Here is a 57671-nt window from a genome sequence, read left to right on the forward strand (position 1 = left end):
ATCTCGATACCATGACCGACCATATCCGCCAGCTCGGCATATTCCAGGTTCAGTCGATAGGTCAGGGAGGGATCGATAAACAGCTCCTGGGGGGCCTGGGACACTACTACCTGCGGGTCACGGCTGTACAGCGCCACATCCCGACGACCCAGACTCTCGTCACGTAATTGATCGGCAAGTTGCCGACTGGAGCGGAAGGTCTGACCAAAAATCAGTCGGCCCCAACCGCAATCCACCACCGCCTGTTTGTCCAGTTCATCGGCAATCGAACTGGGGGGAGCACCCCAGTGTTTTAGCGACCCCATCTGCTCGATATTCAGATTACCGCTCCTTCCTTTTTCTGCTTTGCTCATTGCGCCACAACCTAGAGATGATGGGTCTGCAACCACAACTCCAGCAGGGCGACCTGCCACAGTTTGGAGCCGCGTAGCGGGGTAATGTGATCCTTCGGGTTATCCAGCAATCTGGTCAGATAATCCCGATTGAACAGACCACGGTTGATGGCGCGGGTGTCGTTCAGTGCATCCCGCACAAAATCCAGATAGGGTCCTTCGATATATTTCAGCGCCGGCACCGGGAAGTAGCCCTTGGGTCGATCGATCACCTGGTGTGGAATCACTTGGCGCGCGGCCTCTTTCAATACCCATTTGCCATCACCTCGCACCTTCAGATCGGCCGGCACCCGGCCCGCCAGCTCCACCAGCTCGTGATCCAGGAAAGGTACTCGGGCCTCCAGACCCCAGGCCATGGTCATGTTGTCGACACGCTTCACCGGGTCATCCACCAGCATTACCGTGGTATCCAGCTGCAACGCCCGATCCACCGCATTACCGCCCTCTTCATCGCTGAACTGCTGTTCGATAAATGCGCTGGCGAAGTCGGACTGCAGATACCCCGCCTGTACCGTCTCGGCATATTCATCGAAGTCGCGATCCATGAACAGGCGGCAATAATCAGTCGCCCCGCTACCACTCTCCAGTAACGGCGGATACCAGTGATAGCCGCCGAACACCTCATCGGCACCCTGGCCGGACTGAACCACCTTGAGGTGTTTTGAGACCTCATGAGAAAGCAGATAGAAACCGATATTGTCATAGCTGACCATGGGCTCAGACATGGCATTGAAGGTCTCCGGCAAGGTCTCCAGCAGACGGCTGGAGGGGACCATTATCTTGTGGTGATCAGTCTGGAAGTGCTCGGCAATCAGATCGGAATACTGGAACTCATCCCCCTTCTCACCACCCGCCTCTTCAAAACCCACAGAGAATGTACTCAGACCGGTCTGGCCCTGCTCCGCCAACAGGCCGACAATCAGGCTGGAATCAAGGCCACCGGAGAGCAGCACGCCCACCGGTACGTCTGCCACCATGCGGCGGCGCACCGCACGCCGCAGCGACTCCAGGACGCGTTCCTGCCACTCCTCGGCACTGACGGCATGATCTTCTTCACGACTCCCCACCTTGAGACGCCAGTAGGTCTCGCTGTGATGCGAGCCGTCCTGCTCATAGACCTGGACAGTCGCTGGCGGCAGCTTGCGCACCCCCTTAAGAAGGGTAAACGGTGCCGGTACCACGGCATGAAAACTCATGTAGTAGTTGAGTGCCACCGGATCGATTGAGGTATCGATATCGCCGGCTTTCAACAGTGCGGGCAGGGTCGATGCAAATGCTACCCGGCCATCCGAAGCGGCAATATAGCAGGGCTTGATACCGAGTCGGTCCCGGGCCAGCACCAGACGTCCGGAGTCTCGCTCATGGATGGCAAAGGCGAACATGCCATTGAACCGTTTCACACACTCCAGCCCCCAGGCGTGGTAAGCCTTCAACACCACCTCGGTATCGCCGTGGGAGAAAAAACGATAGCCCTGACCCTGGAGCTCTTCGCGCAGTTCCCGATAATTATAGATGCAGCCGTTGAAAACCAGATCGAGCCCCAGCTCGGCATCTACCATGGGCTGCTGGGCATGCTCCGACAGATCGATCACCTTCAGGCGCCGGTGGCCCAGGGCCAGTCCGTTGCGGGTCACAATCCCCTCACCATCAGGACCCCGGGGGGCCAGTTTGCGGATCATTTGCTCTACCCGCCCGACATTTGATTCACGCATTCCGGGTGCATAGATCCCGGCAAAACCACACATAGTTATAAAACTCCTGTTATAGGGCGCGGTACCTCAGCAGAGATATACCCGGCCGGGCGTATCCCGCCAGATGCCCTTCTCATGTCCAGTGTAATACTATATTATTACACTTCTAATGTTTAGAGTACAAACTAATTAGCTCACATTGGTTGAAATATGAAAACTGGCTATAATCCATCACCCGTCAAATTCAACCTGACTCAACTCATGGCCGAAAATCAGTACTGGCATGACGTGCTCGTCTCCCTGCGTCGCATCATTCGGGCGACCGATCTGCAATCCAAGCGGATGGTGAAGAGTTGCGGCCTGACCATTCCCCAGGTGATGGTGATGAGAGCCATCAACGCGCTGGGCGATGTCACGGTAAAGCGGATCTCCGACGATGTTTCCCTGAGTCAGGCGACCGTCACCACCATCCTTAACCGCCTTGAGGATAAAAAGCTGACCGAACGGGTGCGCAGCAGCGTGGACAAGCGCGTGGTCAATGCGCGCCTGACCGAGGCCGGGACAGCAGTACTGCTATCCACCCCTCCCCTGTTGCACGAAAAATTTATTGAACGATTTGAAGCACTGGAAGATTGGGAAAAAACCCAGATTCTCTCGGCGCTGCAGCGCGTCGCCACCATGATGGATGCGGAAACCATTGACGCCGCCCCTCTGCTCGATATTGCCTCGCCCAATCCTTGAGCGGCCTTATCAAGGCTGGAGGCTGATTCCAGCCAGTTCACTTCCTGCAACCGAGAGGCCACAAAGCCAATCTTCAGCGTCTAAATTCTGCGATGGCGGATTGATGTATAACGTTCAATCGTCTGCCGCAATAACCGTTCATCTACCGGCTTGGCCAGAAAGTCATCCATGCCGGCCTCGGCACACGACTTGCGGATAGCGGATGAAATATTGGCCGTCAAGGCAATAATGGGCAGTCGTCGGTCACCCTTCTCCTGCTCACGCATCTCGCGGGTAAATGCCAGACCATCCATTTTCGGCATACGCAGATCGATGAATGAAATATCAAAGACATCGTTCAATGCCATCTGCAACGCATCCTCTCCATTCCTTGCCCAGCTCACATGACAACCAATGCCACTCAGTAACGTACTCAGCACCCTGGCATTAATCGCATTGTCCTCGGCCATCAGAACATTCACCTGAAATGCCGCCCCGCTGCGAGAATCCGTTGCCCTGTCATGCTCCGGATATGCTCCTCGCTTCAGCAGTAACCCGATATGACTCAACAGTTCGGATGCCAAAAACGGCTTGATCAGGAAATGGCTGGCCGGGTGATCGTCCTGCAGCCTTCGCTCCATATACCCCAGATAGATAATGGCGAGGTCACTCCCCAGGTGCTGGCGCAGAACCCGGCCGATTCGGTATACATCCTGACCACCCGGAGAATCGGCAACAATGGCAAAATCCAGGCCACCCCGCATTTCGACCTGCTGAACCACTGCGGAGAGTTCATTGACCCTGGATACAGAATAACACTGCATGCCCCGCTCGGTGCACGACTCCCTGATCAGGTCACACGTGCGCTGGTTGGTCTCATAAATCAGCGCCGTAAAACCATCAAACAGGCGTGACCGGTACGCTGCCGGGTCTGGTATCTGCCCGGTAAGGGGTAAGCGTATCTGAAAGGTACTGCCGACTCCCGGGCTGCTTTCAACGCTGACATCCCCTTCCATCAGATGAGTAAGACGCCGGGTAATAGTGGCGCCGAGACCAAGACCACCATGACCACTGGTGGAGGAGGCATCCGCCTGCCAAAAACATTCAAACAGCTTCTTCTGTTGCGCTTCCGAAATCCCTATACCCGTGTCCCGGACTGTTATCAACAGCATCTCCTCACCGCCCCCGGCGGTAACCAGTGCCAAAGATGCCGACAACTCCACTTCTCCAGACTCGGTAAATTTCAGTGCATTCGAGAGCAAATTGCAAAGAATCTGGCGTAACCGCAGTTCATCATAATAAAGTTGCACCGGAACACGTTCATCGACGGAACAGATCAACTCAAGACCTTTGTCCATAGCCTGATGAGACAGTGTCAGGCTGATATCCCTGAACAGCCCACGGATATCGAACAATCTCGGTTTCAACTCGAAACCCTCGGCATCCATCTTGGAAAGATCAAGCACCTCACTGATCAGAGAGTCCAGGATATTGGCCGATGAGGCAATGGAGTCCACATACTCCTTCTGTTCAGGATCGAGCGTGGTATTCCTGAGCAGTTGCGACATCCCCATAATACCGCTCAACGGGGTACGCAGTTCATGGGTCATACTGGACAGGAAGATGCCTTTCGCCTTGTCCGACTGCTCTGCATCCAGCCTGGCATTGTGCAATTTTCTCAGCAGTACATACTGATAGAGCGGAAGCATGATTAGCAACAAGAGAAAAAAGATCACCTCAAAGGTATATCTCTCCCACTGACCCAGAGCCGTCAGTACCAGGGCATAGGCAAGGATGCTGAGCAGCGATGCCGCCTTAAGATATGCTTTCCCATAACGGGTGCCATAGGAGATAAAAATCCAGATATAAAGCAGATAAAAAGGACTCACCACTTCCTTGGTAAGATAGATGCACAGGCTGGTGGCGGAAATATCAAACAGCAGGGAGAGATAGCGTCTGGCCTCCCACACCGGGCGATAGAACACGCTCGTCAGCACGGAGAGAAACAGTATCAGATAGCCGCCGAACAGCAGCGCGTAATCCCCCAGATCAACCGCGTAATAATTCGTAGCCGCCCCGAATCCGATATAAACGACGGCAAATAACCAGATACCCAACCGGACCAGAGCGGATTGGAATTCCGGGTTCTTCAGTAAAGAAGCGGGTAACGGATTGAGCATCCCATGCCTCGGTTGTTAATTCTGAATAAAGCATCGCAAAAAAATATATACTACTTTATATCTGGTAATTTCTGAAACGCGGACCGGAATAAAGCGGTACCAAACTCCCGGAACATCCGACCAGTACACATTTATCGGCCCTGTAGAGAGTTGTCATGGTAAAATCCGCGACATGAACCAGGCAATCAGACGTACTATCTTTGAGCGATTACGCGAACAGAATCCACACCCCACGACCGAGTTAAATTTCAATACCCCCTTTGAACTACTGGTCGCGGTCATTCTCTCCGCGCAAGCCACCGACAAGGGGGTGAACAAGGCCACGGACAAACTCTACGCAGTGGCAAACACCCCGGAGGCGATACTGACGCTCGGCGAAGAAGGACTGAAGACCTATATCAAGACCATTGGCCTGTTCAACAGCAAGGCCAGCAATATCATCAAGACCTGCAGGCAGCTTATAGCAATGCACGAGGGCCAGGTACCACAGGACAGGACGGCGTTGGAGGCACTGCCAGGCGTCGGCAGAAAGACCGCCAACGTGGTGTTGAACACGGTATTCAGACAACCCACCATGGCGGTCGACACCCACATATTCCGCGTCGCCAACCGCACAAAGATAGCGCCAGGGAAAAATGTACTGGAAGTCGAGAAGCGGTTATTAAGAAATATACCCAGGGAATTTCTGCTCGACGCGCACCACTGGCTGATTCTGCATGGACGCTACACCTGTCTGGCTCGCAGTCCCCGCTGCGGCTCCTGTATCATTGAGGATCTGTGCGAGTTTCGCGACAAGAATCTGGATTGAGAGTTATAGGATAATGTTTGGAAATGATCGAACCCAGATGCGCCGCTTCTTTACCGAGGCCTGGCGCAAGGCGTGTACCGGAGAGGAGCTAATCCCGCTGGAACGGATGGTTGCCGAAACCATTAGACAACATCCGGAATATCACGCCCTGCTGGAAGCTCCGGACAGTGCGTTGGATAAGGATTTTCTACCCGATCTGGGCGAGACCAATCCGTTTCTGCACATGGGTATGCATATCAGTCTGCAGGAACAGATCGGCACCGACCGACCAACAGGTATTCGTCAACTCTATCAGCAGGTGGTCCTGGGGGCGGCTGACAGTCACGAAGCGGAACACCGGATGATGGAGTGCCTGGGTAAAATGTTATGGGAAGCACAACGGGAAAATCGCATGCCCGACGAGCAGGCCTATCTGCGTTGCATCCGTAATCTGGCAAAAAAATAACCAGCGGTCACCCCCGCCCATGCTGCTCCTGCACTGCCCGAGCGCGGCGTATCTGGGCGCCCTGACGCTGTATTACATGTTGAATCAGCACATCCCGGTCCCGCTCTCGTATATGCACGAAGGCGGTACGCAGATTGTATCCCGGATCCGGCTGCTCCGGACCAGACGCGGCGGGATCACAACCGATTACTTCAACAAAACTCAGGATACCGGCGTAGGAAGGAGTCAGGAGAAGCTTCAGCTCCAGCGTGGAACCCGGCTGAATAAATTCGGTAACCTGGAACGAGATACCGGTGGCACTGAGATTGACGGCCTGTGCCGGCTGGTTCAGCAGTTCGGTCGTCTGTGCCATCAGGGCACGCCCGAGGATATCGATCTTCCTGTTCAGTGACTTGAGATAAGCCGCGATCTCCGGTCGGCTCGATTCAATCTTATTCAGTGTTCCCGTCATCTCCTGACTGACGGCGGCCAGACTGCTGACCACGGTGAAGTCACTGTCGATTTCATTTTCCAAACACTCGATTGAAGCCGCCAGGCGATCGGAAGGGATCTGCCGATAACTCAGACTGAGGCTATCGTCGATCCGAAAAAATTGTCTGCGCTCATCCTGGTTGATATTCAACGACCACTCACCCCGCTTGTTCCTGTTTGTTGGCTATTCTGTATCACCTGCAATACCGATCCACCTTAACGTTGCGGCACCTGAAGTTCCAGCAACCCCCCATTGTCCAAATCCGAGCCACGCTGAATTATCAGTTCAACCCGCCGGTTAATCGCCCGGTTTTCCACTGAATCATTCAGCACCAGCGGTTGGGAATCCGCATGCCCCTCCACAGCTATTCGCTTGGGATCGACATTGGGATCGTCCAGCAGGGCGTGAACCACGGTCACGGCACGGGCAGATGAGAGTTCCCAGTTCGAACGGAACCGGTTGGTGGATATCGGTACGTCATCAGTATGCCCGGCCACCACGACTTTACCGGGCGTACGTGCGACAGCCTCGCTGATGCGTACCATCACGCCATAGAAATCATCATTCAATTTGGCACTGCCGGAGGGGAAAGAGCCTTTTTCATTGATCCGGATAATGATCTTGGTCTGCTCCGTTTCCACACTGACCAGATTCTCTTCGATCTCCAGCTTAAGTGCCTCTCTGATCTCCTCGGCCTGCTGTGCCACCTCTTGCAACACCTTTTCCAGCGCAGCCTCAACCACAGCATCGGCCACGTCAGACGGCACATCCAGATTTTGTTTCTCAATATCCGTGGTCTGTTGCCGCACCTCATCAACCAGTGAAGGTTCCGGAATGGTAGATGGGCTGAACTCCTGCATGATTACGCTGGTGCCCATGACAATATCCGGTGCCGGCACTTCACGCTGCACACCAAAAGCATCCTTCATCGATTCCGCCATCTTCTTGAAGCGTATCGCATCGATCTCGGCAAAAGAGAGCAGCAGCACGAAAAAACACATCAACAAGGACATCAGGTCGGCAAAGGTCGCCAGCCAGGGAGGCAAGCCCTCGTCACATTTTGGGCAATCATCTGCCATATCGCCTACTCGGTCTCTTCCTTGACGCGTTTATTCGAGGGCAGATAAGTCGAGAGAAGTTGTTCCAATACCCGTGGATTCATACCTTCCTGGATACCCGCGATGGTCTCTATAATCAGCGATTTATTGATTTTCTCCAGGCTGCTGGCGCGCGCCAGTTTGTCAGCCAACGGCTGGGCAAATGCATTGGCGATCACCGCACCGTAGAGCGTGGTCAGCAGTGCTACCGCCATGGCGGGACCGATACTTGCCGGATCAGACATATTGGCCAGCATCTGCACCAGACCGATCAGTGTACCGATCATGCCCATCGCAGGGGCCATGGTGGCCATATTTTTAAACATGGCCTGGCCTACTTCATGGCGCCCAATAGTCAGGTCGATATCCTTGCTCAAGAGACGATTGACCAGTGCCGGATCATGTCCATCGACACAGAGACTGATACCCTGCTTGAGGAAGCTGTTGCTGATCTCCTGCCCTTCCAGGGCAAGCAGGCCATTCTTACGCGCCACATCGGCCAGCCTGACCGCCTCTTCAATCAAAAATGCCGCATCGTCCGTCTTGTAAAAAAAGGCCTTCATGCCAATGGTGAAAGAGCCCAGAAAATCCTTCAGAGAGACCTGCATCAGGGTCACCATGAAAGTGCCGCCCACCACAATCAGGATAGAGGGCACGTTAATGAACAGCATGATATCGCCGCCCGTGGCAATCGCCCCGATGATGATTCCAAAACCGCCCAGCAACCCAACCAGTGTCGCTATATCCACAAATACTTCCTCATCACTCTACAGACCAATTCCATACCAAAAACCAGGCATGCAATCCTGTAGCGGACAACAGCGCGGAAACTTTAGATGAGGAGACTGCAACATATTCGGTTAATTCGCTACAATCTCCCGTCACTACCGCCAATTCACAAGACTGGGGAATCTCAGATCACAGCCCTTTCAGACAGGCCTGTGATGACTGGTGGCAACCGACACAAAACCAGGCACAAAGGAAGGCTCAAGTGAGCGATTCATCCAGGAAATCAATTCTGATCACCGGCTGTTCGAGTGGCATAGGCCTGTGCGTGGCCAATGGCTTGAAACAGAGAGGTTATCGGGTAATTGCCACTGCCAGGAAAAGCAGGGACGTGGAACGACTTGTCCAGTCCGGACTGGAATCGGTTGTACTGGACCTCGCTGATTCCGACAGCATACAGCAGGCCGTCACACAGATTCTGGCCATGACGGACAACCGAATTTACGCACTGTTCAACAATGGCGCCTACGGCCAGCCTGGCGCTGTTGAGGACCTGACCCGGGAAGCTTTACGCGCCCAGTTTGAAACCAATCTGTTTGGCTGGCATGAACTTACCTGCAAAATCATACCGGTGATGCGCAGGCAGGGGGAAGGTCGGATTATTCAGAACAGTTCCGTGCTAGGGTTCACGGCACTGGCCTACCGTGGTGCCTATAACGCAAGCAAGTTTGCCCTGGAAGGCCTAAGCGATACCTTGCGACTGGAACTGCAAGGCAGCGGTATATCGGTCAGCCTGATTGAACCGGGGCCGATTGAAAGCCGCTTCCGGGCAAATGCCTACGCCATGTGGAAACACCATGTTGATCCGGCTCACAGCCCTCACCAGGATGCCTACCGGGCGATGCAGGAGCGGCTGACCCGGGATGGCCCCGCCGTACCCTTTACCCTGCCACCGGAAGCGGTGCTGAAAAGGGTGATTCACACACTGGAGAGTCCCCGGCCACGGATTCGCTATTATGTCACCTTCCCCACGTACCTGTTCGGCACACTGAAACGACTACTGCCTGATCGGCTCATGGATTGGGTGCTGAAGCGGGTGTGAGGCAAACAGCACTGACTTAAGCTCAAATCCCGTTTATTTAAGGTGCGACCGACGGCACGATTGGTGGATCACCGCGCAATCAATGCGCCTAGCCCACCCTACACCAGGCGCTTTATCAATTTGAAGCAGTACTAGTGCTGGGCGAAATAATCAGCCAGAAACTGGCTAAAGCTTACGCCTGTCTCCTGCTCCAGTTCACGCTGCCGCTCCAGAGACATCTCCGCCTCATCGAGAAACATCCGGTAGCGCTCGGTGTCTGGAACATAGCCGTTGAAATAGTTCCTATGCTGCAGGGACTTACGCCTGGCAAAATGGAAAAATCCTTCACCCTGCTCGCGCATCTCCTGCAGCATCCGGGCGGAAGGGGTACTTTCCGGGTCGGCGACGCAGGCCTGCTGTTGCTTCAGTGCCTTGCCGTAAGGTTTTGCGTCATCCCACCGATCCAGCAGTTCACACACCGGCTCCATGGCCTGTAGCAGTTCCCTAGCCCAGTCACGCAGCCGGATCTCCCTGCCCTGACGCGACAGATAGAGTGAGGGGTCACGCCCGCGGTGCGCGGCACCACCTATATTCTGATCAATCTCCCTGCGCTCCTGCACATTGATCGGTGGACTCTCCAGCAGCAGACAGAACACCATAAAAGCGCGCAAAAAACTGAGCTGCTCCTCACTCACACCCAGCGGGTGGAATGCATTCACATCCAGCGATCTCAGTTCAATATAGCGCACACCCCGCCGGCGCAGCGCTAGTGTCGGCTTTTCCAACCCATCCAGCACCTGCTTGGGTCTCACGGTGGTGTAATACTCATTTTCGATCTGCAGGATATTGGCATTGAGCTGTTCGTAGCGGCCATTCACCTCCACACCGATCTTCTCCCACAACGGGCTCGGTGTTTCAATGGCGTGGGTCAGGCTATTGATATAGCTATTGAGGCTGTTGTAGTTCGCCTTGATGCCGACGCCCTTCTCTTTGCTGTTGGTATAACCGATGTCACCCATGCGCAGCGAGGTGGCGTAAGGTTCAAAATAGGTATGCCGGTCAAATTCCTCCAGTTCAGTCGGCTTGTCGCCCAGAAAGGACTTGCATACCGCCGGAGAGGCCCCGAAAAGGTAAGGAATCAGCCAGCCAAATCGCTGCAGGTTTCTGATCAGCTCCAGATAGGCACTATCGATAAAGGCCCGTTGCTGTGCTTGACTCCGCCGGAGCTCCCGATACAGCGGCCAGAAGTCATCTGCAAAGGAGAAATTGAAATGGACGCCGGCGATCACCTGCATGGTCCTGCCATAACGATGACCGAGACCCCGGCGATAGACGTTTTTCATAATGCCGGGATTGGAAGTGCCGTAATAGGCCAACGGAATATTCTCCCCTCCGTCCAGTACACAGGGCATGCTGGTGGCCCAGAGATATTCGTTTTCCAGGTGGTCGTAGACAAACTTCTGGGTATCCTTGAGAAAATCCAGCGCCTCATCTATACGTGCGCAGGGTGGCGTAATCAGCTCCGCAAGCGCCTCAGAATAGTCGGTGGTGATATAGGGGTGAGTCAGAGCAGAACCCAACGCCACCGGATGCGGTTGCTGGGAAATACTGCCATCCTCCGAAACTCGCAGGCACTCTTTCTCAAGCCCTACAGCACCGCCGGTAGACAAGTATTGCCCAATATCATCCGATAGCTGCCGGATACGATTTTCTACAGATTGATACAATCGTTTTGTCCCAGGTATTGTCTGTTCTGGTTATTCGTCCCACCCGCTCCGGACAAAGCCCTCTCGGTTAGCCGGCATTATAGCCAGTGAGATTGCCTTCTGTCCGATGAATAAACGACACCCACCAGACTGTTACCGTAGGACATCCCCTTGCATGAAGGGGTCGCGGTTTTTGCATTTAATCCCAAATTGGGCAAAGATAACCGAAATTCAATAGCCCGGATCAGTCAAGTTTGAAGAAGTACATATTTTTCCTCCTGTTTCTGCCCCTGTGTCAACTGAATGCCGGCGAACCCGCGCGGCAATCCACAGCACAATCCCCGTCATCGGCAAGCCAGCAGCCAGTCAATCCTGCCTGGAACAGGTTGGATGAGAAAAAGTTGAAACTGCGCTCAGCCTCCGCCCTGATCGTTGACAGCACCGGCAACGAAATTTATAGCAAGCAGAGTGCTACTCCACTGCCAATCGGCTCGATCACCAAACTGATGACGGTCATGGTGATTCTTGATGCGCGCCTGCCCCTGGATGAGAAGATTCGCATTACCAAACAGGACCGGGATCTGATAAGGCTCACCGGCTCGAGACTGAACTATGGCGCCACACTGAGTCGCCGCAGTCTGCTCGATCTGGCGCTGATGGCGTCAGAGAACCGGGCTGCCAGCGCGCTGGCCCGTACCTATCCCGGAGGTACCGAGCAGTTTATCCGGGCAATGAATGCGAAAGCCAGACAACTGGGAATGGTTGACAGCCGATTTACCGATCCAGCCGGACTGGATGCAGGTAATGTAGCTTCGCCCAACGACCTGGTCAGAATGGTCAAGGCGGCCAGCGATTATCCGGAGATAGCGGATGCCACCACCCGCTTGAGAATGGACGTTCGACCCTACCCAAAGCGGGGGCCGCTAACCTATGGTAATACGAACCGGCTACTGAAGAATCAGGCCTGGAATATTCAGCTCAGCAAGACTGGTTATATCAATGAAGCAGGGCGCTGCCTGGTAATGCAGGCCAAGGTCAAAGGGCGCGAACTAACCATTGTGCTGCTCAACTCATTTGGCAAACTGACCCCGTTCGGTGATGCGAACAGGGTCAGAAAGTGGATTGAGCGCGGTCTATCCGGATAAAGCCGGGCTAATCAATTAACCATCGCGGCCCTGCTCTGACCACCGATGTAATCAGCCAGGATATGGGCTGCCTCGTTAAGCATGATTCTGGCGACCGGATCATCCTGATCTGCGGCCGGGTCGGTGCGCTCTTTATTCTCATCCACGTCTTCCGGTTCCGGGTCCAGTCCAACCGCCACCAGGAAGCGGTTTTTCTCCGCCTTGCGGCGTTTTTCCCGCTGGTCCCACTCAATCTCCCGATCCTTTTCAAGCAGTGACACCGTATCCTGGGCCTTTACTTCTTTCAGCATCGCCTCGACTTGTGTGAGATAGATGAAACCGGGGTCATCCTTGATGCGCAGCTGATGCATTTGTCTATAGGGTTCCAGCAATCCCAGCCCTTGGGCCTTGTAGTTCACGGCATCAATTTTTGCCCACGGTAGCGAGTTATCCAGACTCCGTTCACCCTGATCATCGGATTGCACCGCGGATGGGTACACGATATCCGGCACAACCCCTTTAAACTGGGTACTGCCGCCATTCACTCGGAAAAATTGCGCCATGGTCAGGCGCAGGCGCCCCAGGTTCTTTTCCCCATAGCGCACAAACCGCCCGAGATCGACCAGGGTCTGTACCGTTCCTTTACCGAAGGTGGGCTCACCGATAATAATTCCCCGGTGATAATCCTGAATGGCCCCGGCGAAAATTTCCGAAGCCGAAGCACTGTGCCTGTCGACCAGAACCGCCAGCGGTCCGGTATAGACCTGATCGGGATCGGGATCGTTTTCTATGTCCAGATCACCCGAGGCATTTTTCACCTGCACCACCGGCCCGGAAGGGATAAACAGGCCAGTCAACTCGGTGGCCTCTACCAGGGAGCCCCCACCATTTTCACGCAAGTCAATAACAATGCCATCCACGCCTTCCTCTTCCAGTTCGCTAATCAGCCTACGGACATCGCGAGTGGTGCTGGTAAAATCCTTGTCACCCTTGGAGTACCCCTGAAAGTCCCGATAGAAGGCAGGAATATCAATTACGCCAATGCGAATATTTCCCATACCACCCAAGTCCTTGATGACAAACTTCTTGGCGGCCTGATCCTCCAGCTTGATCTCGTTACGCACCAGCGTGACCAGTTTGGAACGTCCGGTCGATCCTTCGTCTTCAGGCAAGAGCTGTAACCGGACAGTGGTGCCCTTGGCACCACGGATAAGATCAACCACATCCTGCAGACGCCAGCCGATCACATCCTCCATTTCACCCTCGGCATCCTGACCAACCCCGACAATCCGATCCCCCGGATTGATCTGCCCGCTCAAGGCTGCCGGACCACCGACGACGGTACGCTGTACCACGGTATATTCGTTTTCATTTTTCAATACGGCGCCGATTCCTTCCAATGAAAGCCGCATGCTGATATCAAAATTCTCCGACACCCGTGGGGACATATAGGAGGTATGAGGCTCCAGACTCAAGGTGTAGGAGTTGATAAAGACCTGAAATACATCGTCAGAATCCATTTGACGGGTTCGCCTCTGAATACCGGTATAACGCTTTTGCAAGGTACTTTTGATTTCATCCAGCGGCTTATCCTTGAGCTTAAGGCTGAGGATATCGCTCTTCACTTTTTTACGCCAAAGCTCATTCAATTCCGCTGTGTCGGCAGTCCAGGGAGACTTCTGACGGTCAAATCGATAGTTTTCGTTGATGGTGAAATCATAATCCCGATCAAGCAACTTTAAAGCATATTCGATTCGTTCATCGATGCGCTGGCGATAGACCCGGAAAATGCTGAATGCCGAGTCGAGCCGGGCATCTTTCAAATCATCATCCAGACGATCACCAATTACATTGAATCGGTCTATATCCCCCTGGATAAAGAAACTCTTGTTCGGGTCCAGTACTTCCAGATACCGACTCAAGATCGCCCGGGACATTTCATCGTCCAGGAGGTGTTTTTTGTAGTGATACTCGTTGATCACTTTCAGAATAATCAGTGTGGATTGTCGCTGGGCGCGCGTGGGTTGCAGCTCATCGAGCGGAACCTCCCTGACACTGGCCCAGGCAAGAGTAAAACACTGAAGCAGCAATAAAGCCCAAAACAGCAGGTATCTGAATTTCATAGATTTGAATCGCATCCTAATAAACATCAATTGGACCCTGGTTTGACCCAATAGGTTTCACTGCGCCATGGGTCAAAGTGTAACACGCGAACTACCCGGATGGCGGTTCAAGCGGAGGCATGGCGGGGTGTAGCGCCGTGAGCAGGGCCAAATATGTCTCGTCATCGGGTCCGATATAGCCGTGGCGGATGAGAAAATCGATAATCACAAGATTGCAATTCAGTTTGAACTCACTGCTGTTCTTCACCACATCCCGCACTTCCTCGATCGGCCAAAGGTAAAATGACTGCACCTCACCATCCATACATTCAGGAATAAAATCTTCAGGCAATTCAAGGTCATAACAATAAAGTGTATCGTGCTTGAAACCCTTCTCCGTATCCATATGATAGCTTACGGCACCTACCGGTACAGCCTGACGGGCAAGATGACCAGGAATTCCCGCCTCCTCCCAACACTCCTTGGCCAGATTCTCATTCAGCGAGATACCATAAGGCAGTCCACCCGCCGCCAGATTATCCAGCCGGCCGGGATAGTGCTGACGATCATGGGCACGCCTGCTAACCCACATTTTCAGCCCATCCCGGGAGCGGACATAGGCGTTGACATGCTGGCCAAATGCCCGGATACCAAACAGGGGCGCCATCGCACGATCGATCAGCAGCAGAGGGCTTGCACCGCCCTGGGGCGCAGCCGCGTAGCGTTCACCGTGAAAGGGACTCAGCTCACCCAGGGCGATCAGCTGTTCAAGTACCCCGGCCACCTGGGCAGACCGCTCGATCAGCCCGGTTTCCCGGCAGTTGAGAGCGACAAAGTGATCGGTTACGGAGAAAACCGCTGGCCAGGGCTTCAGCAATTCGGCAAACAGTGGTCGTATGCGACCGACCGTCACTCCTCCTATCGTAAACGGGACGAAACGACTGGCGTCATGATCATTGCAGGCAGCAACATGATCGATAAAACTCATACAAGACAATTCCTGGATGCGGCCGGTGTAATCAAACCGGCGGACTGGTTAACAGATTACCGAAGAGTTGGCCACCGTTCCGGTAATTACTCCACAACAGCCGCACCAATGACACGACTATCCCAGCGGTTGAGTTGCTTGCTGTCGGAGAGACGGATATCGGTTTGAAGCGAAACCGCCTGCCCGGCACCGAGAGCTCCCGGTACCCTGTACTCCGCACGCACAAACACCCGGCCGCCGGCACCCAACTCGCCCAACTGTACCCGAATATCCCGAGCCGTCACAGCAGTCGGATTTTCCAGATGAATCAACACACTGCCAGTTCGATCAATACCCAGGCGGCTCTTGATATAACGCCCTGGATGTTCAGGCAGGTCCAGTCGAGCCAGTGCCGTTGCCGCGGCCTTGCCGCGCTCGCTGGAAGCACCCGAGGCCTGTTGATAGTGGGCTATGGCATTCGGCCGGTCCCCTTCGCGTAACGCCAGCCCCCCGAGCAGGTAGTGGGCATCCGCCGTCGGCAACAACTCGACGCTGTGATTCAGATCCCGCCGCGCTCCGGATCGGTCTCCCAACTCGGCCTTCAGCGCTCCTCGTACCAGATAGTGCCGAAAGAATCCATCATCCAGAGTTACCGCCTTGTCATAGGCGGTTAATGCCTTGGTATCAGCTCCCTGCTGCGCCAGAGCGTCACCTTTCAAGCCATAAAACAGCGCCTCCCGGGGCTCGATTCCGATTGCCCGGTCCGCCAGCATGAGCGCTTTATCGGACTGCTTTTTCTGTAGTGCGGCCCGCCCCTCGGTATAGGCCGCATAGGCAGGGGCGGTTTTTTTCAGCACACCGACCATCTGCTGGTAGCGTTCAGCCCCCAGCTCCCCGCCTTGTCCCAGTTCCCGCGCCCGTTGCCGATTCTTCTCCACCCGCTCGGCGGAAGGAGGATGGCTGGCAAACAGCCCGCTCAACCAGTTCTCCTTGCGATCCTTCGACAGTCGAACAAAGGTCTCCTGCAACCCGACCGCAGCCTGTGGGTTATAGCCCGCCCGGGCCATGTAGACCATTCCGTAGTGGTCCGCCTCAAGCTCGGCATCCCGGGAGTACCTCTGATTGATCAGGTTGGCCCCAACAGCCGCGGCACCCACGGCCAGTTGCGAATAGTCGCTGTCACTGGCCGCTACACCGGCCGCCAGTAACACACCCTGCAGCACCACGCCCCGCTCGATACCCTTGGCACCGTGCCGGGCGGCCGCATGGACGATTTCATGCCCCAACACGGCGGCCAGTTCCGCCTCATTGTCCAGTTCCAGCAAAAGCCCCCGATTGACCGCAATCTTGCCGCCCGGTAGTGCCCAGGCATTTGGGGTGGAATCGTTCAACACCACAAATTCATAAGGGAGTTTACGGTCACTGACCGCCGCCAGACGCTGCCCGACCTGCTGCACATAACGGGTAATTTTCGGTTCAACCTTGTAGTCACCACCCTGCATCTGGCGGCTGGGTTGATACTGTTTCTGTCCGATCTCCAGTTCACTCTGTTCCGAGATCAGTGCCAATTCACTTTTGCCGGTAACGGGATTGGTGGCACAGCTGGACAAGCCTGCCAAAACCAACACACCCAGGAACAGTCTGGCGGTGATGTTAAATAGTCCACAATAACCACTCATTTTCCCTTTTCCTTCCGTTTGGCCTCATTCCATGCCGCATCCATCACCGACAGATCCGACGCCTCCAGGGTCATGCCCCTGCCCCGCAGGATCGACTCCATGGCATTGAAACGCGCCTCAAATTTGCCATTGGTCGCCCGCAGCAGATTCTCGGAATCCAGCCCAAGATGCCGGGACAGGTTCACACAACTGAACAGCAGATCTCCCATCTCATCCGCCACCCGCGCCTCGTCTATCCTCGGCCTGTTCAATTCAGCTTCAAGCTCACCCAGTTCCTCCCTTACCTTGGCCAACACACCTTCACTATCCGGCCAGTCAAAACCGATTTTTGCCGCCCGCTTTTGCAGCTTGGTTGCACGCAGCAGAGCCGGCAGCGCATGCGCTATCCCCTGCAGATGATGAACCGGTTCCTCTGTTGCACGACTTTGCCGCTCCTGCGCCTTTAACTGCTCCCAGGCAATGCTCTGCTCATCGGCATTCGCCACCCGGGCATCACCAAACACATGGGGATGCCGACGCACCATCTTTTCACAAATGCCATGGATAACATCATCCATGTTGAAATGGCCCTGTTCACTGGCAATCCGGGCATAGAATACGACCTGGAATAACAGATCCCCCAACTCACTGCAGAGTTCCCCCATGTCAGCCTTGGCAATACTGTCCGCCACCTCATACGCCTCTTCGATAGTATAGGGAACAATAGTCTCCAGCGTCTGCTCCCTGTCCCATGGGCAGCCGCTGTCAGGATCACGAAGCTGCGCCATGATCTCTACCAGTCGTTGTATGGTCATTTTATTTCCCCGGACAATCACTCGTCATGAAACAGAAGCCTGGGGACTTTCAACATCTCCTGCTTCAATTGAAACTTAACTCATCAAGTAGCGGTCTTTATATAAAACCCGTGTTTTTTTTACAAACATTCACGGCAAAACAAATAAACATAAACTAAGCTTCCTAAATAAGGGACTTGCAAAATTAAAGCCGGATAACACCAACAACAAGCTTGCGCTGGCTGCGCGTAAGGAAACCAGGCAGCGGGCAAACTGGGCGAGGAGAAAACTTACACCATACTGCGGTTAATGCGGATGGCGGTACCGTATAACACTATCAGGAGGGACGACTCCATGACCATATTTGACCATTTCCAGGGCCGTTATGAGGCGGTACAAGAATCGGAAATAACAATTGAAGCCTATCTCGATCTCTGTAAAGAGAGCCGGTCGGCATACGCATCCGCAGCAGAGCGTTTGCTGATTGCCATTGGCGATCCCGTTTTGATCGATACCAGCAAAGACCCGCGCCTGAGTCGCATCTTCTCAAACAAGGTAATCAAGACCTACCCCAGTTTCAACGGATTTTACGGAATGGAAGATGCCATAGAGTCTGTGGTGTCTTTTCTGCGTCACGCAGCCCAGGGTCTGGAAGAAAAAAAGCAGATCCTGTACCTGTTAGGCCCGGTGGGTGGCGGCAAGTCGTCCCTTGCCGAACAGCTCAAATACCTGATGGAGAAAGTACCCTTTTATGCCTTAAAAGGTTCTCCGGTTAATGAGAGCCCACTGGGCCTATTCGACCCCGATGAAGATGGCGAACTGATCTTCGAGCGGTATGGCATTCCACGCCGATACCTGGACCATATCCCGAGTCCATGGGCAGTAAAGCGTCTACGTGAGTATGGCGGCGATATCTCCAAATTCAAGGTAGTTAAACTCTGGCCCAGCAGACTCAGCCAGACCGCCATAGCCAAAACCGAACCGGGCGACGAAAACAACCAGGACATCTCCAGCCTGACCGGCAAGGTAGATATCAGAAAGCTGGATGAGTTCTCGCAGGATGACCCGGATTGCTACAGCTTTTCAGGCGGACTCTGCCAGGCAAACCAGGGCCTGCTGGAGTTTGTCGAGATGTTCAAGGCGCCGATCAAGGTGCTGCACCCACTGCTCACGGCCACCCAGGAGGGCAACTACAAAGGTACCGAGGGAATCTCCGCTATACCTTTCGAGGGTATTATTCTCGCTCACTCGAATGAATCCGAATGGCAAAGCTTTAAAAACAACAAGAATAATGAGGCATTCCTCGACCGGGTGAACATCGTCAAGGTTCCCTACTGCCTGCGGGTTACGGAAGAGATCGAGATTTATAAAAAACTGATTGCCAACTCCAGTCTGGCAGATGCCCCCTGCGCGCCGGACACGCTGAAGATGATGGCACAGTTTGCAGTACTGACGCGCCTTAAAGAGCCGGAAAACTCCAATATCTGGAGCAAGATGCGGGTCTACGACGGCGAAAATCTGAAGGACACGGACCCGAAAGCCAAAAGCCTGATGGAGTACAAGGACTACGCCGGCGTCAACGAGGGCATGAACGGCCTCAGCACCCGTTTCTCCTACAAAATACTCTCCAAGGTATTTAACTTTGACAATACCGAGATCGCCGCCAACCCGGTGCATCTGCTCTATGTGCTGGAGCAGCAGATCATGCAGGAGCAGTTTCCGCCGGAACTGCAGGAACGCTACCTGGAATACATCAAGGGCCACCTGGTTCCGGAGTACATCAAGTTCATCGGCAAGGAGATCCAGACCTCCTATCTGGAGAGTTACTCTGAATATGGCCAGAATATCTTCGACCGTTATGTAACCTATGTGGATTACTGGTTGCAGGATCAGGAGTTCCGCGATCCGGATACCGGTGAATTCCTCAACCGCTCCGCCCTCAATGAAGAACTGGAGAAGATCGAGAAACCGGCCGGCATCTCCAATCCCAAGGACTTCCGGAACGAGATTGTCAACTTCGTACTGCGGGCCAGGGCCAACAATAACGGCAAGAACCCGAACTGGACCAGCTATGAAAAGCTGCGCACAGTTATCGAAAAGAAGATGTTCTCCAACACCGAGGAGCTGTTGCCGGTCATCAGCTTTAACGCCAAGGCCTCTACTGAAGATCAGCAGAAACATGAAGACTTCATCAGCAGGATGATGACCAAAGGCTACACACGAAAGCAGGTCCGGCTGTTATCCGAGTGGTATTTGCGGGTACGTAAATCGAACTGAGCCAGAGCGAGGTGATTAACGATTAACCGATAAAGTCTCAAAGTAAGGAAGTAATCCATGGCCATGATCATTGACCGAAGACTCGACGGGCGTAACAAAAGTGCGGTGAACCGTCAGCGCCTGATGCGGAGATATAAGCAGCAGATCAAAAAATCCGTATCGGATGCGATCAGCAAAAGGTCCATCACGGATACACAGTCGGGCGAGAAGATCAATATCCCCGCCAAGGATGTCAAGGAACCGATCATCCATCATGGCCAGGGTGGAATACATGAAAATGTACATCCGGGAAACAAACAGTTCAGCCAGGGAGATGAGGTCAGGCGCCCCGAAAAATCAGGTCAGGGCGGCGGCGGAAGCCAGGCATCCAACTCCGGTGAAGGGGAAGACGATTTTGGTTTTGAGATATCCAAGGACGAATATCTCGACCTGCTGTTTGAAGAGTTGGCACTACCCAACCTGGTAAAAACCAAGGTAGTGGCACAATCTGCCAAAACGCTGGTCAGAGCAGGGTTCTCAAATACTGGCGTTGCCTCCAATCTGAACCTGTTGCGTACCATGCGGCGGGCCAAGGGCCGCAAAATAGCCATCGCCTCCCCCTACAGCAAACGCTGCAGGGAACTCCAGCAGTTGCTTGAGCTGGAACTAGAGAAAAAACCGCACAACGAAGAGAAGATAAAAGGTCTGCGTGAGGAGCTGGCGTTACTTCGATCCCGTATCGATGCCATTCCCTTTATCGATACTTACGATCTGAAGTTCAACCAGTTCATTCCGCAGCCAAAGCCGATCACCCAGGCCGTCATGTTCTGCATCATGGACGTGTCCGGCTCCATGAGCCAGGCCACCAAGGATATTGCCAAGCGCTTTTTTATCCTGCTCTATCTGTTCCTCAGCCGCAGTTATGAGAAGACTGATGTAGTTTTCATCCGCCACCATACCTCGGCCAAGGAGGTGGATGAGGAGGAATTTTTCTATTCGCGGGAGACTGGCGGCACGATCGTCTCCAGCGCCCTGAAACTGATGCGGGACATTATCCGCGACCGCTATCCCACCGAAGACTGGAATATCTACGCCGCCCAGGCCAGTGATGGGGATAACTGGGAAGATGACAGTGCGACCTGCCGCAATCTGATGATCGATTCAATCATGCCGTATCTGCAGTACTACGCCTATGTCGAAATTCACAATCAGGAGCATCAGGGGTTATGGAGGGAGTATGAAAAGGTCTGCACGGCTTTTGAGACCTTCTCCATGAAACAGATCAGGGATGCCGGCGAGATCTACCCGGTTTTCCATGAACTCTTTAAAAGGCAAGAGGCATGAAAAACTGGCACGCTGGACAATTATCGCGGCCGCAGGCAGCCCGTCAGGATGCATCACAGGGAGGTGTCGAATGAACACTCCTGGCGGCAAGCAGCACTCCGATGACAAGCGGCAGCCGACACCCGAGCGTAATCGAGTCATCTCCACTGAATCGGACTGGACCTTCGATCTGATCGACAGGTACAACCAGGAGATCGAACGGATCGCCAAGGATGTTTATCACCTGGACTGCTATCCGGTACAACTGGAACTGATCTCCAGCGAGCAGATGATGGACGCCTACGCCTCGGTCGGCATGCCCATCGGCTATAACCACTGGAGCTTCGGCAAACAGTTTGTCATCACGGAAAAAAACTATAAACGGGGCCAGATGAATCTGGCCTATGAGATCGTTATCAACTCCAATCCCTGCATCGCCTACCTGATGGAGGAGAACACCCTGACCATGCAGGCACTGGTGATTGCCCACGCCGCCTATGGTCATAACAGCTTCTTCAAAGGTAACTATCTGTTCAAGATCTGGACCGATGCCGAGGCGATTATCGATTATCTGATCTTTGCGAAAAATTACATCGCCGAATGCGAAGAGAAACACGGCATTCAGGAGGTAGAGGAGATACTCGACTCCTGCCATGCCCTGATGAATTTTGGTGTCGACCGTTATAAGCGTCGCGCCGGTGAGACCCTTGAAGATGAACCCCATGTACAGTCAGACCGTGAACTGATACTGCAGCACCATGTCAATGAGTTGTGGCGTCAACTGAACATCCATGAACCTCAAGAGAAGGAGAATAAAAGCAAACGCATTCCGCCGGAACCGCAGGAGAATATCCTCTACTTTCTGGAAAAGAACGCTCCCTTATTAAAACCCTGGCAGCGCGAGATCATCCGCATTGTGCGCAAGATTGCGCAGTACTTCTACCCGCAACGGCAAACCCAGGTGATGAATGAGGGGTGGGCCTGTTTCTGGCATTACACCATCATGAATCACATGTATGACGAGGGGCTGATCAATGACGCCGCCATGCTGGAGTTCATGCACACCCATACCAATGTCATTGCCCAACCGGATTTCGACAGCCCCTACTATTCCGGCATCAATCCGTATGCACTGGGTTTCAAGATGATGATGGATATTCGCAACATCTGTGAAAACCCGACCGAAGAGGACCTACAGTGGTTCCCGGACATTGCCCGTTCAGACTGGCAGACGACTCTCGATTTCGCCATGCGCAACTTCAAGGATGAGAGCTTTATTGGACAATACCTGTCACCCCGACTGATTCGTGAATTCAGGCTGTTTTCAGTACTGGATGACGACCGGGAGGAAAACCTGAGCATTTCCGCCATCCATGATGATGCAGGCTATCGGGCGGTGCGTGAAAAATTGAGTGCTCAGTACAACCTGAGCAATCGGGAGCCCAACCTTCAAGTCTACAATGTGGATCATCAGGGGGACAGGACCCTGACGCTCCGATATTACAAGGACCGTAACCGCCCCCTTTCGGACACCACCAACGAAGTGATCAAACACCTGCACCGGTTATGGGGTTTCAAGGTCGAGATCGAATCGGTGGAGAGCGATGGCGAAACCCGGATCACACATCGCTGCCCGCAGCCGGCCAGCGAGGAGCTAACAATAGACTAGGAGCCTGTCGGACTTAACACTGCTCTACTGCGGAAAAGCCGGATTTGGCCATATTTTCCGATCTTCCTCGTTGAATAGGTCCACTATTCGCCTCGAAAGATCAAAAAATCTGTCTCAAAACGGCTTTCCCTCGCTACGACCGGTCAAGCCCGACAGACTCCTAGCCAGGATCCTGCAGGCTGTAACACTTGGGTGAGACGCCCAATTCACTCCGAAACATGGCGGCAAAGGCGCTGCTGCTTTGATAGCCCAGTTCAAAGGCGACACGGGTGACAGACTCACCCTGTCCCAGTAGCTCAATCGCCTCCATCAGGCGCAACCGTCTGCGCCAGGCACCAAAACTCATGCCCGTCTCTTTGACAAACAGACGCGACAAGGTTCGCGCACTGGTGCCAACACGCTTTGCCCAATCCTCGATTTTTCCCGAATCGGCTGGCCGCTCAACCAAGGCATCAATCACCTTTCTGACCTTCGGGTGCCTGGACATGGGCAGATGCAGGGGTGCCCGCTGCATCTGTCGCAGTTCATCCACAATCACCTCCATCAAGCGTCGCTCAGGGCCCAGCGGCGGATAGCTGTTGCCGATCTTCACCGCGCGCAATATCAGCTCCCGCAATAGCGGGCTCACGGCAATGACACAGCAGTCAGTGGGCAGATCACCGCTCCAGGCGGGATCAACATAGATAGAGCGAATGGCAAGCGCCTCGGTGGCAATCACCTGATGCTCTATCATGGATGGTATCCAGACTGCCTGACTAGAAGGTACCAGCCAGGTTCCCAACTTGCTAATCACCCGCATCACACCCTCAATGGAATAGAGCAGTTGAGCCCGTGGGTGGGTATGAGGTGCACCCTGCTCCCGCTCAAGATCAAGTGCGATGGAGACCACAGGAAGTTCGGGATTGAGGATCTGCCCGGTGGGTGAAGATGGCAACATTGGCATTTTCTCTATAAAAAATGTCTTTTTAACTGTAACACGCCATAGCAGATTGAGCGACAATCAGCCAATGAAATCCCCGATTACCCATCCCTGGAAGCGCCCCGACCTCTTGCTGATGCTGATGGCCGCCGCTGTACCCATCAGTTTTGCCGCCTGGCAGGCGTTGCTGAACAACTTCGCCATCGAGATGGCCGCCTTTACCGGCAAGGAGATGGGTATACTGCAGAGTCTGCGTGAAATCCCCGGATTCCTCGCCTTTGGTGTAATTTTTCTGCTTTTGCTGTTCCGTGAACAGACCCTGGCCTATATCTCGCTGCTGCTGCTCGGCATCGGCACTGCACTGACCGGCTTTTTCCCGTCGGTGATCGGCCTTTACCTCACCACTATTGTGATGTCGCTCGGCTTCCATTATTACGAGACCCTGCAGACCTCGCTCGCCCTGCAGTGGATAGACAAGCAGTCATCCGCCGAAACCCTGGGACGTCTGATAGCCACCGGATCTTTTGCCGCTATCCTCACATTCGGACTGATCTGGCTGGGTAATGACCTGCTGCAGTTGGACTATCAATGGCTCTATCTGCTCACTGGCGGGATTACGGTTATTATCGCCCTGATCGCCTGGATAGCCTTTCCACTGTTTCCCCAGCATACCGAACAGCACAAGCACATGGTGCTGCGGCGTCGCTACTGGCTCTACTATGCACTCACCTTCATGTCCGGCGCGCGTCGGCAGATTTTCGTGGTATTCGCCGGTTTCCTGATGGTAGAGAAGTTCGGCTACTCGGTCGGTGATATCGCCATGCTGTTTCTGCTCAACGCCTCGATGAATGTGTTGTTCGCCCGACGTATCGGCAGGCTGGTCGGTCGGATCGGCGAGCGCAATGCACTGCTGATCGAATATACCGGCCTGATCCTGGTGTTCAGCGGCTACGCCCTGGTCGAGCAGGCCGAACTGGCCGCCGGACTCTATGTCCTGGACCACCTGTTCTTCGCCATGGCCATCGCCCTCAAGACCTATTTCCAGAAAATCGCCGCCCCCGAGGATATTGCCGCCACTGCCGGTGTCAGCTTCTCCATCAACCACATTGCGGCAGTGGTGATACCGGCCAGCTTCGGACTGCTCTGGCTCGCCTCGCCGGAACTGGTGTTCTACTTCGGAGCGGCAATGGCGCTAGTTTCACTGCTGCTCTCCCTGCTGATCCCGGATACTCCGGAGGTCGGTTACGAGCACCGCTTTTCCCGCCTGGCAACAGAACGCTGACCCCTGCCTTGACCGGCAGATCAGATAATCACGGCAGGGCGGCGATGCTATCTACCTCCCGTAGTTTGATGGGGAATCAAAAAATCGATTCCGGCAAGGTTGCCAAGTACGCAAAGATGGGAATAGTTCAGTAAACTGGCATTATCGATCGCACCGGTTTATCCCGAGCAATACGAAACAGGCGTTAACCCCTGTTTCCCGGGCACCCGTCACATCTTTGCAAGCGATTAATGAGGCTCCATGCGATCTGATCGATTGACAGTTCTGTATCTGCAGCTAGAATTGACGGTTCGTCAATATACTCAAGAGTCCCAGGCGTTGGTTCATGAGCCCAGGTATTGTCAATACAGAGCGACTGCTGGCGCGCGAACAGGAGTTGATTCAAGCCGCTCTGAGTATTATGGAGCAGGACGGCACCGCAGGGTTGACCATGGACAAGGTCGTGGCGAGAGTCCCCTATTCCAAGGGAACCGTCTACAATCATTTTTGCAGCCGGGAAGATCTGCTGACCGGCATTTGTAACGCCGGTATGGCAAGTCTCGCGGAGCTGTTTACCCGGGCCGCTGCGTTTCAGGGGACCACCAGAGAGCGGTTGCTGGCCATCCACTACGCCTACCTGTTACACGCCTTGCTGGATCCCACCAGATTTATGCTGGTTATCTCGGCCAAGACTGCCAATCTGATTGAACGCACCTCGGAGCGCCGGCTTACCGCGCACTATGAACTGGAAGGCCGCCTGATGGATCCCATGCTTGAATTGGTGGACGAGGCCATAGCGACAGGCGAGTTGACACTGGCTCCCCACCTGAGTCGTCGGCAGATTGTGTTTACCAACTGGGCCGGGAGTTTTGGCGCCATCTCCCTGTTGATCAACAGCCAGGACAAATGCAGCTGCAGAGACGGCCTGGATACCCAAACCGAGGTATTCAATCACGCCAACCTGCTGCTGGACGGTATATTGTGGCAACCGCTGGCGCATGAATGGGATTACGACTCGACACTGAAACGCATCAGGACAGAGATATTCCCCCGGGAATCCGTATTGATGGACAAACCGGGAGAAGATCTCCAGTGCCAGGAAAAAATGCCCAATCTCAAGACAGACGGTTAGCTGTTGCGAAAAAACTTTCCAAGTCAGTTAGCAGTTTCCGGATCACAGCACAGGTGTAATTGCCGCATTCAGGTGCACCCATCAAGGAGAAAGACATCATGCACCAGAAATTGACACCCTGGATTTTGAAGCATCCGGTGATTGTCATACTGGCCACTATCCTCCTGGTTGCAGTGGTGGCCTCCGGAGCCCGACATCTGGTCTTCAAAAGTGACTACCGGGTGTTTTTCGGCAAGGAAAACCCCCAGTTGAATGCCTATGAGGCGATCCAGAAAATCTACAACAAAAGCGATAATGTCGCTTTCATCATCGCCCCAAAAGATGGCCGGGTCTTTACCAGCGAACGGCTCGAAGCGATCAGGGAACTCACCGAAGCCTCCTGGCAGATCCCCTTCTCCACCCGGGTCGACTCCATCACCAACTACCAGTACAGCTATGCCGACGGCGATGAACTGATTGTTGAAGACCTGGCCCTGGAACCGCTACAGATGGATCAGGCTGCCCTGGAGCGTGCCCGGAACATTGCCATCAATGAGCCGCTGCTCAGAAACAAACTGATCTCACCCCAGGCGCACGTGACGCTGGTAAACACCACGGTGCAACTCCCGGGGATCAATCCCGTGGAAGAGGTACCACAGATCGCCAGCAAGGTCCGTGAACTGCAAAGCCAGTTTATAGCGAAGAACCCGGATGTGGACGTCTATCTCTCCGGCATGGTGATGATGAACAACAGCTTTGCCGAGGCCTCCCTGGAGGACAGCGCCACCCTGGTGCCGGTGATGTTTCTGATCGTGGCGCTGGCCATCGGGTTACTGTTGCGGACCATCACCGGCACCCTGTCCACCATTCTGATCATCATCTTCAGCATTACCACGACCATGGGCATAGCCGGCTGGACCGGGTTCTACCTGACCGCTCCCTCCGCCAGCGCACCGACCATGATACTGACCCTTGCAGTGGCCGACTGTATTCATATCCTCACCACCCTATTCCATGAGATGCGTAATGGGGTCGCAAAACGCCAGGCCATTCTGGACAGTTTGCGAATCAATTATCAGCCGATTTTTCTCACCAGCATTACCACCGCCATCGGCTTCCTCAGCATGAACTTTTCCGACTCCCCACCGTTCCGGGACCTGGGCAACCTGGTTGCCATCGGCGTGATGCTCGCCTTTCTCTTCTCCGTCACCCTGTTTCCCGCCCTGCTGTCGCTGCTGCCCCTGAAAGTGAAGCCGCACAAGGCGCGGGGCGATCTGATGATGCACTTTGCCGATTTTGTCGTGCATAACCGCCGCTGGCTGTTGCCGATTACATCCCTGATCATGGTTTTCATCATGCTGTTTCTGCCACAGAACAAACTCAATGATGATTTCGTCAAATATTTCGACACCACGGTCCCATTCCGACAAGCCACCGATTTCATGCAGGAGAACATCTCCGGCATGACCACCATGGAGATCTCCCTCGACGCCGGAAAATCCAGCGGCATCAACGATCCGGCTTTCCTGCAGAAACTGGAGCAGCTGAGCCAGTGGTTGCGCGACCAACCAGAGACGGATCATGTCAACACCCTGAGCGACACCCTGAAACGGCTCAATCGCAACATGCATGCGGATGACCCATCCTGGTATCGCCTGCCCGACAGCCAGGAGCTGGCAGCACAGTACCTGCTGCTGTATGAGATGTCCCTGCCCTATGGACTGGATCTGAATAACCAGCTTAACGTGGACAAATCCTCCACTCGCCTGATTGCAACCTTCGACAACATGACCAGCAACGAGCAGATTGAACTGGAGCAGCGGATACTGCACTGGCTTGAACTCAATGCCCCCGAATACCAAGTGACCATCGCCAGCCCGGCCCTGATGTTCTCCCATATCGGCCAGCGCAATATTCGCAGCATGCTGCTGGGCGTCACCTTTGCACTGATCCTGATCTCACTGCTGCTCGGCATTGCCCTGAAATCGATCAAGTTCGGCCTGATCAGCCTGCTACCGAATCTGACTCCGGCTGCAGTTGGCTTTGGTGCCTGGTATTTCATCAACGGCCAGGTAGGATTGGCACTGTCGGTGGTGGCCGGCATGACCCTCGGCATTGTGGTGGATGATACGGTCCACTTCCTGAGCAAATACCTGCGGGCCCGCCGGGAGCGTAACGCTAACCCGCATGCGGCGGTGCGTTACGCCTTCAGCAGTGTCGGCCGGGCACTCTGGATCACCACCCTGGTGCTGGTCTGCGGTTTCATGGTACTGGCCCAGTCCACCTTCAAGGTGAATGCCGATATGGGACTGTTGACGGCACTGACCATCCTGATCGCGCTGGCCATCGACTTCCTGTTCCTGCCGCCGCTACTGATGAAACTCGATACCCACCCGATTACCACAACTGAAGGAGCCATAAAGGATGAGAAGGCAAAGAATGCCGCTTAGAATATTCCTGATACTGACACTGCTTGGCGTACAACCGCTGTTGCATGCTGAATCGGCGGAAGAGAAAGGCCAGGCCATCGCCGCCGAGAGCATTGCCCGAGACACCGGCTGGGGTGACATGAAAGCCGATATGCAGATGATCCTGCGCAACCGACAGGGTGAGGAGAGCCTGCGTGAAATCCGCATGCAATCCCTCGAACAGGAGAACGATGGCGACAAGAGCCTGACGGTGTTCGACAAACCACTGGATGTGAAGGGCACCGCCTTCCTCAGCTTTTCTCACGCCCTGGGAGCCGATGACCAGTGGCTCTACCTGCCGGCATTGAAGCGGGTCAAACGAATCTCGTCACGTAACAAATCCGGGCCCTTCATGGGTTCCGAGTTTGCCTATGAAGACCTCAGCTCGTTCGAGATCGAGAAGTACACCTACAAGTACATCAAGGACGAAGTGATTGATGGCCTGGACTGCTTCGTGGTCGAACAGTACCCGGTGGACAAGAATTCCGGCTACACCCGCCGCCTGGTATGGATTGACAAGGCGGAATACCGGGTACAGCGAGCGGAGTTCTATGATCGCAAGGACAGCCCGCTGAAAACCCTCACTTACACCGGTTATCAACAGTACCTGAACAAATACTGGCGACCGGACCGGATGGATATGGTCAATCACCAGACCGGGAAAAGTACTGAACTGCGCTGGATGAATTACCAGTTCGGGAGCGGTCTCGACGAGGCGGATTTTAATAAAAACAGCCTGAAGCGTGCCCGTTGACATGAGCCGAGGATGTCAGATAAAGCAGTGGCTGCCCATTATCCTGTTGGTATTGCCGGCTATCGGTGCCGCAGAAAACCGGTTGGAGACCAGCGGCAAGGCGGGCCTTGAGTTACGGTTGTTTCCGCACAGTCCCCAGTTTGCCGAACAGTATGATACATCCAATCTCTCCGGCTTTTTTGAGCCGCAGTTTTTCTACACCTGGAACGATGATGCCGACTATGTGAAGTTCATCCCCTACCTGCGCTGGGACCAACACGACCGGGAACGCAGCCATGGCGATATCCGGCAACTGAGCTGGAGCCATATCGGCGACGACTGGGAATTGCACAGCGGGATCAACAAGGTGTTCTGGGGCGTCACCGAGTTTCAGCACCTGGTCGACACCATTAACCAGACGGATGGGGTTGAGGATATCGACGGCGAGGACAAACTGGGGCAACCCATGATCCACCTCTCCCTGGCTAGATCCTGGGGCATCCTGGACCTGTTCGCCCTGCCCGGTTTTCGCGAGCGCACCTTTGCCGGTATCGACGGACGCCTGCGAAGTGGACTGGTGGTGGACACCAGCCAGGCGGCCTATGAATCTGCAGCCCGTGACACCCATCTTGATCTGGCGGCCCGCTGGAGTCGCACCCTGGGCGACTATGATATCGGCCTGCACTGGTTCCGTGGCACCAACCGGGAACCGCTCCTGCTGCCTGGCACGGATGGCGGCGGCAACCCGGTCCTGACTCCTTACTATGAACAGATCAACCAGCTCGGCATGGATCTGCAGGCGACGCTGGATGACTGGCTGTGGAAACTGGAGATGCGCTGGCGCGACGGTCAGCGCGACAGTTTCTGGGCTCTGCAAGGCGGCTTTGAGTACACACTGTACGGCATCGCCGACAGCGACACCGACCTGGGACTGCTGCTGGAGTACGGCTGGGACGAACGGGGAACCCGTTCCACCAGCCTGGCCCAAAATGATCTCTTTTTTGGCGCGCGCATCGCCCTGAATGATGCCGAGAGCAGTGAACTGTTGGCCGGTATCGGTTATGACCTGGATTATCACAGTCATAGCCTGCAGATAGAGGCCAGCAGCCGCATCGGCAGCGGCTGGAAGGCCAGCCTGGATCTGCGCCTGTTCTCCGGGAACGAGCTCAATGATCCGCTTTCGGCACTGCGCCGGGATGATCATTTGCAACTCACCCTGGAACGCTATTTCTGATTGCCAGCCCTGTCAGCCAGCCACAGGGCGTCCCGTGGACGACGCCCCCTCCTGCTTCATCAACCCAGCACTGAATCCCAATCTTTCCAGACCGGCTCAAAGCCCTGGCGGCGGATCATTGCCGCCACCTCTTCGGCGCTGCGCTCGTCGCTGATCTCGAACTGCTCCAGCGCCTCCTCCTCAATGGAGTAGCCGCCCGGCTCGGTCTTGGAACCGGCACTCATGGAGGTGATGCCCAGCTTCAGCAGGTGATCGCGAAACTCGGGACACTCCCGGGTGGAGAGGGAGATCTCCACATTCTCGCTATAGATCCGATAGGCGCAGATCAGCTGCACGAAATCCCGATCCGTCACTTCCACATTGGGTGACTGCACTCCGGCCGCCGGCCGCAAGCGTGGCAAAGAGATGGAGTACTTGGTCTGCCAGTATTGACGCTCCAGATAACCCAGGTGCAGGGCGATAAATCCGGCATCGGTACGCCAATCCTCCAGCCCCAGCAGAGTGCCCAGGCCGATACGATGAATTCCAGCACGCCCCAGCCGATCCGGGGTCTCCAGGCGGTATTCGAAGTTGCCCTTCTTGCCTTTCGGGTGATATTGCTTGTAGTTGTTCCGGTGGTAGGTCTCCTGATACAGCAGCACACTGTTGAGGCCTTTCTTGATCAGTCGTTCATAATCGGCCTGATCCAGGGACTGCACCTCCATGGAGAGGCTGGAAAAATAGGGCCTGACCCACTCCAGCGCCTGCTCCAGATACTCCACCCCGACCGTGCGATTGGCCTCACCGGTCACCAGCAGCAGATGTTCGAAGCCATGACTCTTGATCGCCGCCACTTCCTGCATGATCTGCTGCTGATTCAGGGTCCGGCGTTCCAGCTTGTTGTGCACGCTGAAACCGCAATAGGTGCAGATGTTGTGGCACTCGTTGGAGAGATACATCGGGATATAGAGCTGGGTGGTATTGCCGAAGCGCTTGCGCGTGAGCTTATAGCTCAGCTGCGCCATCTGCTCCAGATAGGGCACCGCCACCGGCGAGATCAGGGCACAGAAATCATCCAGGTCCCGCTTGCCGTGCCTGTTCAGCGCCCGCTCCACATCGGCAGCCTGCTTGCTGTTGATGCGTTCCGCCATCCCTTCCCAGCTGTGACATTCGAAGGTGTCCAGAAAGGTCATTTCATTTTTACTCCTGTCCAAGGAATGCAGTGAGCGGGCTACTCGCCTCGGCCGCTTTACTGACATTGCCCAGCCGCGCCTCGTAGGCCATGCGACCGGAGAGGGTAGCCATTTTGAACGCCTCGGCCATGACAACCGGGTCGCCAGCCACGGCAATGGCGGTATTCACCAGCACCGCGTCGGCCCCCATCTCCATCGCCTCGGCCGCCTGTGACGGCGCGCCGATACCGGCATCCACCACCACCGGCACCGTGCTCTGTTCGATGATAATCTCCAGCATGGCACGGGTCTGCAGCCCCTGATTGGTACCGATGGGTGCGCCCAACGGCATCACGGCGGCGGCGCCCGCATCTTCCAGACGCTTGCAGAGCACCGGGTCGGCATTGATATAGGGCAGGATGATAAAGCCCTCTCTGGCCAAAATCTCGGTGGCCGCCAGGGTCTCGATGGGGTCCGGCAGCAGATAGCGCGGATCGGGGTGGATCTCCAGCTTCAGCAGATTGGTCTGCAGCGCCTCCCGCGCCAGTTGCGCCGCCAGCACCGCCTCCTTGGCAGTGCGCACGCCCGAAGTATTCGGCAGCAGGTTGACGCCGGGGATCTGCAGATGGGAGACCACCTCGTCCTCCTGCTCCTGCAGCCGCACCCGCCGTAGCGCCACGGTGACCAGCTCACTGCCGGAGGCGACCACCGCATCGTGCATCAATTGATTCGAGCCGAACTTGCCGGTGCCGAGAAACAGCCGTGACTGAAAGGTATGTTCGGCAATTTTTAATGGTTCAGTTTTCATGCTTTACCCGTTCCTTGAATAACGGAGAGACCACCGGTTGGCTCAACCGCCCTGGACCGGGGCAATTACCAGTACCCGATCCTGCGCCTGCAGCCGGTAGTCGGGCCACTCATCCTGGCGGATGACGGTGTCGTTCACCGCCACCGCCACCGGGCGTCCACCGGTGAGGTCGGCAAGCAGCGACGCCAGGGTCTGACCGGGCTCGATCCGGGTCTCTTCATCATTCACAAAAATATTCATTGCCCAGCCTCAGGCCTCTTTGTAGATCTCGCTGCCACCGGCGGTGAACTCCTGCGATTTTTCGCTCATGCCCACCTCCACGGCGGCCGCCAGATCATCCAGCCCCCGCTTGTTGGCGTACTCGCGCACATCCTGGGAGATTTTCATGGAGCAGAACTTGGGACCGCACATGGAACAGAAGTGGGCCACCTTGGCCGACTCCTTGGGCAGGGTAGCGTCGTGATACTCCCGCGCCCGCTCCGGGTCGAGTCCCAGGTTGAACTGGTCCTCCCAGCGGAACTCGAAGCGCGCCTTGGACATGGCGTTGTCGCGAATCTGCGCGCCGGGATGTCCCTTGGCCAGGTCCGCCGCATGGGCGGCGATCTTGTAGGTGATAATGCCCTCGCGCACGTCTTCCTTGTCCGGCAGGCCGAGATGCTCCTTCGGGGTGACATAGCAGAGCATGGCGCAGCCGTACCAGCCGATCATGGCGGCACCGATGCCGGAGGTAATGTGGTCATAGCCCGGGGCGATATCGGTGACCAGCGGACCCAGGGTATAGAAGGGGGCCTCGTAGCACTCCTGCAGCTCCTTATCCATGTTCTCCTTGATCATCTGCATCGGCACATGACCGGGACCCTCGATCATCACCTGCACATCATGCTCCCACGCCTTCTTGGTCAACTCGCCCAGGGTCTCCAGTTCGGCAAACTGGGCCTGGTCATTGCCATCGGCGATGGATCCGGGGCGCAGCCCGTCACCCAGTGAGAAGGCGACATCGTAGGCCTTCATGATCTCGCAGATCTCGTCGAAGCGGGTGTAAAGGAAATTCTCCTGATGATGTGCCAGGCACCACTTGGCCAGGATGGAGCCGCCACGGGAGACAATGCCGGTCACCCGCTGGGCGGTCATCGGGACGTAGCGCAGCAGCACGCCGGCGTGGATGGTGAAGTAGTCCACCCCCTGTTCCGCTTGCTCGATCAGGGTATCGCGCATCACCTCCCAGTTGAGGTCCTCGGCGATGCCACCCACCTTCTCCAGCGCCTGGTAGATCGGCACCGTGCCGATCGGTACCGGCGAGTTACGCAGGATCCACTCGCGGGTCTCGTGGATATTCTTGCCGGTGGAGAGATCCATGATGGTATCGGCGCCCCAGCGGATGCCCCAGGCCATCTTCTCCACCTCTTCCTCGATACTGGAACCGAGCGCGGAGTTACCGATATTGCCGTTGATCTTGACCAGGAAGTTACGGCCGATAATCATCGGCTCCAGCTCGGTGTGGTTGATATTGGCCGGGATGATCGCCCGGCCTCGCGCCACCTCTTCGCGGACAAACTCCGGAGTGATCTCCTTGGGGATTGCGGCACCGAAGCTGAAACCGGGGTGTTGTTGCTGCAGCAGCCCCTGCTCCCGCGCCTCCTGCAGGCGCATGTTCTCGCGCAGGGCGATGAACTCCATTTCAGGCGTCACTATGCCCTTGCGGGCATAGTGCATCTGGGTCACATTGGCACCGGACTTGGCCCGGCGCGGCTCGCGCAGATGCTCAAAGCGCAGGGCATCCAGTTCCGGATTATCTTTCCTCTGGCGGGTGAACTGAGAACTGACTCCGGACAGTCTTTCGGTGTCATTCCGCTCTTCGATCCAGCTACGGCGGATCTCCGGCAGGCCCGCCCGCAGATCGATTTTCGCATCGGGATCGGTATAGATTCCGGAGGTGTCGTAGACCAGCACCGGCGGATTCTTTTCCGCGCCAAAACTGGCCGGTGTATCCGTCAGGGAGATCTCACGCATCGGCACCCGAATATCTGGGCGACTCCCCTGCAGGTAGATCTTGCGGGAACCGGGAAAGCTCTCGACCGCCATGTTGCCGGTATCGACTGAGTGCTGTGGCTGCGTGTTGTCTTTGGATTGCATTGCGTTTCGTCCTCCATTAAGGGGATGGGTCAGACGAAACGGGGGTTTGAACGGAAAGGAAGGAGTGTCGCTCTTGTTTAGCCTGCAGAACAGAGCCAGCTTCCCTACGCCGGTATGACCCGGATCAGGTTCAAAGGGTATTTCTCAGCCACCTCCCGGTGGCACCCCCGCTTCTATCAGGGCAGAGTATCCGCCCACATGCGCCACATGGTACAGCAAACGAATGCAGCGCGGCAATGTTCAAAAAAACTGTCTGATTACCCACCTTACTCAATCGCATGCGGAAAAAAGCATGGCCGCGAATGATGGGTTATTGCAAATGCCTCACCGGCGGACGGTGCCGCATCCAATCTGCCCGAGGGCGGGCCTCCTACAAAATCGGCAGATAGCCTGGCAGGGTGGGCACATTCTTGTGCCCACGCGGGAGATGCGACACCGGACATATGGTGGATGCGCCCGGCCATGCCTCAGAACTCCAGCCGCATCAGCAACTCCGCCATGTCCGGCCGCCAACCGAATTCACTCAGCCTGACCCGGTTATTCAGTACTACCACATCCTCTTCCTGTAGCCGCTGCTTCTGCCGTTCGGCCTGGGGCGAGCCGGCCGGAAAGGCGATTCGCCCGTCACTTCTGAGCACCCGGTACCAGGGCACTGTCTGGTCGTCCGGCACCTCACCCAAGGCCCGTCCCACCAGACGGGCTCGCCTGGGCAGGCCGGCCAGATCGGCGATCTGCCCATAGCTGGCCACCCGGCCCTCCGGGATGGCCTGTACGGTACGCCAGATGCGTTGATAGTTGTTCACCTGCCTACCCATCTACCTCACCCACCTTCAGGAAAAACTCTGACATTTCCGGATCGTTTGCCGGTTCCAGTTGTGTGCACAATCCGGGATTCCGATTGTAGGTCGTGTTGGCCAAAGGCGTAACCCGACAGGCATTGTTCAGCACAACACCTGAGTTGTGAATAAATAGAATCTGTAGCTGACAAAACGGTATTAGCCCGTTTGTTGCAACGCACAATAATGAGCGATACACTCCTCATCAATCTAACCGTTCGCTGGGAGCGACTATCATGCGTCGAGTGGTGTTTAATCAGAAGGGAGGTGTGGGCAAGTCCACTATCACCTGCAACCTGGCGGCCATCAGCGCCACCCGCGGCAAACGCACCCTGGTGATCGACCTGGACCCGCAGGGCAACTCGACCCGCTACCTGCTCGGTACCAATCCCGCCGAACTGGATGATACCCTGGTGGACTTTTTCAAGGAGATCCTCTCCTACAGCTTCAAACCGAAAGGCCCGGCGGCCTATATCCACGAAACCCCGTTCGAGAACCTGTACCTGATGCCGGCCCACCCGGAGCTGGAGGATCAGCAGGGGAAGCTGGAGTCACGTTACAAGATGTTCAAGCTGCGCGATACTCTGCAAAAACTGGAAGGTTTCGATGAGATTTATATCGATACCCCGCCGGCCCTCAACTTCTACACCCGCTCCGCCCTGATCGCCGCCAACGCCTGCCTGATCCCGTTTGACTGCGATGACTTCTCCCGTCACGCCCTCTACACCCTGCTCGGCAACGTGCGTGAGATCCAGGATGACCATAATGATGAACTGAAAATTGAAGGTATTATTGTCAATCAGTTTCAATCCCGCGCCCGGCTGCCCCAGACCCTGGTCAACGAACTGATTGAAGAAGGGCTGCCGATTCTCGACACTTACCTCTCACCCTCCATACGCATCCGGGAATCCCATCAGAGTGCCCAGCCCATGATCCATTTCGACCCGAAACATAAACTCACCCGGGAGTATGAGGCACTGTACGGCGCACTGGGCCAGAGGGTAGCGGCGGAAGCCTAATTTACCGGCTCCGGCAGTCGGGCTGAAAGCGCCTGGAGAAAATCTCCGGAAAACACCTTCACACCCCGCTGCCGCGCCTGCCGTATCTTGTCCCAGGCGGCGGCATAATCACCCTGCCGATAGAGTGAGCGGGCCCAGTGCTGCCAGACCGGCAGATAATCCCCATCCAGCGCCACCGCCGCCGCAAATCGGGCATTCGCCTGATCGAACAGCGCCACACCTTGCCCGACCCGGGCGCTTTCGGCCTGCTCGCCCTGTAGTGAATACACCGTTCCCGTATCCGTCAGCAGCGCCGGTTTCTGATAAACGTCATCCACAATATGCAGGGCCTGTTCAAGATAGCCTGCAGCACCCGCCAGGTCATCCCTGAGCACCAGCACCTGGCCAAAGCCCCAATAGACCTGGTAATTGGCCGGATCCAGCAGCCAGGCCTGGTTCAATCGGCGCATGGCCGCATCCAGATCGCCCAGGCGCAGGATATCAAGCGCCTGCCTGGACCACTCCCGGCTGGCCCGCTTCAGGTCCCCCCGATAACGGTAGCCCTCCTGTTTAACGAAGGCCGCATCTTCCCGTTGCAGATAATCGGAACGGGCGAGTTGGGGCTGACCGTACATGGGCAGGACCTCGATCGCCTCCTTCTCCGCCACCGTCATGCAGCCGCTGAGCAGGAGCGTGATCAGCAAGATAATTTTGCTTCTAAGTACGTTCATTCAGTTGTAAATATTCAGCTATTCCAAAACACACGGAGGGGTAGGATGGGCAAAGCATCGGCACCTCGCTCGCCCCTTACACCCGGGCAACGGGCGTGCCCATCGTCCACCGCAGTGATGGGCACGCTGCGCTTTGCCCATCCTACGTGTTATCCGATTATATATTGTGTATCAACCCTGCTCACGCAGGCGTGCAATCCGATCCTCGATTCTGGGATGGGTGCGGAACAGATCACCCAGCCCCTTGCCCCCGGCAATACCGAAGGCCGCCAGCTGGTCCGGCAATCCATCCGCCTGCTGCATGCCACCGAGCCTCGCCAGGGCGTTGATCATGCTGTTGCGGCCGGCCAGTTTGGCGCCACCCGCATCGGCCCGGTACTCCCGCTGACGCGAGAACCAGAAGACGATCATGCTGGCCAGAATCCCCAGCACCAGTTCAGCCACGATGGTGGTGATCCAGAAAGCCGGGCCGTGTCCACGCTCGGTCTTGAACACCACCCGGTCCACCAGATGACCCACCACCCGGGAGAGCACGATCACAAAGGTGTTCACCACACCCTGTATCAACGCCAGAGTCACCATGTCGCCATTGGCCACGTGACTTACCTCGTGCCCGAGTACTGCCTCCACTTCCGCGCGGCCCATCTGTTGCAGCAGGCCGCTGCTCACCGCCACCAGGGCGTCATTGCGGTTCCAGCCGGTGGCAAAGGCGTTCATCTCCGCACCCTCGTAAATCGCCACCTCCGGCATGCCGATGCCCGCCTGCTGCGCCTGTCGCTGGACCGTGCTGACCAGCCACTGTTCCGCCGCGGTTGACGGGGTCTCGATTACCCGTAGTCCCATCATCCGCTTGGCCGTCCACTTGGATATAAAGAGTGAAATCAGCGAACCACCAAATCCCAGTACGGCGGCAAAAATAATCAGGGAGTTCATATCCAGACCCACCCCCTGCTGATCGAGAATCCGCTCCACGCCCAGCAGACGCAAGGTGACGGAGAGTACCGCGATCACCGCCAGGTTGGTGGCCAGGAACAGAATAATTCGCTTCATTGGGTCAGGACTCCAAAAATTAAGAATACTCGGGAGATAGGGATAACGACGGGTGTTTTCAAGAATTTAGCAGGGTCGCCACCCCACAGGCAATGTTGCAGTAAATCCAACCATAAAAAAGGCCCCCGCCTTTCAGCGAGGGCCTTGTCAGCTGCCTGATCGACAGAAACTGGTTATTCTGCTTCTGTCGGAACAGCGATCAGGATGCCTTGCGGCCGCGCCAGGTCAGACCCAACAGGCCGATAGCCATCAGTGCCAGCGGCGCCGGGGCCGGCACGCCACTTGGGGGCAGACTACCCTGCTCAAGCAGGGCATAACGCAGTTGACCACCGGCGTGCAGGACCTCACCGATCCCGTTGCCCCAGAATGAGACTTGGGTAAAGTCACCGCTATCGTCAAACGCCGCAACAAAGATTTCAAAAACGCTAGTTAGCGGATTGTTCTGTGACGGAAACAGTCCGTCAGCAGTGCTGGTCGCACTACCCACCAGGATGGGGGCGCCGCCATCGAACGAAATGAACAGTTCGGTCACCGGAGCATGGCAACAGGTGGCCCAGTCGCCCACCTCAAACCCGACCGCATTTACGGCGCTGTTAAACGTAAAGGTAATACCGCTGCCAAAGTAATCCAGCGGATCGGTCCGCGGATTGGTACCACCACCTGCCGGGTCGATTCTGATCGTTTGGCCCGACAGTGAGCCATAGGTGGTCACAGTACCGCTGCCACCATCATTCTGGGTAATCGTGTAGTCACCCCGGTTGATGCTGGCTCCACTCGTCATACCTGACCAGATGTCAGCGGTCACCGTCGCGCCGGCGCCGGTTACAGTGGCATCGAAGGAGGCCACACCTGCCGTGACCCCGTCATATACCGTTACGATGGTCGCGTTGGCCGCCGTGCCGATTGTCATTGCAACAATCGCACCCGCCAGTTTAAGTTTTCCAATCATTTTCACTTCTCCTTGACTCGTCTTGTTGTTCGAACAGCGTGATGGTCTTAAGCTCACCAATATTTACCATACCGTCCCCACGGTTTGAGTTTTGCAAAAAACATGCCGACAAGTGGATATTGCGAATAATATATTGATATTGTTATTTTTTAATTGGCACGACGACTTCGCAAAAGTCCGCAACAACAGGATTGTGTAAAAAAAACCAACATAAATTTCTTTGACAAAGCCAATCCGGATGCTATGGCGGCGAGAGAGTGACCCCGTATATTGCGGATATTTTCTTTCGGCTTCACCCTGGAGGAAAATTAAATCCCCAGGTCACGACCTGTAGCCAATGCTGCCGGCCACACAATCCTGACACTGCCGTCAGCAGGCGTGAATGTGACTAAGGCAACTCATCGCGGATATAACGATAAAAACCGCTGATTTCCGCATCGCTGAACGGGTTTTCATACGCGGTGTAACTGTCGCCGCGCAGCCCCCCCAGCAGGCGGGCCAGCCACTCGTCATCCGGTATTGAGCGGGCGAAAGCACCGAAATTTCCGATCACTACCGATGTATCCTGCGCCGGTGCAATATGGCAGCCCAGGCACAGCTGCTGATAGTCCGACACCGTCTGGTATTTGGTCAGTGAATCCAGTGGCTGTTGGAGGTCGACAGGGAACCGGATTGGAAACCGTTGACTCATCTCTCCGGCGGCCTTGAGCAACGCATCGGAACCGATAGCCCGCAGTTGTAACCCTTCGATCTGATCCAGCAGGCTCGCCTCATCCAGCCCTGACTCCTGCAGATAGTAACGCGCCAGGAGCGGCAGTACATTGAGGCTGCTGGCGATTCGCCCCTCGATCCATTGGCGTTTTTCGGCCGACAGCTTTTCTTCAACCAATAACCGGCTGTCGCCGGCGAGCAGCGCCAGCTCCACGGCGAATCGTCGCTGATGTTCTCCCGCCGAAAAAACAGTGGCCGGAATCAACAAGGCGATTCCGGCCACCAGTCCCACAAGAAACCGGCTCATCAGAGCTTGATTTCCTCGGTCATTGGCAGTGATTCATCCGCACTCCATTCGACCATTGAACCGTCATACAGCCGGGATTTTTTGTTACCCATCAATTCGCTGCCGACGAACCAGCCAAGAGACGCCCAGTGCCCGGTATTGCAGAAGTTAATGGCATCACCTTCTGTCGGCACATTGGCTACCTGGTAGAGTTTCTTCAGGGTTTCCACGTCGCGGAATTTGCCGCCGCCGTTAACAGTCAGCCAGCTCTCAGGCAGATTCTGTGCCTGCGGGATGGTGCCGCTGCGTTTCGACTTGGGATGCCGGTTGATACCGCGATACTGATGGGTCGGACGGTTATCGATCAGCGTCACACCATTGCCGGATGCTTGCTGCACATCCGCCTTGGTGGCCAGCAGCGCCTCATTCAGAGCAGCCTTGAAGGTTTTCGGGTCCGGGCTGTTATTGCCCTTTTCCAGCGTATTCTTCTTGTCCGCGGTATAGGCGGCCAGGCCACCATCCAGGATGGAGACATTGTCATGCCCCAGCAACTTGAAGGTCCAGTAGACCCGCGTCGCACTGCCCAGATCCAGCGCGTTTTTGCCGGCATGATAGATCACGACGTGCGTCTTGTTGTCCACGCCAAGATCGCCGATCAGCTTTTCCAGCTTGTCCACGGGCGGAAGCTGGCCGGGTATTTTGTCAACCTCAACACGCCACCCCCCCTTGAGATAGTCGGTATGCACCGCGCAGGGAATGTGAGCCCGCATATAGTCTGTTTTGGAACCACCATCAATCGGGTTACGGATATCCAGCACACGCACGTCGGCATTACAGCTGTTGGTCTTTACCCAGTCCACATCCACCAGCGGGGTAGCACCCCAGGCTATGGAACAGAGACCCAGCAGCGCCAATCCACCACCGATTTTTTTCGTTATGTTCATTTTCATCCTCCTGGTTATTTAGAGCACAATCAGACGTTCAGCGACCAGAATCTCATCAAGTATCTGATCCCAATCACTGTCCGCAAGGTTGTCACCTGCTGCATCGTAGTGATACAGATTACAACGCGTTAAAAAATGATCTATTCCCGCCTCAACGGTTTCGCTGTCGGGAAAGAGACCCGTCTTTAATACAGCTATGTTCATTGTTCGTACGACCTCCCTAAAGATTGATTACGCTGTCGGCCTGCAACAGCGCGAGGGAAAGAGCGGCACTATCAACGAACGGTAACTCCTCACCGGGAACCGTGGTTTCCGGTTCGATGTCGCACAATTCCAGCGTCTCCGCCTGTTCAATGTTCTCCGCAGTCTCTTCCACCGGACCCGTCATGAAGATCAGGCGAACCCCATGGCCGGCGATGGTCAGCCCCGCCGCTACACGCATCGCTTCCGCATGATCCCGCCGCGCCAGTACAACCAGGTTTTTATTCGGCATGCATCCTCTCCTACAGACTGATAATCCGGTCCGCTTCGCCGACCATAATGCTGTTCTGGGTTTGGCTGCCCAGTTCCACCGGGCAGGGCTTGTCGCCCATAAAGCGGGCCCAGGAGTGCTCACAGACCACCACCCGTTGCGCACAACAGGCCGCCTCCTGCATGCCCGGCTCCGCCAGGATGTTCACCCCGTCATTGGTAAAGAAACAGCTCCAGCGGGTGCCCTTTCGCTTGCAGGCGGCCGCCAGTGGCAACAACACTCGACCGGCATCCGGTGTCGATACAATAAACAACAGATTCACGCATACCTCCCTTTGCCCAATGGCGTTTTAGTGACGACTGACCTGCCCGTTTTCAGGAGCCTGTCAACGTCTTGTTATCTTCGTAGCTTTCTGAATCGACCGGCAGACTGCCATCAGCAGACCAGGCTCGCCAACCTTCGATCAAAACCTGCACCGGTTGGGGCCAGTGGGCCTGCAGGCGGACGAAGGCGGCGACCGAATCACGTGGTGCGTGACCGTAAACCACCGTATCCACACCCGCTTCAGTCAATCGGACCGGGGAGCCGGTTTCCAGGGCCACAGGCTCTGCACCCGGAATGTGTCCGCCGCGCCAGCCCCGTATCTGCTCACCCCAGTACTCCTCCTGACTCCGCGCATCAAGCAGTCGCAAGTGTTGATTTCCGTTCAAGCGTTGCTGCAACTCCCGGCGCAGCACGATCTGTGCACCCCGGGGCATCGCGACATAGTGCCGCTCACGACTCATGCTGCGTCGCTGGCCAGCCGCGAAAGCATAATCCCCCGAGGCGATCAGCCGACTCAGCGGTGGCTGCAGCACCAGCACACTCCGCTGCCCGGCCAGATAGAGCACGCCGGCGATAAAGTCGCGGGCTTCACCCGGTCGACCCGCGACCACCACTGTTTCACGCCCCTCCAGCCCCAGCGTGCCCAGCAACCAGACGATGTCCCGCAGGCTCGGCAGACGACTACTGTGGCCGAGCAGCTCTTCTGCCGCGAGGCAGCGGGCACCCTGAATGCTGCGTTTTTCACACTGTTCAAGCGGGCGCGTATCCAGCATCCGCCAGTGGCCGTCTTCCGGCAGACTGTCAATAAACCGCAATCCGCTCGCCGTAGCCGGAAGCGCCATCACGGCCAGCAGACCCAGGCAGCAGACGGCAGCAAACCGGATCACTGATCTAGCAGCCGCCAAAATGCCTTTTCACCGGTGCGCTGCCGGTTGCCTTCACGGGCGGGTTCTCCAGGTAGTAACCCACCAGTTCCACGACCGGAATCTGCCCGTAGTCAGGGCCCAGGTCCACGTCAGAGAACGCCTCCATCGGCTGCGGCTGGCTGGCGGCCAGGCGTTTCTCCTCCGGGACTGCCGCATAGGAAAACAGCACCGCACTGAGGCCCAGCGTACCTACCAGACTGAGAACATTAAAAATCACCACTTCCCGACGCATCATGCAGTCTCCTCAGGATGAATCACTGGTCATGCTCATATAAAGCACAGCCATCGACAAAACGAACATGCCTATTTGAATCCAGGTTTGCAGACTCAGATCCATGGTTCACTCCCCCTTGTAGTGACGAATCAGTTCACCCATGTTCAGCGGCTCGCCCCCTTCGGGGTTGATCACCTGGGGTGTGTAGAACGGCACGCCATCACGGTCCGCATGGAGATAATCCGGCTGGGCAATGACAATATAGGAGAGCGATCCAACAGAGACCGCTGTCACCGCGACGGATAGAGTCAACATGGCCAAATAACCTTTTGTCATGGCCCGATCCTATTGCCGGCGGACTATGACACGCCAGTAGCGGTCAGCTTTCAACGTGCCCAGATGAGTGCTGTTGAGTTCCGGCATCATCGGCGGAATCGCCTCCATCGAGGTGGGATTGTCGATGCGCACCTCAATCACGTCACCCGCCGCCGCCCCGGAGAGCGCCTTCTTGGTCATCAACTGCGGACGGGGGCAGGAGTCGCCGATACAGTCCACAATCTGGCTCACCGGATAGGTGTTGCCATCTTCCAGCGTAACCTCGCCGGTCGGACCCGCGGATTCCGTCGATTTATTTTTATTACGTCCAAAAAGTCCCATGAGATCTCCTCCTGTGGAGTGCTGTTCAGGATTTGCTTTCCAATACTGTCCGGGCGGCGGCCACCGGCTGGCTTACCGGGGCATGTTGCTCGGCGATGCGGCGTTCCTTGCGCAGGATCGCCTGGTAGATGGCATAGAGCACTGCGGTCTGGATCAGACCGAAGAATAGTGCCGGGATACCGGTCTCCTCCTGCAGGGTGGCCGCATTGGCAAAGCCAAATTGCAGACCCGCCAGGTTGGGTTCACCGGTCATGGTGGCCGAGGCCGGCGGCCAATAGGTGTAGGACCAGACCAGGGAGAAAAGGAACATGCCGATAAAGGTAAACAGCAGCGCCCAGATGGCGCCTACGTTGCCCTCACCCGCCTTGACCCAGGTGGAGACGGTGCAGGCGCCGGCCAGCACCATGCCGATGCCGAACAGGAACAGTCCGATAACCTGGTTGATACCGACGTCAAACTGCAGCGGAACTCCATCACCGAAGGTCATGAAGGTGGTGAAACCGACCGTGAGAATCATCATGGTGACCAGCAGCGCCTTGGTATTGCGATAGGTCTTGAACAGCATGGCATCGCGCAACGCTGCCGTGTTACAGAAGCGCGAACGCTGTACCAGAAAACCCACGGCGGAACCGAAGATAAAGGCAGCGAGACATTGACCGACAACCGACATATCAACCCTCCAGAACTTTCTTGTAGATGAGTGAGCCGACCCAGGCCCCGGCAATGATGCCGGTAATCGACAGATAGCCGCCCAGGTTCATCTGCGGCGTCAGTCCAAAGAAGGTGCTCACATTGCAGACGAAGGCGAGACGGATGCCGATCCCCATCAGCAGTCCGCCGATGGTAATCATCACCCACTCGGAGAGATGTTTCGGGACACGCCAGTAGAACTCCTTGCTCATCAGCGCGCCCACCAGGGCACCGAACAACATGCCGAGGCTGATATAGATCTTCCAGTAACCGGCATCGGGCTTGAAAACCAGATCCCAGAACGGAATGCGGGCCAGTTCATCACCCAGGAAAAACTCGGCAATGAGACCGGTCATCATGGTCTCGCCGCCACCCACGGTCCAGGCGCCGACCGTCAGAAACAGAAAGATATTCAAGACCGCGATAATCGCCAGGGAGATCACCGGGTCGAAGGTCTTCTTGAAAAAATCCATGCACCCTCCAATGCCAGTTCGTTATTGTTGACAGAGAAGTGCAAACCGGGTGCCAATCGGGATTTATATATTTTTATTAATTATTACAAAAGCTTAAATATCTAATGAAATACTGATTCTGATCTGTTTTGAACAGGGGCTGTCGCAAAATGAATCACCCCGACTGACCCATTTTGCGCCTCAGGGTCGAACGACTGATCCCCAGCACACGCGCCGCCGCCACCTGATTCTGGTCATTCGCCTCCAGCACCGCACGAATATGTCGCGCCTCAAGTTCGGCGATAGTCAACGTGGTTTCCGCGCGCGCCTCACTCACAATGGCCTTGCCCGGGGTGGAGATAATGATCTGGTGCGCCTCCAGCACCGGCCCGGGAAAAAGGGCAAAACTGCGTTCGATGATATTCTCCAGCTGGCGCACATTGCCGGGCCAGTCATACTGCTGCAGCTTCTCCTGGGCCGCCGTGGAAAGCCCCAGGTCGTCACGTCCGAGGCGTTCTCGCAACTGGTGCACGAAATGCCACGCCAGCGGCAGGATATCATCGCGCCGCTCGCGCAGGGCCGGCAGATGAATCGGCAACACGTTGAGCCGGAACAGCAGGTCGCTGCGAAACTCACCCCGGGCCGCCATCTGCTCCAGATCCCTATTGGTGGCGGCGACCACCCGGACATTGACCCGCACAATGCTGTTACCGCCGACCGGTCTCACCTCCCCCTCCTGCAGGGCCCGCAGCAACTTTGCCTGCAGGCGTGGACTGACATCCCCCACCTCATCCAGAAACAGGGTCCCGCCATCCGCCTGCTGAAACAACCCTTCCCGGTTTCCGCCGGCACCGGTGAAGGCGCCCTTTACATGGCCAAACAGTTCCGAATCGAGCAAATCCTCCGGCAGGGTGCAGCAGTTGATCGGCACGAACGGCTTGTCCGCCCGGGCGCTGGTGCTGTGCAGTGCCTGTGCAACCACCTCCTTACCGGTCCCGGTTTCCCCGGTGATCAGCACCGGGATGTCGCGCTCCTGGATACGCGCCACCACATCCAACACCTGCTGCATGGCGGCGCTGGCGGCAATGATGGAGCGAATCTGTTCCCGGCCATCCAGGGCCATGCGCAGGCGTTTTACCTCCTCCTGCAGCGCCCTGCGTTCCAAGACCTTACGGACCCGCAGCATCAGTTCATCGGGGTTGATCGGCTTGGTCAGGTAGTCATAGGCTCCCAAGCGCATTGCCTTGACGGCTGTTTCAATGGTGCCGAAGGCGGTCATGACAATGCTCTCGGTGGCCAAACCACGCTCCTGCAGCTGAGTCAGCAGGTCGATACCGCTCTCCATACCCAAGCGCAGATCGGTGATGACCAGATCAATCGACTGGGTTTCGAAATAACCCAGCGCCTCATCAATCCCTGCGGCTTCAAACGGTACAAAACCTTCCGCCTTCAGCAGCAGACTCACGGTCTTGCGAATGGAAAACTCGTCATCGACAATCAGTACGTTACCCATCGTTCGTCACTTCCAGGTCAAAAGCCACTTCGGTGCCGGAACCCTCCCGGCTGGTGATGTTGAGCACCGCACCGTGCTGCGCCAGAATACGCTGCACCACGGGCAAACCGAGGCCGGTACCCTCCTTTCTGCTGGTAAAAAAGGGCTTGCTGATTTCAGACATCAGGTCTGCGGGAATGCCCCGGCCGTTATCCACAATACTGACATTGAGCCGGTCACCGGTGCGCTGTAAGCGGATAATCAGTTTCCCCTCACCCGTAATCGCCTGCAATGCATTCAACATCAGATTGAGCAGCACCTGGCGCATCAGATCAGGATCGAAGCGACAACGGTTATCCTCCTCATAACGTCGCTCAAAGCGAATTCCATCCGCATAACGGGGGTCCTGACTAATCAGCCCAATAGTCTGCTCAACCAGCAGTTTCAGGTCTCCATCCTCCAACCTGGGGGCCGGCAGTCGGGAGAACATCAGGAAATCGTCCAGAATACGTTGCAGGCGGCGCGACTCGGTGTTGACGATATCCACGACCGCCGTGTGATCCTCGGCTGCAAGTTGCGCATTGCCCAGCAGTTTTACCGAATTGATCAGCGCCACCATCGGGTTGCGGATCTCGTGAGCGATCGATGCGGCCATCTCACCGACACAGGCCAACCGCTCCGCCTCGGTGCGCTTACGATGCTCCTGTTCCATCTGCCGGGAACTGCGCTGCAGCGAAGCCGCCATCAGATTGAAGGCCCGGGACAGCGTTCCCGTCTCATCCTGGCTGCGCACATTCACCCGGGCATCCAGGTCCCCGCCGCCAATCTTTTTTGCCGCCAGTGTCAGCTCGTGCAGGTTTCGGGTCACTGCAAGGGAGAGCAACCAGGCGGCAACACTGCCGATCACCAGCGCCAGCAGGGTATATTGAATGCCGCGATTGCGAGTCTCGGTCAGGGCATTTTCAAGATTTGTGGTAGATAACCCCAGCACCACGAATCCCACCCGGTTATTCTCAATCAGGACCTCTTCCCGGAGATCCAGTACCCGGTCATCAACTGCCAACGGGAACTGATCATTCTGTTCGATGACTGGTCCGACCTGACGCCCTACCCGCCCCTCCCGGGTGCTGGCCATGACAAACCCCCGAACATCGACGACTTCACCATAGGAGACATCTTCCCGTTCACCGACCCGGCGGGTTACCTCTGCCAGCGAGGCCAGATCCTCGGCCAACAAGGCATTGGTCGACGCCACTACCATCAAACTGGCCAGTGAGCGTCCCTGATTGACCATCTCCTGACGCAGTTCATGGGACTGGCGCTCAACGGCCTCCCAGGTGAACAGCCCCATCAGCACAACATGCACCAGGGCCACCGAAATGATCAGTCGCGCACGCAGGGTATGGAACAGGCGGGGAACCCATCGACTCTGTTGCCCCAACATTGGGGCGGTTGAAAACAGAGGGGTGTCTGTCACGGCTTCACCTCCAGATACTCTGCATCGGCGGCGGACTCAAAACCCCGTTTGAATCCCATCTGCTTGATGATCGTCTGGCCATGCTCAGTTTCAGCAAGCCCCACCAACGCCCGGTAGAGTCGATCAATGTCTTCAGCCGACAAGTCATCCCGAACAGCTATTGGCATCTGTGGCTGCGGCGGTGTCTCGGCAATAATCTGCAGATCCTCGCGCACCGCTTGTGGCATTGACCGTAACGAAGGGCGCCATGTCCCGATGATATCAACCAGCCCGTTATGCAAGGCCAGAATGGCCGAATCCTGTGAGCCGAAATACTGCACCTGCATTTGTCTGTCCACGTCGATGCCGATCGAATTCAGGTAATCCCGAACCATGACAGTCGCCGCAAAGGCACCCGGATCAGGAAATCCGATACGTATCCCCGAAGGCAGTGAATCAGCCGACAGGGCTCGGATGGGGCCGCTGTTGCGGGTCACCAGGATGCCCGTAAAGGGTTCGGACGCCACCTTGACAATTACCCGATATCCGTATTGACGGGAGCGCCCGTAAAGCATCGGGTTAAGATAAATGATGTCATATTCTCGCTGTGCCACTTTCTCCATAAAAGCGGAGAAACTGCTACTGGTGACAAACTGTACCGGGCGTCCCAGTTGCTGACCCAGATACCCGGTCAACGGCAGAAACATACCGGCCAGCTTGGTCGGGCTCTGCAGAGGCAGAACACCGAAGCGAAGGTATCCCGGCTCCTGATTTTCGGCCGACACCCCAGCCGATAGCAACAGGGCCAGCAACAATGCCGGCCAGCCAAATCTTCGTCCCAACTCCAACCTCCCACACCGCAAAAAATTATGGATGGCAAATGCACCCCATGCGGGGTCCGGCATTTCATGCCTATCAGACCAGGGGGCTGCCTACCTCAAAATATAAGTTATGGTTTAATTATTGGAGCAGACCGGACTTTATTATTAGTAGGTTCTGTTGACACAGCCCATGACCCATCTGGGAAGCGCTCCTCCATAGATAACCATATCAGAGTATGGCGCGCTGACTCCACCTTGGTTTGAAAAGGGTGGAGGGCGCACGTCATTTTCAGGTATTGAGCCATTTCGTGACAGCATCTACAGATAACAGTCTTTAATTACTATTTACGTTGATTCAGGCTCATCGCATTCCCTGAGTACGGCCAAATCAGCTGAGTAAACAGGCAAACGCTGTTTAGGGCAGCTTGCTCAGCATCTTGGTGGCCGATTTCCCGGGGTCCGTCTCGGGCCCCAACTCGATCGCGTTCTGCAACGCCTGCTTCGCCTCCGGGATATTTCCGAGACCGCTCTCTACAAAGCCGAGGGTCAACCATATCCGCTGAAACTCCGGCTGCAGATCGCTGCCGCGTCTCAACATCTCCAGGGCCTCGGAGGAACGCCCAAGATAGTAAAGCGTCAGCCCCAGGTTATTGAGCGTCCCGACGTTATCCGGTGATAACTCGAGAACACGCCTGTAAAGTCTGGCCGCATTGTCATAGTCCTTATCCTGGAAATACTGGTTTGCCTGCCGATCGATTTCTGCAGGATCATCCGACTGGATAGCAGGAGGGGATTTCTGCAGGCTTTTCATCATGTCGGGAGTGGGCATTTTCCGGAGATCGATGGCGCTGGATTCCATCACACCGCCAGTAGCCGGGACAGCAGCGGTGGCGGGCGATTGATCACTGTAATAGGCCCGGGTGACCACAAATACCAGGGAGGCGGTTACGAGCTGAATCAGGATAATTACAGAAACCAGTTTGACATTAATATTCATAATTTTGCCTTTTTCCCAGCGGGCATCACAAGCATTATTCGGTCACGTTAAATGGCTCGACGGTGCAGCCCCATCGATAGATACATTAACTGGACGCATGATTTATTTTTTTATTCAATCACACACTGGCGTAGTCGAGACTTTACAGTCAAAAGAATAGGACGCGCAAATAGCAGCAGGGTTCCATCGTATCGAAGCGTATGATTCCATTTGAGAAGAATCTTCTATCGGGTTAATTTTCCATACAATAAGGAATCGATGCACGAACTGACGACATGGGGTATCACCTGCATTGGCCATCGGGTCAACCCTGGGCCGTCCCGGTGAGACAGCACCAGCATTTCGAGGCACCATCCGGAACCGGATCCGCAGGGGTTGTCCGTCGTCCAGCCGCACTCAAAAGTAATTCGCGAGAATCTCCTTGGCGACCAGATCCTTGAGTTCGTCGGCGCCAAACTTAATCAATGGTTTCCCATTGACAAAGAACCCGGGGGTCTTTCGGACCTCAAGATCCTGCACATCTGCCATATCCTGCTGAAGCCTGGTAGCAATTTCGGCGCCGTGCATCGCTTTCTGTGCCAGTGTCACATCAACCCCCGCACGCTCCAGTGGCGGCCAGATTTTTCCGGTATCTATGTTACCGTGTGAGGCCCAGACAGGTTGCGCGGCGTAAACAGCCTCCAGGGCTTGCCAGTACTTACCCTGCAGTCGTGCCGCCTCAAGCGCCTTTACCACGTAATCGGATCCCTGGTGAAAAGGTGCATAGCGCAGAACAACGCGCACCTTACCTTGGTTGGATGCCACAAGATCTTCAACCAGGGGATGGAAGGCACGGCAGGTTTCACAGGCAGGATCAAAAAACTCGACTATGGTCACTTTCGCACTTGCCCTCCCTTTGGTCGGTGAGTAGTCGCGCTCGAGGAAGCTGGAATATTGCATGGCGGCCTCATTCAGCTCGGCCGTCTTCTGCACATCATAGCGGTAAGCCGCAAATGCGAAAACAGCCAGAAGCAGGATGACTACTACGGGCACCTGGTATTGTTTCTTCATCGTTCGATCCTGTATCTGGCAATGGATAGAAAAAGAATGATTGCGCTGAAGGCAAGTATGGATAGCATCGGAATGGTAATAAAACCAAACAGTTCAAGATCTATGTCTGCACAGGAGGGCCCTTGGCCACAGGGCTGCAGTGCTTCGGGGATATAGCCGGAGTAGACAAGATAATGGTATATGGCAAATCCCCAGCCAATGACTGCCAGCGGCAAGGCGTAACGAATCACGCTTTCATCATAGGGGTACATGCCCAACAATAGAATCACCACCAGGGGATACATGAAAATCCGTTGGTACCAGCAGAGTACGCAGGGTACAAAATCCATGACCTCGCTGAAAAACAGACTACCCAGCATGGCAACGGTAGCCAGGAGCCAACTCAGGAAAATCCACTTCCAGTTGGTTTGATCATACACTGTAGCTTGGTTCATAGGTTGATGAGTTTTTCAGCCCAGAGTAGTTCACAGGAATTGTGACGGATCGTGATCCAGTTAACGCTGGTTTGATGATCCGGTCATTTGGTTTGCGATTCGCGGGTCTTGTTCACACCGGTCGGCACAACCCTCATACTGGTCGGTGGTGGCACGATCCTCCCGAAGCTCACGCCTTGCCTGGCGGATTATCAGGGTCGAAGAGTGCAGAAACAGTAACGCCATGCCTGCAGCCACCAGCAGGTCCGGCCAGCGCGATTGCGTATAATAGACGACACCGGCGGCAACCATGACGGCGAGATTTCCAATTGCGTCATTGCGGCTGCAGAGCCAGACCGAACGCACATTGGCGTCACCATTTCGGTAGCGCACGAGCAATACCACGCTGGTTGCATTCGCCGCAAAGGCCATTAGGGCAATCGAACCCATGATGGTTTCATTGGGGACACCAAGAATAAAAACCCGATAGAGCGTCGAGCCCAGCACCCAAAATCCCATAAGGGCCAGCGTCAGGCCCTTGAACAGGGCGGCGGAAGCGCGCCAGCGTATCGGGTGGCCAATCGCCAGGAGGGTAATGCCGTAGGTCAGGCTGTCACCCAGAAAATCCAGCGCATCGGCCCGCAGCGCCATGGAGTCTGCGGCCATACTGCCCCCCACCTCGACCAGGAACATCAGCGCATTGATGGCAATGATGACCCACAGTATCCGCTTGTAGGGCACGGATATTCCGTCGAAATCCAGATTGTTACCGCAACTGCAGCCGGCCATTCCTGCTCTCCCGGGTATCCAGTTCGAGTGTGATGAGCTAAGCTTACAACCTACAGTCGTTGTAGCTTCAAGAGGTTTTTCACCGTGGCTGAACGTTATTCTATCGGCCAGATGGCCCGTATCGGTAACTGCAAGGTGCAGACCATTCGTTATTACGAACAGATTGGCCTGCTGCCAGAACCGGAACGAAGCGCAGGCAATCAGCGCATCTATAACCGGGCACACATGAATCGCCTGGGGTTTATTCGCCACAGCCGTGAACTGGGATTCTCGCTTGACCGGATTAAAGAGATCCTGGCGCTGACAGACGATCCTTCCCACTCCTGTGAAACTGTAGACCAGATCGCGCGCCGGCACTTGCTGGAAGTAGAATCCAGGATCAAGCGGTTGCAGAGCATGAGAAAGGAGCTGAAGCGGATGATTGACCGGTGCAGCGGAAACAAAGTGGCGGACTGCCGGATTATCGAGGCACTCTCCAATCACCAACTCTGCCTGTCGGAACGACACCCTCCGGAGTGAGGCAAAACCCTGGGCTCCCAATACCCAGCCATCATAGTCGATACCCGACGTCCCCAAACCGGAACCCGATCGAATCTACACCAGGCCCCGAGAGTCTCAAGTGCAACCGGTAGGCTCTCCCGGCAGGTGGTTCAATTCGGGTGCGGGGAGCCGGGGCTTCCCTGCCCCTAATTCCCGTATCACCCCAGTAACATCTTCAGCCCGATCAGACAGAGAAACAGTGCAAAGGCCCGCTTGAAATGGGGCACATTGAGCTTGTAGGCCAACTTTACACCCTGTTGTGCACTCCACATGGCCATGGGGACCAGAATAGCGAAACTGGTCCAGTTGACGTAACCCGTGGTCAGCGGCGGCAAGTTCGGCATGCCCCAGCCATTGGCCACATGGACCAGAGTCGCGGGCACGCTGATGATCAGGCCGAACACCGGGCTGGTGGAGACTGCCCGTAAATCGGAAAGCGAAAAAGGTCAGCCGCGGAGTAATCCCCAAATTTATAACGCCACTATTTTTCGGGGGGATTACCTCTGCGTTTCATCCATTCTCATAATACTATTGAACACTTTGAATGTAGTATATTTAGCAAAAAGAGATATCTATTCGGGACCACATTTTACCTAAGTCCTATGAACTGTTTATATGACACATATGAAAACACTAAAAGCTCTAAATATTCTCCCTAAATCCTGGCTATTCCGCATAGTAGCATTTCTTATCGTGGTGATTAGCGTAATATCCGGTGCTATATTTCTGAGCATTGATAGATTTGTGTCGCTGCAATTCAGCGAGATTGCGGCAGAACGATTAAATTATCAGGCTAGTGGGATTCAGCGATTGCTGGAAAGAGAAATAGCGAGGTTTGAGGAATTGGCCAAGCTCATTTCTACTGATTCAGATCTCCGACATAGCGCACTCTATAATCTTTATCTAGAAGGAAGTAAAGAACCACTCGAGGCTGATCTAAAACGTGTCAGTGAAACATTCGGGATCGAATTAGTAACTGCCTGGGATCTTAACGGCAATCTTGCAGCAAGCAACAAACCACCAGCGCCAGAAGAACTACACGATTACATGAAGGCTGCCAGGGCATTAATCCGCGAAGCTCATACTAATATAATATGGATAAACGACGAAATTTGGTTGGTTACTGATAGCCCCTTAAAGAAAGAGGATGAAGTTATAGGGATAATTCAAATGGCACGAATACTCAGGCCAGCCGACAACCTTACCTTATTATTAGGCCCGGATGCACAGCTCGGTATAGTTTCCGATGCCGATAACACAGAAAAAACCAATATAATACAAATTCCCATACACTCATCACATGGCCAAGAAACATCCTTACAATTAGAAGTCCCCGACCCCGTCGCAATCGCTCTCACAAAAACAAAACTGGTAGTGGGTGTTACTCTAATTGTTAGCAGCATCTTGCTATCCGGTATTGTTGTACTCTCTCTGAGACAGCAATTGCGACCGATCCAGGCACTCACGCTAGTTGCATCTAAAGCTGCGCCAGAATTAGAGCGGGGAGAAGTCAAGTATGTAAAAGTTGAAGGGCAGGCAGAGGTGGCTCAACTGGTTCGTGCTTTCAACAGCATGTTAGATGACATGATGAAATTACGAGTACTGGAAAAGGAAATCGAACAGAAAGACAGGTTATCTGCAATTGGCAAAGTAGCCACCAGTGTTGCACATGATATAAACAACCCGCTTACCGTCATAAAAAACACAGCCATACTATTGCGTGATGAGCATAAAGATATCCCCACGCTTGTTTCCGATGTCAATATGATTGTACATCATGCGACACGTTGTTCCAGAATTGTGGACAACCTATTGCGTTTTGGGCGTCCGCTTAATTTAAAAGTCGAACAATATGAACTAGGTCAATGCCTTGAAAACTATCTAACAAACTACCACCACCGAAAAAGTAATCTTTGTTACCACTTTAATAACAACGGCGACCGGTTAATGATGAGTGGCGACCTTTACCAACTGGAACAAATGCTGGATAACCTGATCAACAACGCCTATCAGGCGAACGGCAATAACAAAATAGAGATTTCTTCCGGCAAGTTTGATGATAAATCAGTATTTATATCAATAACCGATGACGGGGTTGGATTTCCTGAGAATATTAACCAATCCGTTTTCACCCCCTTTGTATCGAGCAAAAGAGGAGGAACCGGCTTAGGATTATCCAACGCACAAGCAATCGCCAAAGCACACGGCGGTGATATTGTTATAACTGATGCGAAGAGAGGACAGATAACAGTCTATCTTCCATACCATTTCAAACCGGTACTATAATAAACTCTGCCTGCTATTTATCCGAGGTAGATATCCAATATTGAACGCTTCCTCCTTATTTATTGGACGCAATTTCCTTTGGATGAGCTCTCGACCTCTGGGACTAAACAGAAAATCGAAGAATGGCCCCATTGCAACAGGATCCCAATACTTAAATATCAAATTAAAGGGCCCACTTAACGGATAGTCATCCGCAATGGCGCCATTTGAATGCGCTCTTATACCATTGACCGCCAAGTCTTTTAAGATCCCCTGCTCAACAAAAGGGGCAGCGATTACCCAGCTATTTATCGCTATGGACGAGCGAAAGCGCCCTACCGTCCTTAGCATGTCTTGATCATTGTTTGCTGTAAGTACATTTTTTGTGGGATAGGAATCACCGTTGAGAAGCACTTGTCGTACCGGCTCCATAAAGTCCGGACAATGTCGATCGACAACCAAGGCAATTGGTATATCTTCCCCACCCACTTCACTCCAGCGCTTTATTTTGCCGCTGACTATTGCCCGTAATTCACCTATGTCCAATGAACTTACTGGATTCGATGGATGCGTTAATACAATTTTCAAGTCTTCTGCAACAGGAAGCCACCCGAGCCCCTCACCAGGTGAGCCTTTGACTGGACAACACAAACTACCTAAGTGAGTTTGATTGAAACGTACGGCCCCAATACCTTTAGAGCAATCTCCCCCTAGCACCTTCAGTAGTCGCCCACTATCCTCCATATAAGGGGTAGCCAAATCATCCAGAAAACCATCTTTTAGCAATCTGGTCCCCGTAATGCTAAGTTCGCCACGCTTTAAACTGGTATGGAGAAACTGGAAAGAAGCATTGTCAGGACCACCACAATGTACAATCTTTTCGTCTCTCTTTTGTTCGCTATATATATTCAATATTTTTTGCGCTGCAAAGGCCCCACTAACTCCAAGACCGGACGCACCTAACAACGCGCATGAGTATCTGATTATCTCTCTTCGATTCATTTGCCGCGCTTCTCCCATTTCATCAGTTGCCGTGCGGTCAATCCCCCACACCTGTAACCGCCAACTTTCTTAGTAACGTTTTATAGTCTATTTTCAATATTCTTGCTGCAAGCGCTTTGTTACCTTCCGCATGTTCAAGTACTTTACGGATATATAATCGCTCAATATTCGCTAGAGTAACAAACTCGCCAGTATATATATTAAAGGGGTTGTCTTGTATTTCTTCCAAGTCTGTCGTCGTTGGTTCAAGTTGTTCCTTACTAATTTCGCAGTCATCAGCTGACATGAGAATTACTGCTTCTTCAACGAGATTTTCGAGCTCCCGAACGTTTCCAGGCCATTCTTTATGTACGAGTAGATTTAATGCTGCTGCGGTAAAACATCTTATCGATCGCTTATGGGCTCTGGCATAGTATTGTAAAAACTCTTCAGCAAGAAGCGGTATATCTTCTGCTCTTTCTCTTAGCGGTGGAAGCTTAATACTGAGAACCTTAAGTCGGTGATAAAGATCCCGTCTAAACAGCCCTTTTTCGACGAGCTCGTCAAGATCCTCATTAGTGGCGCTGATTAACCGAAACTCCACGTCATATTCCTGATTAGATCCTACCGGCCTTACTTTTCTTTCTTCTATAACCCGCAGTAACTTGGCCTGCAGCTGCATGGACATGGCATTCACCTCATCCAGGAAAAGGGTTCCACCATTGACGTCCAACAACAAGCCTCGCCGCTCCGTGGTTGCTCCTGTAAATGCGCCTATCTTATGGCCAAACAATTCAGAGTCAGCAAGTTCATCTGGTATTGCTGCCATGTTAATAGCCAATAATTTTCCATTGCCCGCATGAATCGCGCGAGTTACTAACTCCTTGCCGGTTCCACTTTCCCCGCAAATCAAGACATTTGCCTTGACATTACGAACTTTGAAAATCCATTCGCGCAATTCGCGGATCTTTTGAGAACCACCTTTTATGGCCTTCATATATGAGTCATTAGTCAATATTTGCCGTTTCAATTCGGCATGACTGTATCGCTGTTGAAACTCCTTCTGGGTTTTTGCCAGAATTAACCGAACATTATCTGGATCGAATGGTTTTGGTAAAAAATCGAATGCGCCTAACTTGACTGCGTGCACGGCATTGTCAGTAGTCGAGTGAGCACTTACAACAACGATAGTAATTGCATTATCAAATTCGTGGATTCTGCGAATTATATCGAATCCATCAAAATCCGGCATAACAAGATCAATAAAAACAAGATCCGGAGGATCCATACGAAGTGCTTGTGATAAATCAAATGGCACAGGCTGGACAATTACATTGTATTCGCCACATGTCTTAACAACACGCGCCAAGACCTGTGCGACATCAGGTTCATCATCAATGATCCAAACAACAGGTTTCGATTCTCGTTCTTGTGGTAGCTCGGGGGTGGACATCAGCACATGGCTCATTGGGTTATTAGCGTTTTGATAATTCTAGAGTGTTGAAGAACAGACAAATACTTTGACCACGTCATTCAAAATCTGGAACTTGAGTATCATGGCAGCAGATTCAGGTGTCAATGCCTACTAATCTACCTGC

Annotated in this window: 56 protein-coding genes, 1 pseudogene and 1 riboswitch (1 of these 58 running past the window's edge); of the genes and pseudogenes, 16 read left to right on the forward strand and 41 right to left on the reverse strand. The window is 54.8% G+C overall.

All coding sequences use genetic code 11. From position 1 onward, the window contains the following. Positions 1-353, reverse strand: the 5' portion of a protein-coding gene (ngg, locus tag A3GO_RS0107315) for an N-acetylglutaminylglutamine synthetase (protein WP_029132849.1). Its footprint begins 1396 nt before the window's first position; 353 of the gene's 1749 nt are visible here — the first part of the coding sequence; its start codon is at positions 351-353; the stop codon falls past the left edge of the window. A gap of 11 nt (positions 354-364) precedes the next feature. Next, positions 365-2137, reverse strand: coding sequence for an N-acetylglutaminylglutamine amidotransferase (locus A3GO_RS0107320; RefSeq protein ID WP_029132850.1), 1773 nt, complete (start codon positions 2135-2137; stop codon positions 365-367). Positions 2138-2293: 156 nt separating this feature from the next. On the opposite strand from A3GO_RS0107320, the gene A3GO_RS0107325 reads away from it, so the two are divergent. Next, positions 2294-2824, forward strand: coding sequence for a MarR family winged helix-turn-helix transcriptional regulator (locus A3GO_RS0107325; protein WP_335340017.1), 531 nt, complete (start codon positions 2294-2296; stop codon positions 2822-2824). 80 nt (positions 2825-2904) lie between these two features. Here the strand turns inward: A3GO_RS0107325 and A3GO_RS0107330 are convergent, their stop codons facing one another. Next, on the reverse strand, positions 2905-4983 hold the full coding sequence (locus A3GO_RS0107330) for an ATP-binding protein (RefSeq protein WP_029132852.1): 2079 nt from the start codon (positions 4981-4983) through the stop codon (positions 2905-2907). Positions 4984-5155: 172 nt separating this feature from the next. Here A3GO_RS0107330 and nth point away from each other — a divergent pair, with 172 nt between their 5' ends. Together nth and A3GO_RS0107340 are read left to right on the forward strand one after the other, a co-directional pair. Next, on the forward strand, positions 5156-5791 hold the full coding sequence (nth, locus tag A3GO_RS0107335) for an endonuclease III (protein ID WP_029132853.1): 636 nt from the start codon (positions 5156-5158) through the stop codon (positions 5789-5791). A gap of 13 nt (positions 5792-5804) precedes the next feature. Continuing rightward, positions 5805-6236, forward strand: a complete 432-nt coding sequence (locus tag A3GO_RS0107340) for a DUF1841 family protein (RefSeq protein ID WP_029132854.1) — start codon at positions 5805-5807, stop codon at positions 6234-6236. Positions 6237-6243: 7 nt separating this feature from the next. On the opposite strand, the gene A3GO_RS0107345 is transcribed toward A3GO_RS0107340, so the two are convergent. The 3 genes from A3GO_RS0107345 to pomA form a co-directional block, all read right to left on the reverse strand. Further along, positions 6244-6858, reverse strand: a complete 615-nt coding sequence (locus A3GO_RS0107345; RefSeq protein WP_029132855.1) for a PilZ domain-containing protein — start codon at positions 6856-6858, stop codon at positions 6244-6246. 65 nt (positions 6859-6923) lie between these two features. Further along, entirely contained in the window at positions 6924-7787 is an 864-nt protein-coding gene (locus A3GO_RS0107350; protein WP_029132856.1) for a flagellar motor protein MotB, read from the reverse strand. A gap of 5 nt (positions 7788-7792) precedes the next feature. Next, positions 7793-8554 carry a flagellar motor protein PomA gene (pomA, locus tag A3GO_RS0107355; protein WP_029132857.1) on the reverse strand — a complete coding sequence of 254 codons (762 nt, stop codon included), beginning with the start codon at positions 8552-8554 and terminating at the stop codon, positions 7793-7795. Between the two features lie 242 nt (positions 8555-8796). Between pomA and A3GO_RS0107360 the strand changes: the two genes are divergently transcribed. Then, positions 8797-9633 carry an SDR family oxidoreductase gene (locus A3GO_RS0107360; protein WP_029132858.1) on the forward strand — a complete coding sequence of 279 codons (837 nt, stop codon included), beginning with the start codon at positions 8797-8799 and terminating at the stop codon, positions 9631-9633. Positions 9634-9764: 131 nt separating this feature from the next. Here A3GO_RS0107360 and gshA read toward each other — a convergent pair whose 3' ends face one another. Next, the gene (gene gshA, locus A3GO_RS0107365) at positions 9765-11339 is read right to left on the reverse strand and encodes a glutamate--cysteine ligase (RefSeq protein WP_029132859.1); all 1575 of its coding nucleotides are present in this window, start codon (positions 11337-11339) and stop codon (positions 9765-9767) included. 233 nt (positions 11340-11572) lie between these two features. Between gshA and A3GO_RS22975 the strand changes: the two genes are divergently transcribed. Then, positions 11573-12463, forward strand: coding sequence for a serine hydrolase (locus A3GO_RS22975; protein WP_084609891.1), 891 nt, complete (start codon positions 11573-11575; stop codon positions 12461-12463). A gap of 11 nt (positions 12464-12474) precedes the next feature. On the opposite strand, the gene A3GO_RS0107375 is transcribed toward A3GO_RS22975, so the two are convergent. The 4 genes from A3GO_RS0107375 to mazG all read right to left on the reverse strand — a co-directional run bounded on the left by A3GO_RS0107375 (position 12475) and on the right by mazG (position 17984). Next, the gene (locus tag A3GO_RS0107375) at positions 12475-14565 is read right to left on the reverse strand and encodes a carboxy terminal-processing peptidase (protein WP_037374849.1); all 2091 of its coding nucleotides are present in this window, start codon (positions 14563-14565) and stop codon (positions 12475-12477) included. A 91-nt stretch (positions 14566-14656) separates the two neighbouring features. Further along, a complete protein-coding gene (locus A3GO_RS22980) occupies positions 14657-15532 on the reverse strand; it encodes a DUF4743 domain-containing protein (protein WP_051301936.1) in 876 nt (291 codons plus the stop codon). 86 nt (positions 15533-15618) lie between these two features. Continuing rightward, positions 15619-17190: a M48 family metalloprotease gene (locus tag A3GO_RS0107385; protein ID WP_051301937.1), complete on the reverse strand. Its 1572-nt coding sequence runs from the start codon at positions 17188-17190 to the stop codon at positions 15619-15621. Then, positions 17187-17984, reverse strand: a complete 798-nt coding sequence (mazG, locus tag A3GO_RS0107390) for a nucleoside triphosphate pyrophosphohydrolase (protein ID WP_037374851.1) — start codon at positions 17982-17984, stop codon at positions 17187-17189. Before mazG ends, A3GO_RS0107385 begins: the two co-directional genes overlap by 4 nt. A gap of 333 nt (positions 17985-18317) precedes the next feature. On the opposite strand from mazG, the gene A3GO_RS0107395 reads away from it, so the two are divergent. From A3GO_RS0107395 to A3GO_RS0107405, 3 genes are all read left to right on the forward strand, one after another. Then, positions 18318-20240, forward strand: coding sequence for a PrkA family serine protein kinase (locus A3GO_RS0107395; protein ID WP_029132863.1), 1923 nt, complete (start codon positions 18318-18320; stop codon positions 20238-20240). 57 nt (positions 20241-20297) lie between these two features. Then, the gene (locus A3GO_RS0107400) at positions 20298-21563 is read left to right on the forward strand and encodes a YeaH/YhbH family protein (RefSeq protein ID WP_029132864.1); all 1266 of its coding nucleotides are present in this window, start codon (positions 20298-20300) and stop codon (positions 21561-21563) included. A gap of 70 nt (positions 21564-21633) precedes the next feature. Beyond that, positions 21634-23211 (forward strand): SpoVR family protein, encoded by a 1578-nt coding sequence (locus A3GO_RS0107405; protein ID WP_051301938.1) that lies wholly within the window; start codon positions 21634-21636, stop codon positions 23209-23211. A 160-nt stretch (positions 23212-23371) separates the two neighbouring features. Here A3GO_RS0107405 and A3GO_RS0107410 read toward each other — a convergent pair whose 3' ends face one another. Then, positions 23372-24148 carry an AraC family transcriptional regulator gene (locus tag A3GO_RS0107410; protein WP_029132866.1) on the reverse strand — a complete coding sequence of 259 codons (777 nt, stop codon included), beginning with the start codon at positions 24146-24148 and terminating at the stop codon, positions 23372-23374. Between the two features lie 70 nt (positions 24149-24218). Between A3GO_RS0107410 and A3GO_RS0107415 the strand changes: the two genes are divergently transcribed. The 5 genes from A3GO_RS0107415 to A3GO_RS0107435 all read left to right on the forward strand — a co-directional run bounded on the left by A3GO_RS0107415 (position 24219) and on the right by A3GO_RS0107435 (position 30937). Next, entirely contained in the window at positions 24219-25412 is a 1194-nt protein-coding gene (locus tag A3GO_RS0107415) for an MFS transporter (RefSeq protein WP_029132867.1), read from the forward strand. Between the two features lie 325 nt (positions 25413-25737). Then, the gene (locus A3GO_RS22985; RefSeq protein WP_051301940.1) at positions 25738-26523 is read left to right on the forward strand and encodes a TetR/AcrR family transcriptional regulator; all 786 of its coding nucleotides are present in this window, start codon (positions 25738-25740) and stop codon (positions 26521-26523) included. 98 nt (positions 26524-26621) lie between these two features. Next, positions 26622-28952, forward strand: coding sequence for an efflux RND transporter permease subunit (locus A3GO_RS22990; protein WP_037374852.1), 2331 nt, complete (start codon positions 26622-26624; stop codon positions 28950-28952). Next, positions 28927-29724 carry an outer membrane lipoprotein-sorting protein gene (locus A3GO_RS0107430; RefSeq protein WP_029132868.1) on the forward strand — a complete coding sequence of 266 codons (798 nt, stop codon included), beginning with the start codon at positions 28927-28929 and terminating at the stop codon, positions 29722-29724. The genes A3GO_RS22990 and A3GO_RS0107430 overlap by 26 nt, the downstream gene beginning before the upstream one ends. Before the next feature lies 1 nt (position 29725). Continuing rightward, a complete protein-coding gene (locus tag A3GO_RS0107435; RefSeq protein ID WP_037374853.1) occupies positions 29726-30937 on the forward strand; it encodes a hypothetical protein in 1212 nt (403 codons plus the stop codon). Between the two features lie 59 nt (positions 30938-30996). Here the strand turns inward: A3GO_RS0107435 and thiH are convergent, their stop codons facing one another. The 5 genes from thiH to A3GO_RS0107460 all read right to left on the reverse strand — a co-directional run bounded on the left by thiH (position 30997) and on the right by A3GO_RS0107460 (position 35844). Next, the gene (gene thiH, locus A3GO_RS0107440; protein ID WP_029132870.1) at positions 30997-32109 is read right to left on the reverse strand and encodes a 2-iminoacetate synthase ThiH; all 1113 of its coding nucleotides are present in this window, start codon (positions 32107-32109) and stop codon (positions 30997-30999) included. Between the two features lie 7 nt (positions 32110-32116). After that, on the reverse strand, positions 32117-32896 hold the full coding sequence (locus tag A3GO_RS0107445; protein WP_029132871.1) for a thiazole synthase: 780 nt from the start codon (positions 32894-32896) through the stop codon (positions 32117-32119). 42 nt (positions 32897-32938) lie between these two features. Continuing rightward, positions 32939-33136 (reverse strand): sulfur carrier protein ThiS, encoded by a 198-nt coding sequence (gene thiS / locus A3GO_RS0107450; RefSeq protein ID WP_029132872.1) that lies wholly within the window; start codon positions 33134-33136, stop codon positions 32939-32941. 9 nt (positions 33137-33145) lie between these two features. Continuing rightward, the gene (thiC, locus tag A3GO_RS0107455) at positions 33146-35029 is read right to left on the reverse strand and encodes a phosphomethylpyrimidine synthase ThiC (RefSeq protein ID WP_029132873.1); all 1884 of its coding nucleotides are present in this window, start codon (positions 35027-35029) and stop codon (positions 33146-33148) included. Between the two features lie 83 nt (positions 35030-35112). Next, positions 35113-35208: riboswitch (TPP riboswitch) on the reverse strand. Positions 35209-35496: 288 nt separating this feature from the next. Beyond that, entirely contained in the window at positions 35497-35844 is a 348-nt protein-coding gene (locus tag A3GO_RS0107460; protein WP_029132874.1) for an MGMT family protein, read from the reverse strand. Positions 35845-36101: 257 nt separating this feature from the next. Between A3GO_RS0107460 and A3GO_RS0107470 the strand changes: the two genes are divergently transcribed. Beyond that, a complete protein-coding gene (locus A3GO_RS0107470) occupies positions 36102-36884 on the forward strand; it encodes a ParA family protein (RefSeq protein ID WP_029132875.1) in 783 nt (260 codons plus the stop codon). On the opposite strand, the gene A3GO_RS0107475 is transcribed toward A3GO_RS0107470, so the two are convergent. The 21 genes from A3GO_RS0107475 to A3GO_RS23015 form a co-directional block, all read right to left on the reverse strand. Next, positions 36881-37567: a tetratricopeptide repeat protein gene (locus A3GO_RS0107475; RefSeq protein WP_157606749.1), complete on the reverse strand. Its 687-nt coding sequence runs from the start codon at positions 37565-37567 to the stop codon at positions 36881-36883. The genes A3GO_RS0107470 and A3GO_RS0107475 overlap by 4 nt on opposite strands. 198 nt (positions 37568-37765) lie before the next feature. Next, positions 37766-38644, reverse strand: coding sequence for a protease HtpX (gene htpX / locus A3GO_RS0107480; RefSeq protein WP_029132877.1), 879 nt, complete (start codon positions 38642-38644; stop codon positions 37766-37768). A 199-nt stretch (positions 38645-38843) separates the two neighbouring features. Continuing rightward, positions 38844-39593, reverse strand: coding sequence for a PEP-CTERM domain protein (locus A3GO_RS22995; protein ID WP_037374854.1), 750 nt, complete (start codon positions 39591-39593; stop codon positions 38844-38846). A 388-nt stretch (positions 39594-39981) separates the two neighbouring features. Then, a complete protein-coding gene (locus tag A3GO_RS0107490) occupies positions 39982-40611 on the reverse strand; it encodes a hypothetical protein (RefSeq protein ID WP_029132878.1) in 630 nt (209 codons plus the stop codon). Continuing rightward, positions 40611-41534, reverse strand: coding sequence for a sulfurtransferase (locus A3GO_RS0107495; RefSeq protein WP_051301941.1), 924 nt, complete (start codon positions 41532-41534; stop codon positions 40611-40613). The genes A3GO_RS0107490 and A3GO_RS0107495 overlap by 1 nt, the downstream gene beginning before the upstream one ends. Positions 41535-41552: 18 nt before the next feature. After that, positions 41553-41738 carry a hypothetical protein gene (locus tag A3GO_RS0107500; RefSeq protein WP_029132880.1) on the reverse strand — a complete coding sequence of 62 codons (186 nt, stop codon included), beginning with the start codon at positions 41736-41738 and terminating at the stop codon, positions 41553-41555. Between the two features lie 16 nt (positions 41739-41754). Beyond that, positions 41755-42027, reverse strand: a complete 273-nt coding sequence (locus A3GO_RS0107505) for a hypothetical protein (protein ID WP_029132881.1) — start codon at positions 42025-42027, stop codon at positions 41755-41757. 10 nt (positions 42028-42037) lie between these two features. Then, positions 42038-42328: a hypothetical protein gene (locus A3GO_RS0107510; protein ID WP_029132882.1), complete on the reverse strand. Its 291-nt coding sequence runs from the start codon at positions 42326-42328 to the stop codon at positions 42038-42040. Between the two features lie 52 nt (positions 42329-42380). Further along, a complete protein-coding gene (locus A3GO_RS0107515; RefSeq protein ID WP_029132883.1) occupies positions 42381-43217 on the reverse strand; it encodes a rhodanese-like domain-containing protein in 837 nt (278 codons plus the stop codon). 4 nt (positions 43218-43221) lie between these two features. After that, entirely contained in the window at positions 43222-43491 is a 270-nt protein-coding gene (locus A3GO_RS0107520; protein WP_029132884.1) for a hypothetical protein, read from the reverse strand. Positions 43492-43596: 105 nt separating this feature from the next. Then, positions 43597-43806, reverse strand: coding sequence for a hypothetical protein (locus tag A3GO_RS0107525; protein WP_029132885.1), 210 nt, complete (start codon positions 43804-43806; stop codon positions 43597-43599). A 9-nt stretch (positions 43807-43815) separates the two neighbouring features. Next, entirely contained in the window at positions 43816-44127 is a 312-nt protein-coding gene (locus tag A3GO_RS23000) for a sulfurtransferase TusA family protein (RefSeq protein ID WP_051301942.1), read from the reverse strand. Between the two features lie 25 nt (positions 44128-44152). Beyond that, on the reverse strand, positions 44153-44797 hold the full coding sequence (locus A3GO_RS25265) for a YeeE/YedE thiosulfate transporter family protein (RefSeq protein ID WP_051301943.1): 645 nt from the start codon (positions 44795-44797) through the stop codon (positions 44153-44155). A 1-nt stretch (position 44798) separates the two neighbouring features. Next, positions 44799-45290 (reverse strand): YeeE/YedE thiosulfate transporter family protein, encoded by a 492-nt coding sequence (locus A3GO_RS0107540; RefSeq protein ID WP_029132886.1) that lies wholly within the window; start codon positions 45288-45290, stop codon positions 44799-44801. A 154-nt stretch (positions 45291-45444) separates the two neighbouring features. Beyond that, complete coding sequence (locus A3GO_RS0107545) at positions 45445-46782, reverse strand: sigma-54-dependent transcriptional regulator (RefSeq protein ID WP_029132887.1); 1338 nt, start codon at positions 46780-46782, stop codon at positions 45445-45447. After that, positions 46775-48238: a sensor histidine kinase gene (locus tag A3GO_RS0107550; protein ID WP_029132888.1), complete on the reverse strand. Its 1464-nt coding sequence runs from the start codon at positions 48236-48238 to the stop codon at positions 46775-46777. Before A3GO_RS0107550 ends, A3GO_RS0107545 begins: the two co-directional genes overlap by 8 nt. Beyond that, complete coding sequence (locus A3GO_RS0107555) at positions 48235-49059, reverse strand: phosphate/phosphite/phosphonate ABC transporter substrate-binding protein (RefSeq protein ID WP_169720379.1); 825 nt, start codon at positions 49057-49059, stop codon at positions 48235-48237. The genes A3GO_RS0107550 and A3GO_RS0107555 overlap by 4 nt, the downstream gene beginning before the upstream one ends. A gap of 394 nt (positions 49060-49453) precedes the next feature. Further along, entirely contained in the window at positions 49454-50035 is a 582-nt protein-coding gene (locus A3GO_RS25270; protein ID WP_051301944.1) for a tetratricopeptide repeat protein, read from the reverse strand. Positions 50036-50431: 396 nt separating this feature from the next. Continuing rightward, positions 50432-51085, reverse strand: coding sequence for a DsbA family protein (locus A3GO_RS0107565; RefSeq protein ID WP_029132890.1), 654 nt, complete (start codon positions 51083-51085; stop codon positions 50432-50434). Next, positions 51082-51519, reverse strand: coding sequence for a disulfide bond formation protein B (locus A3GO_RS0107570; protein ID WP_037374857.1), 438 nt, complete (start codon positions 51517-51519; stop codon positions 51082-51084). Before A3GO_RS0107570 ends, A3GO_RS0107565 begins: the two co-directional genes overlap by 4 nt. Before the next feature lie 60 nt (positions 51520-51579). After that, entirely contained in the window at positions 51580-52287 is a 708-nt protein-coding gene (locus A3GO_RS23015) for a cation efflux transmembrane domain-containing protein (RefSeq protein ID WP_084609894.1), read from the reverse strand. Positions 52288-52371: 84 nt separating this feature from the next. On the opposite strand from A3GO_RS23015, the gene A3GO_RS0107580 reads away from it, so the two are divergent. Then, positions 52372-52806: a MerR family transcriptional regulator gene (locus tag A3GO_RS0107580; protein ID WP_029132892.1), complete on the forward strand. Its 435-nt coding sequence runs from the start codon at positions 52372-52374 to the stop codon at positions 52804-52806. A gap of 179 nt (positions 52807-52985) precedes the next feature. On the opposite strand, the pseudogene A3GO_RS0107585 reads toward A3GO_RS0107580, so the two are convergent. Beyond that, positions 52986-53246 (reverse strand): annotated as a pseudogene (locus tag A3GO_RS0107585) (TSUP family transporter); the annotation flags it as partial. Positions 53247-53442: 196 nt separating this feature from the next. Between A3GO_RS0107585 and A3GO_RS0107590 the strand changes: the two are divergent. Then, positions 53443-55113: a sensor histidine kinase gene (locus tag A3GO_RS0107590; protein WP_029132894.1), complete on the forward strand. Its 1671-nt coding sequence runs from the start codon at positions 53443-53445 to the stop codon at positions 55111-55113. Here the strand turns inward: A3GO_RS0107590 and A3GO_RS23020 are convergent. After that, entirely contained in the window at positions 55108-56094 is a 987-nt protein-coding gene (locus A3GO_RS23020; protein ID WP_169720380.1) for a substrate-binding domain-containing protein, read from the reverse strand. The two genes, A3GO_RS0107590 and A3GO_RS23020, sit on opposite strands and share 6 nt — an antisense overlap. A gap of 37 nt (positions 56095-56131) precedes the next feature. Further along, positions 56132-57541 (reverse strand): sigma-54-dependent transcriptional regulator, encoded by a 1410-nt coding sequence (locus A3GO_RS0107600; protein WP_245621685.1) that lies wholly within the window; start codon positions 57539-57541, stop codon positions 56132-56134. Between the last annotated feature and the right edge of the window lie 130 nt (positions 57542-57671).

Origin of the sequence: Sedimenticola selenatireducens DSM 17993 (genome assembly GCF_000428045.1) — a bacterium.
In the GTDB taxonomy this organism is placed as follows: domain Bacteria; phylum Pseudomonadota; class Gammaproteobacteria; order Chromatiales; family Chromatiaceae; genus Sedimenticola; species Sedimenticola selenatireducens.

Coding starts and splice junctions, on each gene's coding strand:
- A3GO_RS0107505 (WP_029132881.1), bottom strand. CDS start 42,027: ATGCCGAATAAAAACCTGGTTGTACTGGCGCGGCGGGATCATGCGGAA.
- A3GO_RS0107490 (WP_029132878.1), bottom strand. CDS start 40,611: ATGAGCCGGTTTCTTGTGGGACTGGTGGCCGGAATCGCCTTGTTGATT.
- A3GO_RS23000 (WP_051301942.1), bottom strand. CDS start 44,127: ATGGGACTTTTTGGACGTAATAAAAATAAATCGACGGAATCCGCGGGT.
- A3GO_RS0107545 (WP_029132887.1), bottom strand. CDS start 46,782: ATGGGTAACGTACTGATTGTCGATGACGAGTTTTCCATTCGCAAGACC.
- A3GO_RS0107565 (WP_029132890.1), bottom strand. CDS start 51,085: ATGAAGAAACAATACCAGGTGCCCGTAGTAGTCATCCTGCTTCTGGCT.
- thiH (WP_029132870.1), bottom strand. CDS start 32,109: ATGACCTTTCTGGACACCTTCGAATGTCACAGCTGGGAAGGGATGGCG.
- A3GO_RS0107430 (WP_029132868.1), top strand. CDS start 28,927: ATGAGAAGGCAAAGAATGCCGCTTAGAATATTCCTGATACTGACACTG.
- A3GO_RS0107320 (WP_029132850.1), bottom strand. CDS start 2,137: ATGTGTGGTTTTGCCGGGATCTATGCACCCGGAATGCGTGAATCAAAT.
- thiS (WP_029132872.1), bottom strand. CDS start 33,136: ATGAATATTTTTGTGAATGATGAAGAGACCCGGATCGAGCCCGGTCAG.
- A3GO_RS0107375 (WP_037374849.1), bottom strand. CDS start 14,565: ATGAAATTCAGATACCTGCTGTTTTGGGCTTTATTGCTGCTTCAGTGT.
- A3GO_RS0107445 (WP_029132871.1), bottom strand. CDS start 32,896: ATGAAAACTGAACCATTAAAAATTGCCGAACATACCTTTCAGTCACGG.
- A3GO_RS22990 (WP_037374852.1), top strand. CDS start 26,622: ATGCACCAGAAATTGACACCCTGGATTTTGAAGCATCCGGTGATTGTC.
- A3GO_RS25265 (WP_051301943.1), bottom strand. CDS start 44,797: ATGTCGGTTGTCGGTCAATGTCTCGCTGCCTTTATCTTCGGTTCCGCC.
- A3GO_RS0107525 (WP_029132885.1), bottom strand. CDS start 43,806: ATGACAAAAGGTTATTTGGCCATGTTGACTCTATCCGTCGCGGTGACA.
- A3GO_RS0107435 (WP_037374853.1), top strand. CDS start 29,726: ATGAGCCGAGGATGTCAGATAAAGCAGTGGCTGCCCATTATCCTGTTG.
- A3GO_RS0107600 (WP_245621685.1), bottom strand. CDS start 57,541: ATGAGCCATGTGCTGATGTCCACCCCCGAGCTACCACAAGAACGAGAA.
- A3GO_RS0107460 (WP_029132874.1), bottom strand. CDS start 35,844: ATGGGTAGGCAGGTGAACAACTATCAACGCATCTGGCGTACCGTACAG.
- htpX (WP_029132877.1), bottom strand. CDS start 38,644: ATGAAGCGAATTATTCTGTTCCTGGCCACCAACCTGGCGGTGATCGCG.
- A3GO_RS0107325 (WP_335340017.1), top strand. CDS start 2,294: ATGAAAACTGGCTATAATCCATCACCCGTCAAATTCAACCTGACTCAA.
- A3GO_RS22985 (WP_051301940.1), top strand. CDS start 25,738: ATGAGCCCAGGTATTGTCAATACAGAGCGACTGCTGGCGCGCGAACAG.
- A3GO_RS0107520 (WP_029132884.1), bottom strand. CDS start 43,491: ATGATGCGTCGGGAAGTGGTGATTTTTAATGTTCTCAGTCTGGTAGGT.
- nth (WP_029132853.1), top strand. CDS start 5,156: ATGAACCAGGCAATCAGACGTACTATCTTTGAGCGATTACGCGAACAG.
- A3GO_RS0107385 (WP_051301937.1), bottom strand. CDS start 17,190: ATGAGTGGTTATTGTGGACTATTTAACATCACCGCCAGACTGTTCCTG.
- A3GO_RS0107340 (WP_029132854.1), top strand. CDS start 5,805: ATGTTTGGAAATGATCGAACCCAGATGCGCCGCTTCTTTACCGAGGCC.
- A3GO_RS23015 (WP_084609894.1), bottom strand. CDS start 52,287: ATGGCCGGCTGCAGTTGCGGTAACAATCTGGATTTCGACGGAATATCC.
- A3GO_RS0107590 (WP_029132894.1), top strand. CDS start 53,443: ATGACACATATGAAAACACTAAAAGCTCTAAATATTCTCCCTAAATCC.
- A3GO_RS0107570 (WP_037374857.1), bottom strand. CDS start 51,519: ATGAACCAAGCTACAGTGTATGATCAAACCAACTGGAAGTGGATTTTC.
- A3GO_RS0107410 (WP_029132866.1), bottom strand. CDS start 24,148: ATGTTGCCATCTTCACCCACCGGGCAGATCCTCAATCCCGAACTTCCT.
- A3GO_RS22995 (WP_037374854.1), bottom strand. CDS start 39,593: ATGATTGGAAAACTTAAACTGGCGGGTGCGATTGTTGCAATGACAATC.
- A3GO_RS23020 (WP_169720380.1), bottom strand. CDS start 56,094: ATGAATCGAAGAGAGATAATCAGATACTCATGCGCGTTGTTAGGTGCG.
- A3GO_RS0107500 (WP_029132880.1), bottom strand. CDS start 41,738: ATGAACATAGCTGTATTAAAGACGGGTCTCTTTCCCGACAGCGAAACC.
- A3GO_RS0107415 (WP_029132867.1), top strand. CDS start 24,219: ATGAAATCCCCGATTACCCATCCCTGGAAGCGCCCCGACCTCTTGCTG.
- A3GO_RS0107400 (WP_029132864.1), top strand. CDS start 20,298: ATGGCCATGATCATTGACCGAAGACTCGACGGGCGTAACAAAAGTGCG.
- mazG (WP_037374851.1), bottom strand. CDS start 17,984: ATGACCATACAACGACTGGTAGAGATCATGGCGCAGCTTCGTGATCCT.
- A3GO_RS0107395 (WP_029132863.1), top strand. CDS start 18,318: ATGACCATATTTGACCATTTCCAGGGCCGTTATGAGGCGGTACAAGAA.
- A3GO_RS0107330 (WP_029132852.1), bottom strand. CDS start 4,983: ATGCTCAATCCGTTACCCGCTTCTTTACTGAAGAACCCGGAATTCCAA.
- A3GO_RS0107495 (WP_051301941.1), bottom strand. CDS start 41,534: ATGAACATAACGAAAAAAATCGGTGGTGGATTGGCGCTGCTGGGTCTC.
- A3GO_RS22980 (WP_051301936.1), bottom strand. CDS start 15,532: ATGAGTTTTATCGATCATGTTGCTGCCTGCAATGATCATGACGCCAGT.
- A3GO_RS25270 (WP_051301944.1), bottom strand. CDS start 50,035: ATGAATATTAATGTCAAACTGGTTTCTGTAATTATCCTGATTCAGCTC.
- A3GO_RS0107350 (WP_029132856.1), bottom strand. CDS start 7,787: ATGGCAGATGATTGCCCAAAATGTGACGAGGGCTTGCCTCCCTGGCTG.
- A3GO_RS0107470 (WP_029132875.1), top strand. CDS start 36,102: ATGCGTCGAGTGGTGTTTAATCAGAAGGGAGGTGTGGGCAAGTCCACT.
- thiC (WP_029132873.1), bottom strand. CDS start 35,029: ATGCAATCCAAAGACAACACGCAGCCACAGCACTCAGTCGATACCGGC.
- A3GO_RS0107405 (WP_051301938.1), top strand. CDS start 21,634: ATGAACACTCCTGGCGGCAAGCAGCACTCCGATGACAAGCGGCAGCCG.
- A3GO_RS0107540 (WP_029132886.1), bottom strand. CDS start 45,290: ATGGATTTTTTCAAGAAGACCTTCGACCCGGTGATCTCCCTGGCGATT.